Annotated in this window: 35 protein-coding genes and 1 pseudogene (1 of these 36 cut by a window edge); 6 read left to right on the top strand and 30 right to left on the bottom strand. The window is 73.6% G+C overall.

What is annotated here, in order from left to right:
* The 18 genes and pseudogenes from ABGB17_RS26245 to mraZ form a co-directional block, all read right to left on the bottom strand.
* A pseudogene (locus tag ABGB17_RS26245) lies at positions 1–733 on the bottom strand (hypothetical protein); the annotation flags it as partial.
* Between the two features lie 45 nt (positions 734–778).
* Positions 779–1,651 (bottom strand): DivIVA domain-containing protein, encoded by an 873-nt coding sequence (locus ABGB17_RS26240; protein ID WP_347634095.1) that lies wholly within the window; start codon positions 1,649–1,651, stop codon positions 779–781.
* A 49-nt stretch (positions 1,652–1,700) separates the two neighbouring features.
* Positions 1,701–1,988 carry a YggT family protein gene (locus tag ABGB17_RS26235; protein WP_347634106.1) on the bottom strand — a complete coding sequence of 96 codons (288 nt, stop codon included), beginning with the start codon at positions 1,986–1,988 and terminating at the stop codon, positions 1,701–1,703.
* Positions 1,989–2,070: 82 nt separating this feature from the next.
* On the bottom strand, positions 2,071–2,577 hold the full coding sequence (locus ABGB17_RS26230) for a cell division protein SepF (RefSeq protein WP_347634093.1): 507 nt from the start codon (positions 2,575–2,577) through the stop codon (positions 2,071–2,073).
* 106 nt (positions 2,578–2,683) lie between these two features.
* Positions 2,684–3,385 carry a YggS family pyridoxal phosphate-dependent enzyme gene (locus tag ABGB17_RS26225; RefSeq protein ID WP_347634091.1) on the bottom strand — a complete coding sequence of 234 codons (702 nt, stop codon included), beginning with the start codon at positions 3,383–3,385 and terminating at the stop codon, positions 2,684–2,686.
* Positions 3,386–3,717: 332 nt separating this feature from the next.
* On the bottom strand, positions 3,718–5,160 hold the full coding sequence (ftsZ, locus tag ABGB17_RS26220) for a cell division protein FtsZ (RefSeq protein ID WP_347634089.1): 1,443 nt from the start codon (positions 5,158–5,160) through the stop codon (positions 3,718–3,720).
* Between the two features lie 250 nt (positions 5,161–5,410).
* Positions 5,411–6,079: an FtsQ-type POTRA domain-containing protein gene (locus tag ABGB17_RS26215; protein ID WP_347634087.1), complete on the bottom strand. Its 669-nt coding sequence runs from the start codon at positions 6,077–6,079 to the stop codon at positions 5,411–5,413.
* Complete coding sequence (gene murC / locus ABGB17_RS26210; protein WP_347634085.1) at positions 6,076–7,485, bottom strand: UDP-N-acetylmuramate--L-alanine ligase; 1,410 nt, start codon at positions 7,483–7,485, stop codon at positions 6,076–6,078. The genes ABGB17_RS26215 and murC overlap by 4 nt, the downstream gene beginning before the upstream one ends.
* Positions 7,482–8,570, bottom strand: a complete 1,089-nt coding sequence (gene murG / locus ABGB17_RS26205; RefSeq protein WP_347634083.1) for an undecaprenyldiphospho-muramoylpentapeptide beta-N-acetylglucosaminyltransferase — start codon at positions 8,568–8,570, stop codon at positions 7,482–7,484. The genes murC and murG overlap by 4 nt, the downstream gene beginning before the upstream one ends.
* The gene (ftsW, locus tag ABGB17_RS26200; RefSeq protein WP_347634081.1) at positions 8,567–9,931 is read right to left on the bottom strand and encodes a putative lipid II flippase FtsW; all 1,365 of its coding nucleotides are present in this window, start codon (positions 9,929–9,931) and stop codon (positions 8,567–8,569) included. Before ftsW ends, murG begins: the two co-directional genes overlap by 4 nt.
* On the bottom strand, positions 9,928–11,517 hold the full coding sequence (gene murD, locus ABGB17_RS26195; protein ID WP_347634079.1) for a UDP-N-acetylmuramoyl-L-alanine--D-glutamate ligase: 1,590 nt from the start codon (positions 11,515–11,517) through the stop codon (positions 9,928–9,930). Before murD ends, ftsW begins: the two co-directional genes overlap by 4 nt.
* Before the next feature lie 68 nt (positions 11,518–11,585).
* Complete coding sequence (mraY, locus tag ABGB17_RS26190) at positions 11,586–12,644, bottom strand: phospho-N-acetylmuramoyl-pentapeptide-transferase (RefSeq protein WP_347634077.1); 1,059 nt, start codon at positions 12,642–12,644, stop codon at positions 11,586–11,588.
* A complete protein-coding gene (murF, locus tag ABGB17_RS26185) occupies positions 12,641–14,017 on the bottom strand; it encodes a UDP-N-acetylmuramoyl-tripeptide--D-alanyl-D-alanine ligase (protein ID WP_347634075.1) in 1,377 nt (458 codons plus the stop codon). The genes mraY and murF overlap by 4 nt, the downstream gene beginning before the upstream one ends.
* Positions 14,018–14,119: 102 nt before the next feature.
* Complete coding sequence (locus ABGB17_RS26180; protein WP_347634104.1) at positions 14,120–15,592, bottom strand: UDP-N-acetylmuramoyl-L-alanyl-D-glutamate--2,6-diaminopimelate ligase; 1,473 nt, start codon at positions 15,590–15,592, stop codon at positions 14,120–14,122.
* A 79-nt stretch (positions 15,593–15,671) separates the two neighbouring features.
* A complete protein-coding gene (locus ABGB17_RS26175; RefSeq protein WP_347634073.1) occupies positions 15,672–17,354 on the bottom strand; it encodes a penicillin-binding protein 2 in 1,683 nt (560 codons plus the stop codon).
* 1,136 nt (positions 17,355–18,490) lie between these two features.
* Positions 18,491–19,549: a hypothetical protein gene (locus tag ABGB17_RS26170; RefSeq protein ID WP_347634071.1), complete on the bottom strand. Its 1,059-nt coding sequence runs from the start codon at positions 19,547–19,549 to the stop codon at positions 18,491–18,493.
* Positions 19,546–20,517, bottom strand: a complete 972-nt coding sequence (gene rsmH / locus ABGB17_RS26165; protein ID WP_347634069.1) for a 16S rRNA (cytosine(1402)-N(4))-methyltransferase RsmH — start codon at positions 20,515–20,517, stop codon at positions 19,546–19,548. Before rsmH ends, ABGB17_RS26170 begins: the two co-directional genes overlap by 4 nt.
* Before the next feature lie 293 nt (positions 20,518–20,810).
* Positions 20,811–21,242, bottom strand: coding sequence for a division/cell wall cluster transcriptional repressor MraZ (gene mraZ / locus ABGB17_RS26160; protein WP_347634067.1), 432 nt, complete (start codon positions 21,240–21,242; stop codon positions 20,811–20,813).
* Between the two features lie 525 nt (positions 21,243–21,767).
* On the opposite strand from mraZ, the gene ABGB17_RS26155 reads away from it, so the two are divergent.
* The 3 genes from ABGB17_RS26155 to ABGB17_RS26145 are packed head-to-tail and all read left to right on the top strand — an operon-like array spanning position 21,768 to position 26,610.
* The gene (locus tag ABGB17_RS26155; RefSeq protein ID WP_347634065.1) at positions 21,768–22,766 is read left to right on the top strand and encodes a MoxR family ATPase; all 999 of its coding nucleotides are present in this window, start codon (positions 21,768–21,770) and stop codon (positions 22,764–22,766) included.
* Positions 22,763–24,055: a DUF58 domain-containing protein gene (locus tag ABGB17_RS26150; protein WP_347634063.1), complete on the top strand. Its 1,293-nt coding sequence runs from the start codon at positions 22,763–22,765 to the stop codon at positions 24,053–24,055. Before ABGB17_RS26155 ends, ABGB17_RS26150 begins: the two co-directional genes overlap by 4 nt.
* Entirely contained in the window at positions 24,052–26,610 is a 2,559-nt protein-coding gene (locus ABGB17_RS26145) for a DUF3488 and transglutaminase-like domain-containing protein (protein WP_347634061.1), read from the top strand. The genes ABGB17_RS26150 and ABGB17_RS26145 overlap by 4 nt, the downstream gene beginning before the upstream one ends.
* Positions 26,611–26,857: 247 nt before the next feature.
* Here the strand turns inward: ABGB17_RS26145 and ABGB17_RS26140 are convergent, their stop codons facing one another.
* The 7 genes from ABGB17_RS26140 to ABGB17_RS26110 all read right to left on the bottom strand — a co-directional run bounded on the left by ABGB17_RS26140 (position 26,858) and on the right by ABGB17_RS26110 (position 33,303).
* Positions 26,858–27,256: a DUF3040 domain-containing protein gene (locus tag ABGB17_RS26140; protein ID WP_347634059.1), complete on the bottom strand. Its 399-nt coding sequence runs from the start codon at positions 27,254–27,256 to the stop codon at positions 26,858–26,860.
* A gap of 147 nt (positions 27,257–27,403) precedes the next feature.
* Entirely contained in the window at positions 27,404–28,633 is a 1,230-nt protein-coding gene (gene dinB, locus ABGB17_RS26135) for a DNA polymerase IV (protein ID WP_347634102.1), read from the bottom strand.
* A gap of 87 nt (positions 28,634–28,720) precedes the next feature.
* Entirely contained in the window at positions 28,721–29,476 is a 756-nt protein-coding gene (locus ABGB17_RS26130) for a methyltransferase domain-containing protein (RefSeq protein WP_347634057.1), read from the bottom strand.
* A gap of 85 nt (positions 29,477–29,561) precedes the next feature.
* Positions 29,562–29,972, bottom strand: coding sequence for a transcription antitermination factor NusB (nusB, locus tag ABGB17_RS26125; protein WP_347634056.1), 411 nt, complete (start codon positions 29,970–29,972; stop codon positions 29,562–29,564).
* A 1-nt stretch (position 29,973) separates the two neighbouring features.
* The gene (gene efp / locus ABGB17_RS26120; RefSeq protein ID WP_347634054.1) at positions 29,974–30,534 is read right to left on the bottom strand and encodes an elongation factor P; all 561 of its coding nucleotides are present in this window, start codon (positions 30,532–30,534) and stop codon (positions 29,974–29,976) included.
* A gap of 46 nt (positions 30,535–30,580) precedes the next feature.
* A complete protein-coding gene (locus ABGB17_RS26115) occupies positions 30,581–31,630 on the bottom strand; it encodes a Xaa-Pro peptidase family protein (RefSeq protein WP_347634052.1) in 1,050 nt (349 codons plus the stop codon).
* Positions 31,631–31,677: 47 nt separating this feature from the next.
* Positions 31,678–33,303, bottom strand: a complete 1,626-nt coding sequence (locus ABGB17_RS26110; protein WP_347634050.1) for an MDR family MFS transporter — start codon at positions 33,301–33,303, stop codon at positions 31,678–31,680.
* Between the two features lie 106 nt (positions 33,304–33,409).
* Between ABGB17_RS26110 and ABGB17_RS26105 the strand changes: the two genes are divergently transcribed.
* Complete coding sequence (locus tag ABGB17_RS26105) at positions 33,410–34,066, top strand: TetR family transcriptional regulator (RefSeq protein ID WP_347634048.1); 657 nt, start codon at positions 33,410–33,412, stop codon at positions 34,064–34,066.
* Here the strand turns inward: ABGB17_RS26105 and ABGB17_RS26100 are convergent.
* From ABGB17_RS26100 to ABGB17_RS26080, 5 genes are all read right to left on the bottom strand, one after another.
* Complete coding sequence (locus ABGB17_RS26100; protein ID WP_347634046.1) at positions 34,047–35,087, bottom strand: LLM class F420-dependent oxidoreductase; 1,041 nt, start codon at positions 35,085–35,087, stop codon at positions 34,047–34,049. The genes ABGB17_RS26105 and ABGB17_RS26100 overlap by 20 nt on opposite strands.
* An 829-nt stretch (positions 35,088–35,916) precedes the next feature.
* Positions 35,917–36,504 (bottom strand): nucleotidyltransferase family protein, encoded by a 588-nt coding sequence (locus ABGB17_RS26095; protein ID WP_347634100.1) that lies wholly within the window; start codon positions 36,502–36,504, stop codon positions 35,917–35,919.
* 367 nt (positions 36,505–36,871) lie between these two features.
* Entirely contained in the window at positions 36,872–37,990 is a 1,119-nt protein-coding gene (locus ABGB17_RS26090; protein WP_347634044.1) for an XdhC/CoxI family protein, read from the bottom strand.
* Positions 37,983–39,173: a VWA domain-containing protein gene (locus tag ABGB17_RS26085; protein ID WP_347634043.1), complete on the bottom strand. Its 1,191-nt coding sequence runs from the start codon at positions 39,171–39,173 to the stop codon at positions 37,983–37,985. The genes ABGB17_RS26090 and ABGB17_RS26085 overlap by 8 nt, the downstream gene beginning before the upstream one ends.
* Complete coding sequence (locus ABGB17_RS26080; RefSeq protein ID WP_347634041.1) at positions 39,166–40,056, bottom strand: MoxR family ATPase; 891 nt, start codon at positions 40,054–40,056, stop codon at positions 39,166–39,168. Before ABGB17_RS26080 ends, ABGB17_RS26085 begins: the two co-directional genes overlap by 8 nt.
* 613 nt (positions 40,057–40,669) lie before the next feature.
* Between ABGB17_RS26080 and ABGB17_RS26075 the strand changes: the two genes are divergently transcribed.
* Together ABGB17_RS26075 and ABGB17_RS26070 are read left to right on the top strand one after the other, a co-directional pair.
* Positions 40,670–40,888: a hypothetical protein gene (locus tag ABGB17_RS26075; RefSeq protein WP_347634039.1), complete on the top strand. Its 219-nt coding sequence runs from the start codon at positions 40,670–40,672 to the stop codon at positions 40,886–40,888.
* A gap of 311 nt (positions 40,889–41,199) precedes the next feature.
* Positions 41,200–41,316, top strand: partial view of a hypothetical protein gene (locus ABGB17_RS26070; RefSeq protein WP_347634037.1) — the 5' portion only. Its footprint extends 60 nt past the window's final position; only the first 117 of its 177 coding nucleotides appear in the window; the start codon lies at positions 41,200–41,202; its stop codon lies off the right edge, out of view.

Below are 41,316 nucleotides of genomic sequence, written 5' to 3'. Positions count from 1 at the left end.
GGGGGGTGGGGGGGCCGGGGGGGAACGCCGGGGCGAGCGGGCGGGGGGACGGCTCGGCGCGGGTGGCGGGGTCGTGCGAGGGGCGGGCCGGCTGCTCGGGGGTGAGGCGGGCGGCGGAGCCGGAGAGAGGGGGGCGGGCCGCGGGGTCGGCCGCGGTCGTCGTGGGGAGGCAGGTGGTGCAGGCCGAGAAGCCTTCCTCGCGTGCCTCCTCGTAGGTGAGCTCCTCGTGCTCACGCCCGGCGAGCTGGCGGCACCCGGGCAGGTGGAAACGCCTGCGGCCGGGGATGACCAGCACGATGGTGTCCGGGGACGGCCGGGCTCCGGCGGGCGGACGTGGCCCGCCGGGCGCGGTGAACGCCCGACTCGGGCCCTGCGCGGCCGTGGGGCGCGCCGTGGCGGGGTGGGCCGCCGCGGGCGGGTGCACGGGCCGGGTCAGGGTGGGGGATGCACCGCGAGCGGGAGCGGCCGCGGCGGCCATGGCGCCGGGCCTGGCCATCGCGCCACCGCCGACGCCGGCACCGACCGGAGGCATCGGCGGCGGCACCATGGCCGCCTTCGTGCCGCCGGAGGGGAACAGCTGGTGGCGTCGCAGCAGCGCCCCGATCATCAGGAAGACCGCGGACAGCACGCTGACCACGATCGACCACATGACCAGGACCGCTGTTCCGGTCACCACGCCCGCGACCAGGAGGCCGAAGGCGAGGACGACCAGAATGGCGCTGAGGTAGATCACGGAAAACTCCCAGTCACGGGTTGGCGGAAACCCTTGACCTTTACCTTAACGCCGGTCGTTGTGCGGCCCGTCGACACCCTGGAACGCACCGGAGTGCGGCGCGGGCTCGGGAGCGCCGAACGGGTTGTTCTGCCCGCCCGGGATCTGCTGCGGGCCACCGGGGGCGCCGGCGTGGGACATGGCGGGTGCGCCGCCCATCTGGCCGCCGACCACGGGGAACCCGCCGCTGCCCTCGGCCGCGACGTTCAGCTCGGCGAGCTGGTTCTCCAGGTACAGCTTCAGCCTGCTGCGGTACTCACGCTCGAAGCTGCGCAGCTCGTCGACCTTGCGCTCCAGCTCGTCACGGGTCTGCACGAGGGAGCCCATCGCCTGGCGGTGCCGCTCCTGGGCGTCGCGCTCCAGCGTCTCGGCGCGGCCGCGCGCGTCGCCGATGATCTGCTCGGCCTGGCGGCGGGCCTTGCCGAGGATCTCGTCGGCCTCGCGGCGGGCCCGGGTGACCGTCTCGTCGGCCTCGCGGCGCGCGTCGGCGATGGCCTGGTCGGCGGTCTGCTGGGCGAGCGCGAGCACACGGGCGGCGGTGTCCATGTTGTCCTCGGCGGGAGGCATCCCCATCCCGACCGGCACCGGCTCGGGCCTGATCGGCTCCTGCGGCTTCATGGGCTCCGGCTGCGGCATCATCATCTCGGGCTTGGGCTCGGCGACCGGCGCGGGTGCCATCGCCATGCCCATGCCACCGGGAACCTTGCCGCGCAGGCACTCCGTCAGCTTGGCACGCAGCTCCTCGTTCTCCTGGATGAGGCGGTCGAGCTCGGCCTCCACCTCGTCGAGGAAGGCGTCGACCTCTTCCTCGTCGTACCCCGGCCGCAGCCGGGTGGTACTGAATTGCTTGTTCCGCACATCAGCGGGCGTCAGCGGCATTTCGGTCTCCTTGGCGCGCTCGGAGTCTGTCCGGAGGACGGTACCCGATCTAACGAAGCGCGGACACAATGTTGATCATGACCAAGACCACAATGAACAGCACTGTGAAGCTTAGGTCAAAGGCCACCGTACCCAACCGGAGGGGCGGAATGAAACGGCGGAGGAACTTGAGAGGTGGATCGGTCGCCGTGTACGTGGCCTCCGCGAGCACCAGGACAGCCCCGGTGGGGCGCCAGGAGCGCGCGAACGCCTGCACCGTCTCAAAGATCATTCTGCCGATCAGCAGCACGAGGTAGATCGCCAGGAACCCGACGAGGATGTCACTAATGATCCCCACGGTCGCGCCCCGCCTCCCCACCGACGTACCTGCCTCGGTCCGGACGGGCCAGGTGTGGCCGTTCACTGTTCATGATGGAACTCTAGCTCTGGTTGAAGAACCCGCGTTCCGCGATTCGGGCCTTGTCCTCGGCGGTCACCTCGACATTGGCTGGGGACAACAGGAACACCTTGTTGGTAACACGTTCAATGCTGCCATGTAGGCCAAAGACCAGACCTGCCGCGAAATCAACCAGCCGCTTCGCGTCGCTGTCGACCATCTCTGTCAGATTCATGATGACAGGAGTGCCTTCGCGGAAGTGCTCCCCGATCGTCCGAGCCTCGTTGTACGTACGCGGGTGAAGCGTCGTGATCCTCGCCAGATCCGTCGTACGGCGCTCGACGACGGCCGCCCCTGACCGGGGGGCGGGCACCGGGCTCTCGACCTCCTCCGGGCCGTCCTGCGGCGCGCCGGGGCCGCGCTCGTCGCGGCGGCGGTCGGAGTAGTCGTCGGGGTAATCCTCGTCGTCGGCGTAGCCGACGTAGTCCGGGTAGCGGTCGTCCTCCACGAGACCGAGGTAGACCGCCATCTTGCGCATCGCGCCGGCCATCGCTCCGTCGTCCTCCTGCTCATGGTCGCCGCACCCAAGGCAACCTAAGGCACCGCTGTCGACCTCTGCTCGGATACATGGACATCAAGGTCCACTCGGGGGGACATTACCTGACGAAGGGCGTCCGGCGGCCGAGCAACGCCGTACCGACGCGCACATGTGTCGCGCCGTGTGCCACCGCTTCCGCCAGATCCCCGCTCATTCCCGCTGAAATCATCACCGCCCCGGGGTGCGCCCCGCGCAGGGCCTCCGCCACCTCGCGCAGCCGGGCGAAGGCCGGGGCGGGGTCGGCGCCGAGGGGTGCCACCGCCATGACGCCGCCGAGCTCAAGGCCCTCCTCCCCCGCGACGGCGTCCGCCAGCGCGGGCACGGCCTCCGGCGTCACGCCGCCGCGGCCGGGGTCGTCGTCCAGGGCCACCTGGACCAGGCACGTGACCCGCCGCCCGGCCGCGACGGCCGCCCGGCCGAGCGCGGCGGCGAGCCTCGGGCGGTCCACCGAGTGGATCACGTCGGCGTAGGACACCACCGAGCGGACCTTGTTGGTCTGGAGCTGCCCGATGAAGTGCCACCGCACCGGCAGGTCCGCGCACTCCCCCGCCTTGGCCGCGGCCTCCTGGTCGCGGTTCTCCCCGATGTCGCGCACCCCGAGCCCGCTGAGAAGACGCACGTCGGAGGCCGGGTACGTCTTGCTCACCGCGATCAGCGTCACCTCGTCACGCGCCCGCCCGGCGGCGGCGCACGCCTCGGCGATCCGCCGCTCCACCCGTGCCAGGCCCGCCGCGATCTCCTCGCGTCGCCCGGTGCTCACATTGGTCACGTGGGGCCCGCCCACTTCGTGATGTCGAGAACGCCCATAGCGGGCCCCAGCGTAACGGGACGCCCACGCGCCCTCCCGCCACGGGGTCACCCGCCGCGCCGGACTGGCCCGGCCCTCGGGGCGGCCGCGCATGAGCACCCGGCCCGGAGCGGCCCGTCACGCACAGGCGGGCACGGCCAGGGAACAGTCCGTCACACACAAGCGGCACGACACGGGAACATTCCGTCACGCACCAGCAGGCACGGCACGGGAACGGTCCGTCATGCAGAAGAGGAGCCCCCTGTGCCGGGGACTCCTCCATGGGTCGGCTCAGGAAGCCGGGGTCACTTCAGGAAGTCGGGGACGTCCAGTTCCTCTTCCTGATCTTCGAACACCACCTGGCGGCGCCGGTTGGGGTCGGTGACGCGGGAGTTGATGGGCGTGGGCGGCTCGGGGGTGGGCCGCGGGATGGTCAGCGGCGCCTGGTCGTCGTCGGTGTCGCGGGCCGCGGGGGCCTCGCGCACCGGGGCCGGGTCGGCGGCGGGCGCCGGGGCGGGCTGGGCCGGCGGCGCGGGCGTGGCGGACTGCTGGGCCGGGGCCGCCGACGGGAACGGGCGGACGGGGGCCGGGCGGGGAGGCTCGGCGCGCGGCGGCTCCGGCCGGGTCTCCGTGCGCGCGGGCTCGGGCCGCGGGGCGGCGAACGAGGACGGGCGGGGCTGCGGCGCCGCGGGCGCGGACGGCGCCGTGCCGCCCGGGGCCGTGCCGCCGGACCCCGCCGGGGAGGACGGGCGGGCGGCGGGCTGCGGCCGGGACAGCGGCTGCGGCGCCGACGGCTCGGCGGCGGGCTCGTCGAAGCCCGCGGCGATCACGGTGACGCGCACCTCGTCGCCGAGGGCGTCGTCGATGACCGTGCCGAAGATGATGTTGGCGTCGGAGGCGGCGGCGTTGGACACCAGCTGCGCCGCCTCGTTGATCTCGAACAGGCCGAGGTCGGAGCCGCCGGCGATGGACAGCAGCACGCCGTGCGCGCCGTCGATGCTGGCCTCGAGCAGCGGGCTGGACACCGCCATCTCGGCGGCGGCGACCGACCGGTCGTCCCCGCGGGCGTGCCCGATGCCCATCAGCGCCGACCCGGCGCCGGACATGACGGACTTCACGTCGGCGAAGTCCAGGTTGATCAGGCCGGGCGTGGTGATGAGGTCGGTGATGCCCTGCACACCGGACAGCAGCACCTGGTCGGCCGCCTTGAACGCGTCGAGCACGCTCACCTGGCGGTCGGAGATGGACAGCAGCCGGTCGTTCGGGATGACGATCAGGGTGTCGACCTCGTCGCGCAGCGTCTCGATGCCGGCCTCGGCCTGCATGGCCCGGCGCCGCCCCTCGAAGCTGAACGGCCGGGTCACCACACCTATGGTCAGCGCGCCGAGCGAACGCGCGATGTTGGCGACGACGGGCGCGCCGCCCGTGCCGGTGCCGCCGCCCTCGCCCGCGGTCACGAACACCATGTCGGCGCCCTTGATGACCTCTTCGATCTCCTCGCGGTGGTCCTCGGCGGCCTTGCGGCCGACCTCAGGGTTGGCCCCCGCCCCGAGGCCCCGGGTGAGCTCGCGACCCACGTCCAGTTTGACGTCGGCGTCACTCATCAGCAGCGCCTGGGCGTCGGTGTTGATGGCGATGAACTCGACGCCCTTGAGTCCCTCCTCGATCATCCGGTTCACGGCGTTCACTCCGCCGCCGCCGATGCCGACGACCTTGATGACCGCGAGGTAGTTCTGCGGTGCTGCCACGACGAGGGGCCTTTCCGCTCGTTTACTTGCATTACGTGAAGCCCGAAAGACGCCGGGCCTTATTGTTTAACTCTCACCCTCAAGTTGAGATTTAGAGTTATGTCAACCTGAGGAATGATACGGACAGTAGGGTTGCCCCTCCCCCAGGGTCAACTCACCGCGCCGCAAGCACGTCCGGCGTGTCCCTTTCGCTCCTGAGTGGCCAGGTGATCCGGTGAGCAGGCGGCCCCGCGCGGGGTGGCGGGACACGTCACTTCACCGTCACGACGTCCGGTGTGCTCACGTCATAGGCGTCACCGGGGCGTTGCAGCAGCGCGAGCGCGACACGCGCCTTGTCACGGGTGCGCCCGGCGTCGCCCCACATGATCGTACGGCCGTCGGCCAGCCGGAGGGAAACATCACGCCCCGTCGTGGCGCGCACTTCCTGCACGCGGCGCGACAGCTCCCAGGGCAGGCCGCGCACCACGGCCAGCGCCGCCATGGTGGCGGGGTCGTCGGCGCCGAACCTGCCGACCCGCAGCACGGGCAGCCCCACAGGGGTGGCCTCCCTGGTCTCGATCACCACCGCGTGGCGGTCCACCACGGCCGCCCCGCCGGGCACCGGCACCGCGGCCAGCGGCTCCCGCTCGTCGACCTTGATGCGCAACGTGCTCGGCCAGACCCGCTCGACGGCCGCCGCCTCCACCTGGCGCAGCGCCGCGACGCGCTGCCGCACCCCCTCGACGTCCACGGCCGCGAGCGGCTGGCGGGGCGGCACCGCCGCGGCCTGACGCACCGCCTCGGCGGACAGGTTGTGGTTGCCGGACACCGCGACCTGGCGCACGCCGAGCACCGGCGAGAAGAACACGAGCCACGCCGCGGCCGCCACCACCGCGCAGAACAGCAGGACGGCCAGGCCGGTGCGCCAGGGGGTGCTCACCGCGCGGCGAGCTCGGCGATGATGTGCGGGCCGAGCTCGGTCACGTCGCCCGCGCCCATGGTGAGCACCACGTCGCCCGGCCGGGCCCGCGCCGCCACCAGGGCGGGCACCGCGGTGCGGTCGGGCACGTAGACCACCTGGTCGGACGGCAGCCGCACCTTGCCCGCCACCAGCGCGCCCGAGACCCCCGGCTCGGGGTCCTCGCGGGCACCGTAGACGTCCAGCACGATGGCCTCGTCGGCGAGCCCGAGCGCGGCGCCGAAATCGTCGGCGAAGAACCGCGTGCGGGAGTACAGGTGGGGCTGGAAGACCGCGATGACCCGCCCCGCGGGCCCGGAGAACGTGGCCACGACGTCGCGCGCGGCCCGCAGGTCGGCGGCGAGCTCGGTGGGGTGGTGGGCGTAGCTGTCGAACACCGCCACCCCCGCGGCCTCGCCCTTGGACTCGAACCGCCGCTTGGCGCCGGTGAACTCCGCGAGCCCGTCGCGGAACTCGTCGAACGGCACCCCGAGCTCGATGGCCACCGCGAGCGCGGCCGTGGCGTTCAGCGCGTTGTGCCGCCCCGGCACGGCCAGGCGGACGTCCCCGTGGCCCTCGACGGTGAACTTCACCCCGAACCCGTCGGGCGCGATGCCGGTGACCCGCAGGTCGGCCCCCTCGGCCCGGCCGTAGGTGCGCACCCGCAGGCCGCGGGCCCGGGCGAGCGCGACCAGCGCCATCGCGCCGGGGTCGTCGGCGCACACCACCAGCACCGACGTGATCCGCTCCACGAACCGGGCGAAGCTGTCGTGCACGGCCTGGGGGTCGCCGTAGTTGTCCAGATGGTCGGCCTCGACGTTGGTCACCACCGCGATGCGCGGCGCCAGCATGAGGAACGACCCGTCGCTCTCGTCGGCCTCCGCCACGAACACCTCACCCGCGCCCTCGTCGGCGCCGAGGCCCGTGGTGACGAGCTGGCCGCCCACGCAGTACGACGGGTCGCGCCCGCACTTCTGCAGGGCCACGGTGAGCATCGAGGTGGTGGTGGTCTTGCCGTGCGTGCCCGCCACCGCGATGCCGGTGCGGCCCACCATCAGCGCGGCCAGCGCCGCCGCGCGCGGGATGACCCGCAGCCCCTGGCGCAGCGCCTCGCCGAGCTCGGGGTTGGAGTCGCGGATGGCGGTGGACACCACGACGGTGTCGACGTTCTTGATGTGGGAGGCCGCGTGGCCGACGTACACGGTGGCGCCGAGCTCGCGCAGCTCGGTGACCATGTGGGACGATCGGGCGTCGCTGCCGGACACCGCCACCCCGCGCTTGACCAGGATGCGGGCGATGCCCGACATGCCCGCACCGCCGATGCCGATGAAGTGCACCCGCCCGAGATCACGGGCCGCCACCGGCGCCACCAGTTTCACCAAGCTCATCGGCGGCCTCCGGCGACGACGCCCATGACCTCGTGGGCCAGCACCGTGTCGGCGTCCTTGCGGCCGATGCGCGACGCGGCCTCGGACATCGCGACGACCCGCTCGGGGTCGCGCAGCACCGGCAGCACCGAGCGCATGATCCACTCGGGCGTGAGGTCGGCGTTGTCCACCATCATGCCTCCCCCGGCCTGCACGATCGGCGCGGCGTTCAGCCGCTGCTCGCCGTTGCCGTGCGGCAACGGGACGTACGCCGCGGGCAGCCCGACGGCGGTCAGCTCGGCGCAGGTCATGGCGCCGCTGCGGCACAACACGAAGTCGGCCGCGGCGTACGCCAGGTCCATGCGGTCGACGTAGGGCAGCACGACGTACTGCGGGTCGCCCGGCGGCGGCTCCACCTCGATGGCGTTCTTCGGGCCGATCACGTGGATCACCTGCACGCCGGCCTGGCGCAGTGCGGGGGCGGCGGCCAGGGCGGCCTCGTTGATGGTCCTGGCGCCCTGCGAGCCGCCGAAGACGAGCAGCGTGGGCCGGTCGTTCTCCAGCCCGAAGTAGGACCTGGCCTTGTCGCCGGTGGACAGCCGGTCCAGGGCGACGATCTCCTGGCGCAGCGGGATGCCGACGTACTTCGCGCGCGGCAGAGGAGTCTCGGGGTGGCCGGTGTACACGTGGTCGGTGAGCCGGGCCCCGAGACGGTTGGCGAGGCCGGGACGGGGGTTGGCCTCGTGCACCACGATCGGCACACCGCGCCGCCGGGCGGCGAGGTAGCCGGGCGTGGCGACGTAGCCGCCGAACCCGACCAGGACGTCCGCCTGGACGCGGTCCATGACGCCGGCCGCCGCGTTGATCGCCCCGGCCAGCCGGCCGGGGACGGTGAGCAACTGCGGCGTGATCGCTCTCGGCAGGGGGACCGCCGGGACGAGCGCCAGTTCGTACCCCCGCGCGGGCACCAGCCTCGTCTCCAGCCCGCGCTCGGTGCCGAGGCAGGTGATCCCGATGCCCGGGTCCATCCTGCGCAGCGCGTCCGCGAGCGCCAGAGCGGGTTCGATATGGCCGGCCGTACCGCCGCCTGCGAGGACCACCCTCATGTCGGTCCTTTCACTCCACGTGCCTCGTTGTCGGGCCGGAGCCGCGGACGGCGGAAGCCCCCCGCCGGGCGACCCAGGCCAAGCCAGCTTAGAGCCCGCGCCGCGGGCCCGGGTCCCCGAGCGGCGAGCGCCTCCGCCGCGCCGGGCTCACGCTTGGCGAACGACAACAACATGCCGAGCGCCGCCAGCGTGGGCAACAGCGCCGAACCACCGTACGACACCAGCGGCAGCGGGATGCCGGTGATGGGCAACGCGCCGATGACCGCGCCGATGTTCACGATGGCCTGCCCGCAGATCCACGCCACGGCGGCCGAGGAGGTGAGCCGCACGAACGGGTCCTTCACCCGGGTGGCGACCCGCAGGCCCGCGTACCCGAGCAGCCCGAACAGCGCCACGACGAGCAGGGTGCCCATCAGGCCGAGCTCCTCGCCGATGATGGAGAAGATGAAGTCGCTCTCGGCGTGCGGCACCCAGCTCCACTTCTGCCGGCTGCTGCCGAGCCCGAGCCCGAACCACCCGCCCGAGCCCATCGCGATCTGCCCCTGCGCGGCCTGGTAGCCCGACCCCTGCGCGTTGCCCCACACGTCGAGCCAGCCCTGGATGCGGGCCGACCGGTACCCCTCCACGCTGATCATGATGACGGTGGCGAGGGACGCCACGGCGAGGATGCCGCCGAACAGCCGCAGCGGCGCGCCGACCACCCACAGCAAGGCCAGGAAGATCAGCATGAGCACGAGCGTGGTACCCAGGTCGCTGCCCAGCATGACCAGCACGGCCAGCAACGCCGTGCCCGGCATCAGGGGGATGAGAAGCTGCCGCCACTCGATGCGCCCGCCCTTGGCCCGGCGGGACAGCAGGTCGGCCCCCCAGATCACCAGCCCGAGCTTGGCGGGCTCGGACGGCTGGATCGTGAGCCCGCCGATGTAGATCCACCGCTGCGCGCCGAGCTCGGTCTCCCCGATGAAGATCACCAGAATGAGCCCGAGGATGGCGAGCACCATCAGCGGGTACCCGGCGAACCTGAAGAACCGCTGCGGCAGCCGCGAACACACCCACATGACGGGCAACCCGATCGCCACCGAGAACGACTGCTTGATGAACCAGGAGAACGGGCTACCGGTCTTCTGCAACGCCTCGATGCTCGACGCCGACAACACCATCATGAGGCCGAGCGCGAGCAGCAGCCCGCTGCACGCCAGGATCAGGTAGTACGAGGTGAGCGGCCGGTTCAGCAGCTCACCGAGCCCCGCGAGCCGTTCCCTGCGCCAGCGGGAGTCCCCGCCGCCGTCCACCGGGCCGCCAGGGGACGCCTCACCCCCCGGGCCCGCCGTCCTGGCGCCGCCCACCGTGCCCGAGGTCATCGCGGTCCGGCCAGGCGGGCCACGGCGGCGGCGAAGGCGTCGCCGCGGGCGCCGTAGTCGGCGAACATGTCCATGGAGGCGCCCGCCGGGGCGAGCAGCACGGTGTCCCCCGGTGAGGCGAGTTTCGCGGCCTCGGCGACGACGCGGTCCATGACCCCAGTGTCTTGCTCCGGCACCTCCACCACCGGAACATTCGCCGCGTGTCGCGCCAGAGCCTGGCGGATTCGCTCCCGGTCGGTCCCGATGAGCACGGCCCCGCGCAGCCGCCCGGCCGCGTGGCGCACCAGATCGTCCACCTCGGCCCCCTTGAGCAGCCCCCCGGCCACCCACACGACCGAGGTGTAGGACGCCAGCGAGGCGGCCGCCGCATGCGGGTTGGTCGCCTTGGAGTCGTCCACGTAGTCGACCTCCCCGACCCGCGCGACCAGCGCGATGCGATGAGGGTCGGGCACGTACTCCAGCAGCCCCCGCCGCACCGCCTCCGCCGGCACGCCGTACGCCCGGGCCAGCGCCGCCGCCGCCAAGGCGTTCGCCACGTTGTGCGGCGCGAACGGCCGCACGTCCGCCAGCGTCCCCAGCTCCTCGGCCCGCGTCACCGGGTCGTCGGTGAACGCCCGGTCCACCAGCAGATCCTCCACCACCCCGAGCATCCCCGGCCCGGGCACCCCGAGCGTGAACCCCACCACCCGCACACCCTCACCCGGCAGAGCCCCTCCGGCAGGCGTCGCCGCCTCGGCGGAGGCGGCGCCGGGTGGGGCGGGTGGCGCCGGGCGGGCCGCGGTAGCGGGCCCGACGGCGGCAGCGGGCGGTACGTGGGGGATCATCAGGTACGGAGCGGCCAGGCGGGAGGAGCGGTCGTCGTCGGCGTTGTACACGATCACGTCGGCATGTTCGAAGACGCGGCCCTTGGCGCGGGCGTACTCCTCCATGGAGCCGTGCCAGTCCAGGTGGTCGTCGGCGACGTTGAGGACGGCGGCGGCGCGCGGGGCCAGGGTGGACGACCAGTGGAGCTGGAAGCTGGACAGCTCCACGGCGAGCACGTCGTGCCGCTCCTCGACGGCCTCGACGACGGGGGTGCCGACGTTGCCGACGGCCACGGCGTCGCACCCGGCCGCGGTGAGCATGGCGGTGAGCATGCGCACCGCCGTGGTCTTGCCGTTGGTGCCGGTCAGCGCGAGCCACGGCGCGGCCCCGGGCGGCCTGCGGCGCCAGGCCAGCTCGACCTCGCCGATCACCTCGATGCCCTTGCCCGCCGCCTCGGCGAGCAGCGGGCTGTCCGGCCGCCACCCGGGCGAGGTGACCACCAGCCCGGTCCCCGGCGGCAATCCGCCGCCGAACCGCACCTCCACCCCGGCGGCCTCCAGATCGGCCGCGGCGGCCCGCTGCCGCGGCCCGTCCCCGGTCTCCACCACCGCGACCCGGTACCCGTCCCGCAGCAGCGCCCGCGCCGCGGCCGCCCCGGACACCCCGAGCCCCGCCACGCAGACCGTCCCCGCCCGCGCCGCGGCCTCCGCCGTGGTGACCGGCGCGACGGCCGCGCCCCCGTCCGGGACCGCGGTGCCATGGCCCCCGCCCGCGGGAGCCATGGCCCCGGCCGTCCTCGGGAGCGGACCGCCGTCGGCCCCTCCCCCGGGGGCCGTGGGGTCGTGGTGTGTCACGTCTTCGGCATCCATTCCACGTAGAACAGGCCCAGCCCGCCGGCGGCGCACAGGGCGGCGATCAGCCAGAAGCGGACCACGATGGTGGTCTCGGCCCAGCCGGCCAGTTCGAAGTGGTGCTGGAGGGGGGCCATGCGGAACACACGTCTGCCGGTCATCTTGAAGAAGCCGACCTGGATGATGACGGACGCGGTGATGACGACGCACAGGCCGGCCAGGATGAACAGCAGGAACTGGGTGCGGGTGGTGATCGCGAGGCCGGCGAGGACGCCGCCCAGGGCCAGGGAGCCGGTGTCGCCCATGAAGATCTTGGCGGGGGGTGCGTTCCACCACAGGAAGCCGAACAACGCCCCGAGGACGGCGGCGGCGACGACCGCCAGGTCCAGGGGGTCGCGTACCCAGTAGCAGTTGGGGCCGAGCTGGTTCAGGCAACTGTTGCGGAGCTGCCAGTTGCCGATGAGGACGTACGCGGCGAGGACCACACCGGTGGCGCCGCTGGCGAGGCCGTCGAGGCCGTCGGTGAGGTTCACCGCGTTGGAGAAGCCCACGATCATGATGAGCACCCAGATCGTGAAGATCACGATGCCGACCGAGGGGCCGAAGTCGCGCAGGAACGACAGCCGGGTCTCGGCGGGGGTGATGGAGTAGGAGTTCGGGAACCGCACCACCAGCACGGCGAACACCGCGCCCACGACGAGCTGCCCGAGGGCTTTGGCGCCGCTGCGCAGGCCGAGGCTGCGCTGCTTGTAGATCTTGATGAAGTCGTCGAGGAAGCCGACGGTGGCGAGCCCGGTCATCAGGAACAGCACCAGCACCGCCGAGGCGGTGGGCGGTGTCCAGGTGGCGAGGTGGGAGCAGGTGAACCCGATGAGCGCCGCGATGACGAGCACCGTGCCGCCCATGGTGGGCGTGCCGCGCTTCTCGTGGTGCCCCGAGGGGCCCTCCTCGCGGATGTTCTGGCCGTACCCGCGGCGGCTGAACAGGCGGATCGCCAGCGGGGTGCCGAGCATGGAGAGCACGAACGCCACGGCGGCGGCGACGAGGATGTCCCTCATCGGGCGTCACCACCGAGCAGGGCCCCGGCGACCCGTTCGAGGCCGGCGGCGCGCGGCCCCTTCACCAGCACGACGTCCCCGGGGCGCAGCACCCCGGCGAGCTCGGCGGCGGCGGTCTCGGCGTCCGGCACGTGCCGCAGGCCCCGCTGGTCCTTGGCGCCGGTCAGCACCGGGTCCGCGTCCTCGCCGACCACCCACAGCCCGGCGAGGCCGGACGAGGCGGCCAGCCGCCCCACGCCCTCGTTCAGCGTGTCGCTCTCGTCGCCGAGCTCGCGCAGCGCGGCGACAACCGCGAACGTGCGGCGTCCGCCCGCCAGGGCGCCGAGGGCGGCGAACGCGGCCCGCATGGAGTCGGGGTTGGCGTTGTAGGCGTCGTTCACCACGGTGACGCCGTCCGCCCGGTCGGTGACCTCCATGCGCCAGCGGCTGCGTGGCTCGGCCCGCGACAGCTCGGCGGCGAGGGCCGCCACCGGGATGCCGAGCTCGTAGGCCGCCGCCGCGGCGGCGAGGGCGTTGTCCACGGCGTGCGCGCCGTGCAGCCGCAAGCTGACCGGCGCCCGCCCCGAGGGCGTGACGAGGGTGAAGGACGCCCGCCCGCGCTCGTCAAGCCGCTCGTCCACGGCCCGCACGTGGGCGTCGTGGCCGCGGCCGAACCACCGCACCGCGGCGTCGGTGCGGTCCGCCATCTCGCGGACGTAGGGGTCGTCGGCGTTGAGCACGGCCGTGCCGTCCGCGGGCAGGGCCTCGACCAGCTCGCCCTTGGCCTTGGCGATGCGGTCGCGCCCGCCGAACACCCCGAGGTGGGCGGTGCCGACGTTGAGCACCACGCCGATCTTGGGCGGGGCGACGCGCGCCAGGTGGGCGATGTGGCCCTCCGAGCGGGCGCTGAGCTCCAGCACCAGGAAGCGGGTGTCCTCCCCGGCGCGCAGCACGGTGAGGGGGTGGCCGATCTCGTTGTTGTACGAGCCGACCGGGGCGACGGTCGGGCCGGCCAGCGCGGTGAGCCCCGCCAGGAGGTCCTTGGTGGTGGTCTTGCCGGCCGACCCGGTGACCCCGATGACGGTGGTGCGCGGCAGTTCGCCGAGTACGGCGGTGGCCAGGTCGCCGAGGGCGGCCACGGCGTCGCCCACGATGACGGCCGGCGCGTCCACCGGGCGGGTGGCGAGCACGGCGACCGCGCCGTCCTCGCAGGCCTTCGCGGCGAAGTCGTGGCCGTCGGCGCGGGCGCCCCGGATGGCGACGAACAGCGACCCGGGCTCGGCGGCCCGCGAGTCGATCAGCACGGGCCCGCGGACCACGGCGCCGGGATCAGCCATGCCCGTCAGGGCACCCGAGGTGATCTCGGCGATCCTTGCCAGCGGCAACGGGATCATTCGTCTATCCCTACTCTCCATACAAGCCGTTCGTGGGTGTGCGCGCGGACCGCCGGCCCCCCTGGCCCGGGCACGCGCCCCAGCCTGGCACAACGGGACGGGTCAGGTGTGCCCACGTCTGCCGATCGCCTCGGCGACCACGCGCCGGTCGTCGAACGGCAGCACTTCGCCGCCGACGTACTGGCCCTGCTCGTGCCCCTTGCCCGCGACCACGACGACGTCGCCGGGGCGGGCCCGCGCGATGGCCAGGTCGATGGCGGCGGCGCGGTCCGGCTCCATGATCACATGGGCCCGGTCGCCCTCGGGCACCCGCAGCACGCCGTCCATCATGGCGCGCAGGATCTGCAGCGGGTCCTCCGAGCGGGGATTGTCGCTGGTCAGCACGACGACGTCGGCCAGGCGGGCCGCGGCCTCACCCATCAGGGGGCGCTTGCCGCGGTCGCGGTCGCCGCCGCATCCGACCACGATGGTGAGGGAACCCTGGGTGACGCCGCGCAGCGCGCGCAGCACCGACTCCACGGCACCCGGTTTGTGGGAGTAGTCGACGATCGCCTGGTACCCCTGGCCGCCGGGCACGCGCTCCATGCGGCCGGGCACGCCGGTGACGGTGCCCATGGCGTGCACCGCGGTCTGCAGGGACAGCCCGGCCTCGACCAGGGTCACGATCGCGCCGAGGGTGTTGGCGACGTTGAACCGGCCGGGCAGCGCCACCGCGACGTCGGCCTCCACGCCGCCCGGGCCGATCACCCGGAAGGTGCTGCCGTCGGCGCCGGCACGCACGTCCTCGGCGTGCCAGTCGGCCTCGTGGGCGCCTTCGGCGGAGAACGTGGTGACCGGGACCTTGGCGATGCCGGTCAGCTCGCGGCCGTGCGGGTCGTCAAGGTTGACCACGCCCATGCGGGCGAGCTCGGGGGTGAACAGCCGCGCCTTGGTGCGGAAGTAGTCGTCGAGGTCGCGGTGGAAGTCCAGGTGGTCCTGGGACAGGTTGGTGAACATCGCGACGTCGTAGAACACGCCGTCCACCCGGCCGAGGGCCAGGGCGTGGCTGGAGACCTCCATGGCGGCCGCGGTGACGCCCTGCTCGCGCATGAACGCCAGCAGCGCCTGCAGGTCGGTGGCCTCCGGGGTGGTCAGGGCGGGCGGGTAGCCGAGGTCGCCCACGCGGATCTCCACGCCGCCGATCAGGCCGGGGCGGTGGCCCGCGGCGCGCAGCCCCGCCTCCAGCAGATAGGTGGTGGTGGTCTTGCCGCTGGTGCCGGTGACGCCGAGCAGCAGCAGGCCCTCGGCGGGCCTGCCGTACACCCAGGAGGCGACCCGGCCGAGCATGGCGCGCGGGTCGGGCACCACCAGCACGGGCACGCCGGTGGCGGACGCCGCCGCCCGGCCCGCCTCGTCGGTCAGGATCGCGGCGGCGCCGGCCGAGACGGCCTGCGCGGCGAACGACGCGCCGTGGACGGTGCTGCCGGGCACGGCGACGTACAGGTCGCCGCGGCAGACGCGGCGGGAGTCGATGGTGACCCCGGTGACCACTCCGAGCGGGGTGCCGCCCTTGGGCGCGCCGAGCAGGGCCGCCAGGCCGGAGAGCGGGCGGACGGGACTGCTCGCGGGACGCGGAGACGACTCGTGACGCACGGCGAGAGCGTACCCTCCCCCGTCACCGATCGGTGCCCATGCGCACCGACGGGGCCGTGGTGCCGGTGGGCGGGATCTTCCGGGTCTTCAGCGCGAACGTCATGACCTCCTTGAACACCGGGGCGGCGATCTCCCCGCCGAAGTGGCCGTTCTCCGGCGCCTGGAGGACGGCCAGGGCCACCAGGCGGGGCGCGTCGGCGGGGGTGAAGCCCACGAACGTCGCGGTGTACCCGCAGTACCCCCGGCAGCTCTCGTCGTAGCGCTGGGCGGTGCCGGTCTTGCCGGCCACCCGGTAGCCGTCGATCGCGGCGAGCGAGCCTGTGCCCTCCTCGGCGGCGACGGCCGCCTCCAGCATCGTCGCGATGTCCTTGGCGGTGCGGGTGCTGATCACCCGGGTCTGCTTGGGCGCGGGGGCCGGGACGAACTCGCCGTCCTCGCCGGTGGTGCCCGCCACGACGCGCGGGGGCACGCGCACCCCGCCGTTGGCGATGGTCTGGTAGACGCCGGCCATCTGCAGGGCCGTCACCGAGACGCCCTGGCCGAAGGCGATGGTGCAGCGCTGGCTGCCCGACCAGGTCTCGCGCTTCGGCAGCAGCCCGGCCTCCTCGCCGTACGCGCCCGAGCCGGTCCTGGCGCCGAAGCCGAACGACCGGAGCATCGTGTAGAGGCTCTGGTCGGTGACCCGCTCGGCGGCCATGATCGTGCCGACGTTGCTGGACTCGGCGATGATGCCGGTGAACGTCAGGCGCTCGGGGGGGTGGGGGTGGGCGTCGCCGAGAAGGCGGTCGGCGCACTGGTACTTGTCGCGCACCTCGAACACCGTCTCCGGGCGCACCACCCCGGCCTGCAGCGCGGCGGCGGCCGTGATGACCTTGCCGGTGCTGCCGGGCTCGAACACCTCCGAGACGGCGCGGTTGGCCCAGCCGGCGGGCGGGAGCGAACGCCAGGCGCGCAGGTCCACCTCGGGGGCGTTGGCCATGGCGAGCACCTGGCCGGTGCGCACGTCCATCACGATCACGCTGCCGCTGCGGGCGCCGGTCGCCCGCACCTGCCGGGCGATGGCCTGCTGGGCGGCCCACTGGATGTCGCGGTCGATGGTCAGGCGCACGCCCTTGCCCGCGACGGGCTCCTGGCGGGTGCTGCGGGTCATGGGGATGCGCTGGCCGGTGCCGCCGATCTCGATGGTCTGGCGGCCGTCCTTGCCGGCGAGAGAGGCGTCGTAGGTGTGCTCGACGCCGGTCAGGCCGCCGCCGTCGTCGCCCACGAAGCCGATGAGGCCGCCGGCGAGGTCGCCGCCGGGGTAGAGGCGCTGGAAGTGCGGCGCGGAGGCCACACCGTCGATGTCCAGGTCCATGACGCGGCTCGCGATGCCGAGCGGGACGTCGCGGGCGAGAAGGGTGTAGCGGGTGCCCGTCTTGGCGAGCTTGTCCGCGATGCCCTCCTTGGGGACGCCGAGCACGCCGGCGATCCTGCCGGCCACCTCGTCGCGCTTGTCCGGCGGGATCTTGGCCGGGTCCGCGGAGATCTGGCGGGCCTCCACGGTGACCGCCATCTCGTGCCCGTTCACGTCGGTGATCGGGCCCCGGCGCGCCGGGAGCTTCTCCTCGCGCACCCGCAGCGACGCCGCCTTGGCCGCGAACACCTTGGAGTCCAGCCCCTGGAGCTGCACCAGCCGCCCCGCGAACAGCGAGAGCACGACGGCCATCCCCGCGAGCCCGATGTTGATCCGCCGCGCCGGATTCCCCAGCCGCAACGGCACCGAAGGCCGCGGCGGCCGAGGCGGCCTCCGCGGCGGCCCACCCCGGGGCGGCCCGTCCCCGTACCGCGCCCCGTCCGGGTACCGCCGCCCGTTCCCCTGCCCGTCCCTGTCAGGATGCCGGCGACCGTTCCCCTGCCCGTCCCCGTACCGCGCCCCGTCGGGATGCCGGCGACCGTTCCCCTGTCCGTCCCGGGGCACACGCCGCGGCTCCGGGCCGCCCCGCGCGCCCCGGACGGCGGATCCGTCTCCTCTGGCGCGCCCGTCCCCTGGGCCACGACGCGGCGGGACACCGTCCGCCCCGCCCCCGTCCGCCCCGGGAGCACGACGCGGTACGCCGTTCGCCCCATCACCGGCCGCCCCGGGAGCACGACGGGGTACGCCGTTCGCCCCGTCACCGGCCGCCCCGGAGCCACGGCGAGGCGCGCCCTCCGCCCCCTTGGGGCCAGGGGCGCGGCGCGGCGCGGGATCGGGCTCGTCCGGCCCCATGGAGGAAGGGGCGCGGCGCGGTGACGGCGGCACGCCGCCACCCGCGCCCGCCGGACCGGGGTCCCGGCGCGACGGGGAAGCCCCGTCCGCGCCGTTCCCTGACCCGCCGGACCGGGGACGCCGAAGACCGCCCTGGTCGCCGTGACCACCGGCCCCACCGTCAGCACCACCGGAACCACCCCGGCCACCGCCGGAGCCACCGGAACCACCCCGGCCACCGCCAGAGGCACCGGAACCACCCCGGCCACCGCCGGAGGCACCGGAACCATTCCGGCCACCGCCGGAGCCACCATGACCGTCCAGGCCGCCGTCAGCACGCCTGGAACCGCCCCGGCCACCGCCGGAACCGCCGGAACCGCCGGAACCGTCACGGCCGTCCGGGCCGCCACCAGGGCCACGACCGCCATGATCGCCCCGGCCGCCGGCAGAGCCACCGCGGCCGCCCATGCCACCAGAGCCACCGCGGCCGCCCATGCCACCGGAACCGCCGCGGCCGCCGCCAGAGCCCGCAGGACCGCCACGGCCGCCTGGGCCGCCGGGACCAGGGGTGCCCGGGCCGCCGCGTCCGCCGCGGGGCGGGCGGGCGCCGCCTTCTCTCACCTGGGCGCGCCCTCCGTCGCCTCACCCTCGGGCGGGGTGCCGAGCGGGGTCTGGTCCAGGCCGGCGGGGCGGCCGGAGCCGCCCTCCAGGTCGAGGAACTCGGGGGCGCTCGGGTCGGGCTTGAAGGTCGGGTTGGCCGCGCGGTCGCCGAGCACGCCGGGCTGCGACTTCAGCAGCAGGTCCTTCTTGCGGTCCTGCGCCTGGTCGTACAGCGCCTTGTTGCGCGCCCGCAGGTCGTACATCAGGAACGAGTCGCGGGCCAGCACCGTGTTGAGCAGCAGCAGGGTCACGAGGCCGCCGCCGAGCAACCCGAGCACGAGCAGCACGAACGGCGTGCGCGGCGCGCCACGCCGCCGCCCACCGGTCCGCCCGGCCCCGGGCGCGCGGGACGGCGCCTTGTCGCCCGTCTCACGCCGCGGGGGACGCGTCCCCTCCCGGCGCGGCCCGCGCACCGGCCCCGGCGCCACCCGCAGGTTCCGCACGGCACGCCCGTCGTCCTCGCCCGGCTCGGCGAGAAGGTCGAACGGCACGGCACGGCCGTCCTCCCGCACGCCGCCGTCCCGCCGCAGAGCACGCCCGGCCTGCGGCGGGACCCGCCCGCCGTCCCGGCCCAAGGCCCGCTCGCCGGACGTCGCGGTACGCCCGTCCCGGCTCCCCGCACGCCCTGCGGACGCCCCGGCGCGGCCCTCCAGGCCCGCCGCCCGCTCAGCGGACGTCGCGGTACGGCCGTCACGGCCCGCCGTACGCCCGGCCGAAGCCCCGGCGCGGCCCTCCACACCCGCCGCCCGCTCAGCGGACGTCGCGGTACGGCCGTCCCGGCCCGCCGCGCGACCGGCGGACGCCGCGGTACGGCCGTCCCGGACCGCGGTCCGCTCGCCGGGGGTCCCGGTGCGGTCGTCGCGGTCCTGGGCCGGCTCCGCCGGGGTGCCTGGGCGGCCGTCCCGGTCCAGTGGGCGGCTGCCCCCCGGCCGTGGGCGCGGGGTGCGGCGGAGGGGGCGGTAAGGGGCGGTGGTCGTGCCGCCGATGGTGTCCCTGGTGTCGTCGTCGATGCTCATTCCGGCTCCCGGATTCTCTCCGCCGCCCGCAGCCTGGCCGAGGCGGCGCGCGGGTTGCGTGCCAGTTCCTCGTCGTCGGGGAGCTCGGCTCCCCTTGTGACCAGGCGGAATCTCGGCTGGTGGGACGGCAGCGGGACAGGCAGCCCGGGAGGGCCGGTGTCCCTGGTTCTCGCGGTGAGGACTCGCTTGGCGAGGCGGTCCTCCAGTGAGTGGTAGGCGAGCACGACCACGCGCCCCCCGACCACGAGTGCGTCGAGGGCCGCGGGCAGCGCCCGCTCGAAGGCGGTCAGCTCCCCGTTCACCTCGATGCGTAATGCCTGGAACGTTCTCTTCGCGGGGTTCCCGCCGGTGCGGCGGGTGGCCGCGGGGATCGCCGCGCGGACGATCTCGGCGAGGCGCTTGGTGGACGTGACACGGTCCGCCTCGCGCTCGCGCACGATGAGCCGCGCGACGCGGGCCGCGAACCGCTCCTCGCCGTAGTCGCGGAGGATCCTGGTCAACTCCCCCTCGGAGTAGGTGTTGACCACGATGTCGGCCGTGAGCTCCTGGCCGGGGTCCATCCGCATGTCGAGCGGCGCGTCGTAGGAGTAGGCGAACCCGCGCTCGGCCTCGTCGAGCTGGGGTGAGGACACCCCGAGGTCGAACAGCACGCCGTGCACCCGCTCCCGGCCGGCCTCGGCCAGCACCGCGGGCAGCTCGTCGGAGACCGCCTTCACGAGGGTGGTGCGCCCGGCGTACGGGGCGAGGCGCGCCGCGGAGCGCTCGATCGCGACCGGGTCGCGGTCGATGCCGATGAGGTGGAGCTCCGGATGGGCCGCGAGCAGCGCCTCGGCGTGCCCGCCGAGGCCGAGGTTGGCGTCCACGAGCACGGGAGCGGGGACGGCGAGCGCGGGGGCGAACAGCTCCAGGACACGCCGGAGCATCACCGGGACGTGTCCGCCCGGCTCGGCATGATTATTGACATGCATGGTCGTACCCCCTTTTCGCCGCCTTAGGAAGTGTCCTCTACGCCCCGGGACACTCCTCGCTCGCGGATGCGCGGCTTGCACACGCCGACACGCCGGTGGGCCCTTGCCCCACCCCGGTGGACGTCTCGCCCGGCCAGGTCCCCATCCGCGTCCCCTCTGCGACACCGCGCCACCTGACACCGGGGAAGGTGCATCAGCTGGCCGCGGCGCGGCGGAGCCGGGACGTGCCCGGCACCGCGGGAGCGGGTGGAGACCTCGCCGAACGACGTCTGGACCGACGAGTCGACCACTTGTCATAGGACCCCTGGCAGCACCTCCTCCGACAGATCGGAGAAGGCCTGCTCCTGGTCGGCCAGGTAGGTGTCCCAGGCCGAGGCGTCCCAGATCTCCAGCCGCGTGTTGGCGCCGATGACGACGCAGTCGCGGCGGAGGCCCGCGTATTCACGCAGGCCCTGGGGAATGGTGATGCGTCCCTGTTTGTCGGGGGTCTCGTCAGAGGCGCTGGCGAACAGGACGCGGCTGTAATCACGGACCGCCTTGGCGGTCACGGGCGCCGTGCGCAGCGCCTCGGTGATGCGCTGGAACTCCTCAACGGGAAACACGTAGAGGCAGCGCTCCTGGCCCTTGGTGATCACAAGACCCTCCGCCAGCTCCTCACGGTACTTCGCCGGCAGGAACAGTCGTCCTTTCTCGTCCAGCCGCGGTTGATGGGTACCGAGGAACACCGGCCCCACCTCCCGTGCCGCATGGAACGGCTGACGCTGTCACCTCAGCCCCTCCACTGCGCACCACCATACTCCACTTCTCCCCACCGTCAACTGATTCATTCGGTGTTCGCGTTCGGTTTCTCGCGCGTTTTCCCAGTTCAAGGGGGGTGGAGCAAAGTGGAGCGCGTGGGGGGCGGCACGGCCGCACCGGCGTGTCGCGGGGCTTTTCCCGACCCGGGACACGCGACAGGGGATACGGAATGCGGCCATTGGGGCCCGGTGGATCTCCCCGGTGGGGGAAAGTGGAGCGGGCGGACCGTGAGCGGAGCCCGCCCCGCGGCGCTAATGTCACGGGATTCGGACACCGGTGGGACAAGACCGCGATCAGCCAGAAGAACACTGAGGGCTGTTCATCCGCAATGTCATGGAAAGTCGCCGCGGAACCCACCGCACCGTAGTGTCGGTAGACACAATGGAGAAGGAATCACAAAACCCCCCGCATAAGGATCCTCGCGGAGGGTTGCCACACCTCATGGAGGCCAAGTGGGAATCACCCACGATGTCGGACAGGACGTGGAGGGTCTGGTCGCCACGGCGCATCGGATCCGTGAGGCGATCGAATCGGTGATCGAGGGCAAGAGGGACGTGATCCGGCTCACGCTCACCGTCCTGCTGGCGGAGGGCCATCTCCTCATCGAGGACGTCCCGGGTGTCGGCAAGACCATGCTGGCCAAGGCCCTCGCGCGCTCCATCGACTGCCCGGTGCGGCGTGTCCAGTTCACCCCCGACCTGCTTCCCAGCGACATCACCGGCGTCAGCGCCTTCAACCAGCAGTCCCGCGAGTTCGAGTTCAAGCCCGGCCCGGTGTTCGCCAACATCGTGGTCGGCGACGAGATCAACCGCGCGTCCCCCAAGACGCAGTCCGCCCTCCTGGAGTGCATGGAGGAGCATCAGGTCACCGTCGACGGCACGACCTACCTCCTCGAGACGCCGTTCATGGTCATCGCGACGCAGAACCCCATCGAGATGGAGGGCACCTATCCCCTCCCCGAGGCGCAGCGCGACCGTTTCACCGCCCGTATCGCGATGGGCTACCCCGAGCCGGCCGCCGAGCTGCAGATGATCGACATCCACGGCGCCTCCTCACCGCTGGACAAGCTGGAGGCGGTCGCCACCACCGCCGAGGTGCGGGCGCTGATCGAGGCGGTGCGCGCCGTGTACGTCGCGCAGCCGATCAAGCGGTACGCCATCGACCTGGTGGACGCCACCCGTAAGTCCCCCGACCTGCGGCTCGGCGCCTCGCCGCGGGCCACGCTCCACCTGATCCGCGCCGCTCGCGCCCACGCCGCGCTGGCCGGCCGCGACTACGTCATCCCGGACGACCTGCAGGAGCTCTGCGTGCCCGTCCTGGCGCACCGGCTGCTGCCGAGCCTGGAGGCGCAGGGACAGCGCCGCCGTCCCGAGCACGTGGTCGCCGACCTGCTGCGGCGCGTGCCGGTGCCCGAGACCCGCGAGAAGGGGGACGGAGCGGGTCGGCGGTGATCTCCGGTCTACGGGCGCTCACCTCGCGTGGGCGCTCCTTCCTCGCCTCCGGTGTGGCCGCCCTGCTGTGCGCGTTCGTGCTCGGCGAGCACGACCTGCTGCGCATCGCCGTGCTCGTCATCACGCTGCCGCTGCTCGCCGCGCTGGTGGTGGCCCGCACCCGTTACCGTCTGAGCTGCGCGCGGCGGCTCGACCCCGTGCGGGTCGAGGTGGGCAGCGACAGCACGGTCACCCTGCGGCTGGAGAACGTCACCCGGCTGCCGACCGGGCTGCTGCTCATCGAGGACACCGTGCCGTACGCCGTCGGCGCCCGGCCGAGGTTCGTGCTCGACCGGGTGGAGCCGCGCGGCATCCGGGAGATCGACTACAAGGTGCGCTCGGACCTGCGCGGCCGGTTCCCCATCGGCCCGCTGTCGGTGCGCATCGCCGACCCGTTCGGCCTGGTGGAGCTGACCCGGGCGTTCACCGCCACCGACACGCTGATGGTGATCCCCGAGGTGGTGCGCCTGCCGCCGGTGCGGCTGTCGGGCGAGTGGACCGGCGGCGGCGACAGCCGCACCGCCACCGCCGCCGCCGCGGGCGAGGACGACATCGGGCCGCGGGAGTACCGCCAGGGCGACGACCTGCGCCGGGTGCACTGGCGCTCCACCGCCCGGTACGGCGAGCTGATGGTGCGCCGCGAGGAGCAGCAGTGGCAGAGCCGCGGCGCGCTGCTGCTCGACACCCGCAGGCACGCCCACCGCGGCGAGGGCCCGCGCTCGTCGTTCGAGGTCGCGGTGTCCGCGGCGGCCTCCATCGGCGCGCACCTCGCGCGCGACGGCCTCGGCCTGCGGCTGGTCACCGACCAGGGCCGGCTCACCGACGCCGCCGCGGGGCACTCCCTGGTGGACGCGCTCGCCGTGGTGCGGCACAGCACGGCGCGGTCGCTGGAGTCCGGCGTCACGGCGCTGCGGCAGGGGGGCGGGGACGGCCTGATCGTGGCCGTGCTCGGCGACCTCGACGCCGAGGAGGCCCGCGCGCTCGCCCGGCTGCGGCACGGCGGGGTCACCGGGGTCGCGGTCATGCTGGAGGTCGCCACCTGGCAGACCGTGCCGTCCCACCACGCGGCGGCGGACGCCGCGGCCGAGGGGGCGCGGGCCGTGCTGGCCGACGCCGGCTGGCGGATCGTCCGGCTGCCCGCGGGCCGGTCGCTGGCGGCCGTCTGGCAGGAGGCGGGCGGTCAGAGCGGCCGGTACGCCGGGGCGCAGGAGACCGTGGAGGAAACGATCACGGCAGGAGACGCCGCATGAGACTCCCGATCGCGGCGGGCCTGGCCACGGCCGCCGTGTCGCTCACCCTTTATCCCCTCTTCCAGGACGGCCGGTGGTTCTGGACCGGGCTCGGCGCGATCATGCTGATCACCGCGGTGTCCGTCGCCACCACCCTGCGCCCGGTGCCCCGGTGGCTCGGCCCGCCCGCCGAGCTGGCCGTGCTGCTGGTGTTCCTGACGGCGGTGTTCGCCCCCGAGGAGGCCTGGTGGGGGTTCGTCCCCACCACCGACGCGCTCGGGGCGCTCGCCGCCCAGCTCGCCGAGGGCTTCGACGAGATCCAGAAGTACGCCGCCCCGGTGCCCGGCAAGCCCGGCATCACGCTGCTCACCGCGGGCGGCATCGGGCTGATCGCCGTACTCACCGACCTGCTGGCCGTGCGGCTGGGGCGGGCCGCGCTCGCCGGGCTGCCGCTGCTGGCGCTGTTCACCGTGCCCGCCGCGGTGATGCCCGACCCCGTCGGGTGGCCGGCGTTCATCATCGCGGCGCTCGGGTACGTCGGGCTGCTCGCCGCCGACGGCCGGGAGCGGCTCGGCCGGTGGGGGCGCGCGGTGCTCATGCGCCGCTCCCGCGTCACCGGGGCACGGGTGCAGACCGCCGAGACGGCACCCCTGTCCCCCTCGGGCAAGCGCATCGGGGTGGCGGCCATCGCGCTCGCCATCGCGCTGCCCGCGCTGCTGCCCACGCTGAGCCCCAACCCGCTGTTCGGGTTCGGGGTGGGGTCGGGCGGCGAGCCGGGGAACACGATCACCATCCCGAACCCGATCGCCGGTCTGCGCGGCCAGCTCACCCAGCCGGCCAACGCCACCGTGCTGAGCTACACCAACACCGACGACGAGCCGCGCTACCTGCGGATGTACTCGCTGGACACCTTCGACGGCTCGCAGTGGACGATGTCGCAGCCGCGCGGCCGCCCCGAGGACCGGGTGGCGGACAACCCGCTGCCGCCGGCGCCCGGGTTGTCGCTCACCGCGCCGCTGAAGAAGGTCACCACCGACGTGACGGTCAGCGCCGGGGTGGAGGGCATGAGCTTCCTGCCGCTGCCGTACCCCGCGAGCGCGGTGCGGATCGAGGGCGACTGGCGAGCCGACCAGAGCACGCTCATGGTGTTCTCCACGCAGGACACCGCGGGCGGCACGCGCTACCAGGTGGACGGCTGGGAGCCGCAGCCGACGGCCGAGACGCTGGCGGCGGCGCAGCCGCTGTCCCCCGACCGGACCGACGACCGGTACCTGGCGCTGCCGCCGAACCTGTCCCCGGAGATCCGGGGCACGGCGTCGGATCTCGTGCGCGACGCCCGGACGCCGTACGAGGGTGCGGTGAAGATCCAGGAGTGGTTCACCTCCACCGGCGACTTCACCTACAGCCTCCAGACGCAGGGCAACGGCAGCGAGGCGCTGCTCGACTTCCTGCGCAACCGGACGGGCTACTGCGAGCAGTTCGCGGCGGCCATGGCGGTGATGGCGCGGGCCGTCGGCATCCCGGCCCGGGTCGGCATCGGGTACACCGGCGGCACCAAGATCAACGGGGTGTGGCAGGTCCGCACGCACGACCTGCACGCCTGGCCCGAGCTGTACTTCGAGGGCGCCGGCTGGCTGCGTTTCGAGCCCACTCCCTCGGGCGGGCTCGGGCAGGCCACGGCCAGCGTGCCCGATTACTCGCGCCCGCCGTCCGAGACCGGCCCCGACGGCGGCGCCGCCGCCGAGCCGAGCGCCGCGCCCAGCGAGAACAGCGCCACCGACTCGCCCCTCGGCCCCCGGCGCGATCCCCGCGACCCGGACCCGGGCCTCGGCACCGACCCGCTGGACCTCGACGAGGGCACGCCCCTGGCCGCGAAGATCGGCCTGGCCGTGGGGGCCCTGGTGCTCCTGGCACTCGTCCCCGCCGCCCTGCGCCTGGTCTCCGGCCACCGCAGGCGCCGGACCTGGGCCCGGGTGGGCGCCGTCCCCGCGGCGTCCGGCCCGGGCCCGGACCGCGCGGGTGCCGTCCCGGGCGCTGTTCCGAGTGCCGTCCCGAGCGCCGTCCCCGGTGCCGTTCCGGGCGCGTCCGGCGCGGAGCCGGGCTCGCGGGCCGGGGCGGCCGGGCGTGATCGTCTGCGGCGCGCGGTGTACGCGTCATGGCGGGAGCTGACCGACACGCTGGTCGACCTCGGCATCGGCTACTCGCTGAGCGAGACCCCACGCGCGCTGGCCCGCCGCGTGGCGGAGCACTACTCCCTCGACCCGGGCGCCGCGGCGGCCGTCACCCGCATCGCCTCGGCCGAGGAACGCCTGCGCTACGCCCGCACCCCCGGCGAGATCGCCTCGCTGGCGGCCGACCTGAAGACGGTGCGACGTGCCCTGCGCGCCACCGTCCCGAGGGCACGCCGCATCCGCGCCACCCTGCTGCCCACCTCGACCCTCCTGCGCCTGCGCGGCGCCGGGGAGACCGTGCTCGACGCCTTCGACAACCTGGAGACCCTCCGCCTGTGGCCGCGCAGGCGCCCGTCCGCCACCCCGGCGGACGACCGCGACCTGACCCTCACCGGCTCCCGCTGACCGCACGGACAACGGCTCACGGCCCCCGCTCCGGGGTCCGTGAGCCGTTTTCTGTCAGAACCCGCGCGCCGGCCGGGTGAAACGTTCGCCGGTGGACCTCGCCGGAGGCCCGGGCGGGCGGTGCGGGGTCAGGGCATCGGGCGATGCGGGTCAGGGCATGGCGGGGCCGCGGTGGGGCGCCAGGGCCGGAAGAGGAAAGCACGGCGGCCCAGCCGGGGGGCCGGCTGAGCCGCTTCGGGCTTTCAGGTCAGCGCTCTTCGCCGCGGCGGCGCCAGCGCTCCTCCATGCGCTCCATGAAGCTGGGGCGGGACGAACGGCGGCGTTCGGGCTGGGGGGCCTGGGCGCCGGGCCGGGCGGCGGTGTCACCCCCGAAGCCGTTCATCCTCTTCCAGCTTGACAGGCCCCACAGGCACGCGGCGAGCATGACCACGAAGCCGCCCACACCGAGTGGGATGATCGGTGCAACCACGCCCACCATCAGCAGCACCACACCGAGCACGAAGCCGATGGAGGCCTTCACCAGGCGGCGCTTGTAATGGTTGCGTGGATCACTGATCCGAACGGTATTGGCCCACTTCGGGTCCTCGGCGTAGAGGGCCTGCTCGATCTGTTCGAGCAAGCGCTGCTCGTGCTCAGAGAGCGGCACGGCGCCTCCCAAGGACAGCCCCTCGTCGGGGAAAACGGCAGCGGACACCCGAGGGTGCCCGGACCTCGCGGTCGGTTATCCCCAGAATACGAGGCTGTAGACGCAGGCGAAAGAAAACGTCCAACGTAGACCAAACCGGAGGTGACGTCATAGATCCATTCCATCGAACGGCGGACGAACCAGAGAGGCCGGGCGGACGGCCTCGGGACCGAACCTCCGCGTGGCCCGGTCCATGGCCATTTCGGCCTCCCGCCAGCCTGTTTCCCGTTCTCCGAGCCCGAGCTGACGGGTCGCGGTGCCCGCGGGACGGAGGTTTTCGACCCTCACGCCGACCAGCCGGAGCCGTACACGTTCGAGCCCGGCGGCCGCGTACAGATCGCAACTAGTGGCATATATCTCTTTCGCCACATCTGTGGCTTCACGCAGAGTACGCGAACGGGTGATCGTGGTGAAGTCCGCGCGCCGCAGTTTCACACTCACCGTCCGCCCCACGTGACCGCCGCGCCGCAGCCGCTCGGCGACCCGCTCCGACAACCGCAGCAGCTCCCGGCGGATCGCCGCCGGGTCGTCCACATCGTAGGCGAAGGTCTCCTCGGCCCCGATGCTCTTGTCCGGGACGTGGGAGCTGACCCTGCGCTCGTCCCGCCCCCAGGCGAGGGCCGCCAGGTGGCCGCCCGCCGCCCCGAACTCGCGCTGCAGGGTGGCCGGGGGCACGTGCGCCAGATCACCGACCGTGCGGATGCCGAGCCGCCGCAGGGCCTGCTCCGTACGCTCCCCTACGCCCCACAGAGCCGCGACGGGCAAAGGATGAAGGAACTCCACCACCCCGGCGGCCGGGACCACCAGAAGGCCGTCAGGCTTGCAGTGCCGGGAGGCGAGCTTCGCCACGAACTTGCTGTCGGCCACCCCCACCGAGCACGTGATGCCGTGCCGCTCGGCGACCTGGGCGCGGATCATGGCCCCGATCCGCGCGGGCGGCCCGAGGCGCCGCAGCGCGCCGCTCACGTCCAGGAAGGCCTCGTCGGAGGCGATCGGCTCCACCTCGGGGGTGATCGCGTAGAAGATCTCCATCACACCCTTGGAGACCTCGGAGTACTTGCCGTGGCTCGGCGGGATGATCACGGCCTGCGGGCACAGGCGGCGGGCCCGGGTCATGGGCATCGCCGAGTGCACCCCGAAGGCCCTGGCCTCGTAGGTGGCGCTGAGCACCACCCCGCGGGCGCCGGCCGCCCCGATGATCACCGGCCGCCCCTTCAGCTCGGGACGCTCCAGCAGCTCGACGCTCGCGTAGAAGGCGTCCATGTCCACATGGAGGATCGTGCACCCGGTGTCGTCCCCCGTCCCCGGGCGGACGGGCTCGCCACCACCCCCGAGCATCTGCTTGCGCGACACCCTCCGATCCTAACCCGAACATCCGTTCTACCGGCAGACCGCCCGGCGCGAGCCCCGGGGGAACACCCGGGGTCAGCGGTGGGCGAGGAGGTGGAGCTGGGTGGCGATGTCCCGCAGGACCGGGTGGTCGGCGGCGGCCTGTTCGAGGGCGATCAGGGCACGGGCGGCGCCGGGCTCGCCGTCGAGCAGGCGGCCGGGCACCAGGTCGGCGAAGATGCGCACGCCCCTGAGCTCGCGCGGGGTGAAGCCGGCCTGCCGCAGCAGCGCGGCCAGGGCCTCGCCGCCGAACCGCCGGGGCGTCGGGTCCTGCTCCCCCCACCGGCCCGAGGGGTCGGCGAGGGCCTGGCGGGCCTCGTCGAAATGGCCGGTGAGCGACCGGTGGATGGCGGTGGCCACCGGGTTGGCGGCCAGCACGCTGATCAGGCCGCCCGGCATGAGCACACCCGCCACGGCGGCCAGCGCGCTCGCGGGGTCCTCGACGTACTCCAGCACGCTGTGGCACAGCACGACGTCGGCGCTCGAGGGCTCCAGCAGGTCGCGCAGGTCCGCGGCGTCGCCCTGGATGCCCTTGACCGCCACCCCCGCCTCGGCGGCCCTGCGCTCCAGGGCGGCCAGGGAGTCGGGGCTCGGGTCGACCACGGTCACCGCGTGGCCGAGCTCGGCCAGCGGCACGGCGAACCCGCCGGTGCCGCCGCCGGCGTCGACGATGCCGAGGCGGTCGCGCCCGGTGGCCGCCGCGCGTTCGGCGAGCGCCTCGCGCAGCGCCTCCCAGACCACGGCGGTGCGCACGGCCGGGGATGTGGCCTGGCGGGTGGCCTCGGTGCCCACGTTCAGCTCGCCTCCTCGCAGCGTTTCGTCGGGCCCAGCCTACGCGGTGCCGCCGGCCCCCCGCCGATCAGGCGGGGGGCGGCGGTCAGAGCGCCAGGGAGGGCTTCAGTTGCTTGAAACGGGCGAGGAGGCCGTTGACGAACTGGGGGGACTCGTCGGTGGACAACTCCGACGCCAGGTGCACCCACTCGCTGATCACCACGGCCTCGGGGACGTGCTCGGCCCACAGCAGCTCGTAGGTGCCGGCCCGCAGCAGGTTGCGGTCCACGGCCGGCATGCGGTCGAGCGTCCAGCCCTCGGAGTAGGTGGAGATCAGCTCGTCGATGCGGGCCCGGTGGCGGTGCACCCCCTCGACGAGCGTCGAGGTGTACTCGTTGACGGGCGGCTCGGCGCGCTCGACGCGCTCGGCGAGGACGCTCGTGGCCGGCTGGTCGCGCAGCTCGGCCTCGAAGAGGATGTCCAGAGCGCGCCTTCGTGCCTTCCCGCGAGCCGACACCTCAGGCCCGGCCGAGGTACTCGCCGGTGCGGGTGTCGACCTTGACCCTCTCGCCGGTGGTGATGAACAGCGGCACCTTGATCTCGGCGCCGGTCTCCAGGGTGGCGGGCTTGGTGCCTCCGGTGGAGCGGTCGCCCTGCAGGCCCGGCTCGGTGTTGGAGATGGTCAGCTCGACCGCGGCGGGCAGCTCGACGTACAGGACGTTGCCCTCGTTGACCGCGACGGTGGCGAGGGTGTTCTCCAGCAGGTAGTTGGCCGCGTCACCGACGGTCGCCCGCGGGACGTTCAGCATGTCGTAGGTCTCGGTGTCCATGAACACGAACTCGTCGCCGTCGAGGTAGGAGAACTGCATCTCCCGCCGGTCGACGTTGGCCACCTCGACCTTGACACCCGCGTTGAAGGTCTTGTCCACGACCTTGCCCGACAGCACGTTCTTGAGCTTGGTGCGGACGAAGGCGCCGCCCTTGCCGGGCTTGACGTGCTGGAAATCCACCACGCTCCACAGCTCGCCACCTTCGAGCTTGAGCACAAGGCCCGTCTTGAGGTCGTTGGTCGTCGCCACTCGTTCACTCCTGCGTCGTCATGTCGCGCTCGGCCGCCGTCCTGCGCTACAGGACCAGCAGCTCTTTGGTCGTGCGGGTGAGGAGCTCCGGGCCGCCGGTACGCGTCACGAGAGTGTCCTCGATGCGGACGCCACCTCTGCCTGGCAGATACACCCCTGGCTCCACGGTGATCGGAACCCGATCCTCAAGTCTACCGGCACCGGACGGACGCATGAACGGATCCTCGTGGATCTCCAGGCCCACCCCGTGGCCGAGCCCGTGCTCGAAATGCCCGCCGTGACCGGCGGACGCGATGACGTCGCGCGCCGCCGCGTCCACGTCCGCGAGCGCCGCCCCGGGTACCGCCGCCTCCAGCCCGGCCCGCTGCGCGGCGCCGACCAGCTCGTACAGCTCACGCTGCCAGTCCGCGACCGGGCCGAGGGCCACGGTGCGGGTCATGTCGGCGTGGTAGCCGTCGTGCAGCGCCCCGAAGTCCATGGTGATCAGGTCGCCGCGCTCGACGGGACGGTCGCCGGGCGAGTGGTGGGGCACCGAGCCGTTGGGGCCCGAGGCGACGATGGAGTCGAAGGCGGGCTTGTCGGCGCCGAGCTCCAGCATGCGGATCTCCAGGGCCCGCGCGATCTGCCGCTCGGTCATGCCGGGGGCGATGGTCTCGACGACGCCGGCGAAGGCGCGGTCGGTGAGGTCGCACGCGGTGCGCAGCGCCTCGATCTCCTCCTCGTCCTTGACCACCCGCACCGCCTCCACCAGCCGGCCGGCCAGGACGACGTGCCCGCCGAGGTCGCGGTAGGCGGCCACGGACATGTCGTGCGCCTCCACGCCGGGCCGCTCCGCCCGCGGCACCAGCGCCGCCGCCACGTCGCGGCGCTCCACGAGCTCGACGTCGGGGCAGACCCGCCGGGCCGTCTCGACGTAGCGGGAGTCGGTGGCGAGCACCGCCGAGCCGTCCTCGCGGACCAGCAGCGCGGCGTTGGAGCTGGACAGGCCGGTCAGGTAGCGGACGTTCACGCCCCGGGTGACGAGGAGCGCGTCGACGTCGTACTCGCCGAGCAGCGCCCCGAGGCGGGCGCGACGGGATCGGTGGGTGGCGGTCATGGCCCGACTGTACGGCGCCACCGGGTCCGGCGGCGCGCCAGGGGGCGTCAGGCGGCGTCGTCGGGGGGCGGCGGCGGCTGGGCCGCGCTGCGCAGGGGGAGCTCGCGCAGGAACAGGACGGCGAGGAACCCGAGGATCGCGATGGGGACGCAGGCCAGGAAGACCGTCTGCATCGCCTGGGTGAACGACTCGACGACGATCTCGTGCAGCGCCGGCGGCAACCGGTGGATGGCCTCGGGGGTGCCGAGGCCGATGTCCCGCACCACCGCGCCGGAGGTCTGGGTGACGGTCAGCAGGCGGGTCATCTCGTCGTGCACCTCGTTGGTGAGGATCGCGCCGAGCGCCGCGACGCCGACGGCGCCGCCGAGGCTGCGGAAGAACGCGATGCCCGAGGTCGTGACGGCCATGTCGCGCCGCTGGGCGGCGTTCTGGGCGGCGAGGATGAGCATCTGCATGCTCATGCCGAGGCCCACGCCGAGCACGGCGATGTCCACGCCGATCACCACGTGGCTGGAGTCGCTCCGCAGCAGGGACATCAGGCCCATGCCCGCGACGATCAGCACGAGCCCGGTCAGCGGGAACGCCTTCCACCGGCCGGTGCGGGTGACGATCCTGCCGGAGATGACGGCGGACACGAGCAGGCTGATGACCAGCGGGAGGGTCATCAGGCCCGACACCGTCGGGGTCATGCCCTTGACGATCTGCAGGTACTGCGGCAGGTAGATCATCACGCCGAACATCGCGACGCCCACCAGCAGGGACGCGCTGCCCGCCAGCACGAAGGTGCGGTCGCGGAACAGGCGGGGCGGCAGGATGGGGTCGCGTGCGCGGCGCTCCGCGATGATCGAGAAGCCGAACAGCAGGACGGCGAGGCTGCCGAGGCCGTACGCCCACGCCGAGTCCCAGGGGAACTCGCTGCCGCCGAAGGACAGCACCAGCATCAGCGCCGAGGCGCCGCCGGTCAGGGTGAAGGCACCCCACCAGTCGAGCCGGGCACCCTTGGGCTCGCGGTCGGTGCGCAGCACCCACTGCACGACGACCATCGCGATGAGGGTCAGGGGCACGCCGATGAAGAAGCACCAGCGCCAGCCGAGCCACGGCGCGTCGACGATGGCGCCGCCGATCAGCGGGCCGGAGACGGTGGAGAAGCCGAACACGGCGCCGATGTAGCCGGAGTAGCGTCCCCGCTCCCGGGGGGCGACCACGTCGCCGAGGATGATCTGGGTGAGCGCGGCCATGCCGCCCGTGCCGAGGCCCTGCACCGCGCGGGCGAAGATGAGCACCCCCATGCTGGTCGCCAGACCGGCCAAGAGGGACGAGGCGACGAACAGGGCGAGCGCGAGCTGGAACATGCGTTTGCGGCCGAACAAGTCGGACATCTTCCCCCAAAGAGGGGTGGAAGCCGTCATGGTCAGCAACGTGGCCCCGGCGACCCACGACAACTGTTCCTGCGCCCCCAGCTCACCCACGATGGTGGGGAGCGCCACCCCTATGACCGATGTGGAGATCATGGAGGTGAGCATGGCTATCAGCAGGCCGGAGAGGATCTGCAGGATCTCGCGGTGCGAATAGGCCGGCGGCGCCTCTTGGTCACCGTGGCCACCGGCGTCACTATGGTCACCAGGGTTGTCGGGCTCGTCGTGTGGTTCCTGCCGGGTTTCTCCCCGCACCACCACTGCGCGCCCCCCACCTTTTAAGGCACCTTTACCGGCATTTTTAGTAGACGGCCGTTTACCTGTCAAACATCTAAAGTGCCTATAGAACCGGAAGGAGCATCGGGTGCCGGGCGCCACGCCGCAGACACGGGATCGCGAGGCCACAAGCCGCCGTATCCTCCACGCCGCCAGTTGCCTGTTCGCCGAGCACGGGTACGACCAGGTCACCGTCCGCATGATCGCCTCGGCCGCCGAGGCGAACGTCGCCCTCATCAACCGCTATTTCGGGTCCAAGGCCAGACTGTTCGCCGAAGTGCTGGTCGGCGCCTCCCCCCTGGAGTCGGTCATCGAGGGCGACCTGGAGGGCCTGCCCCGGCGGCTCGCCGCCCACATGGCGAGCCGCCTCACCGCCGACGCCCGCGACGACCCCCTGGTCCGCGTCGTGGACCGCGCCGGGACCAGCCCGCAGATCCGGGCCGTGCTGAACGAACGCGTGCAGTCGGCCCTCACCGCGCCGCTCAGCGAGATGTTGCCCGGCCCCATGGCCAGGGAACGCGCGACGCTCGCCACGTCGATCATCCTCGGCGGCGGCTCCCTGCGCCGCGTGCTCGGGCCGGAGTCGCTGCGCGACACCGACCCGGCTTTCCTGGAGTGCCGCCTCACGGCCATCTTCACCGCGTGCCTGGCCCCCTGGCCCCACCCCCTCCCGGAGGTCCCGGACGTCCCGGGCCCGGCGGGAGGCGCGGGGGGCACGCGGCGGCTCAGGCGGCGAGTTCCTTGATCCGTTCGATGAGGCGGACGCGGGAGGCGTGGTCGGGGGCGATCGGGGCGACGTTCAGCGTGGTGACGCCGGAGTCCTTCAGGACGGCCAGGCGGTCGCGCACGAAACCCTCCGAGCCGACCAGGGACGTCTTCTCCAGCAGGTCCCGCGGGATGAGCGCGGCGGCCTCGTCCTTGCGGCCCTCCAGGTAGAGGTTCTGCACGCACTCGGCGGCCTTCTCGTAGCCGTACCGGCGGGCCAGGTCGTTGTAGAAGTTCCTGCCCTTGGCGCCCATGCCGCCGATGTACAGCGCCGCCATCGGGCGGCCCGCCTCCAGGATCGCCTCGACGTCGTCGCCGATGGCCAGAGGCGCCTGCGCGATGACGTCCAGCTCGCCGAGCGCCGCGTCACGGCGGCCCCGGCCCGCGGCCAGCGACGCCCCCCAGACGTCGGCCGCCTTCTCGGGCAGATAGAAGATCGGCTCCCAGCCCTGCGCCAGCTCGGCCGCGAGCTCCACGTTCTTCGGCCCGATCGCCGCCACGACGATCGGGATGTCCGCCCGCACCGGGTGGTTGATCAGCTTCAGCGGCTTGCCCAGCCCCGTGCCCTGCTCCGCCGGCAACGGCAACGTGTAGTGCCTGCCCTCGTACGTGAGCCGCTCGCGGCGCCACACCTTGCGGCAGATCTCGATGACCTCACGGGTACGGCCGAGCGGCGCGGTGTACGGCACACCGTGGAACCCCTCGATCACCTGCGGCCCCGACGCCCCGAGCCCGAGCACGAAGCGCCCGTCGGAGACGTAGTCAAGCCCCGCGGCCGTCATGGCCAGCAGCGCCGGGGTACGCGAGTAGATCGGCAGGATGCCGGACGCGATCTGGAGCCGCTCCGTGCGCGCCGCGATGTACCCCATCTGGCTGACGGCGTCGAAACTGTACGCCTCCGCGACGAAGACGATGTCGAGCCCGGCCTTCTCGTAGTCGGCCAGCTCGGCCACGGTCTCCTTGAACCCTCCCGCGTAGTTGAGAGCCATGCCGATACGCATCCCACGTCCTTCCGTCCAAGCCCGACCGAATTATGTTACGGTCGCCAAAGGCTACCCACCCCTCCCCCCACGGTCGAGCCGGAAAGGCGCCGCACACCCGCGCGACACTAGCGAGATACCCCCACCCACCCCCCGGCAGCCTGGTTCCCCCGCCCCAAGCGCCCCTTTCACACGCCGGCGCGGCGGAACACGGTACGACCAACACGACGACTCCACGGCCGCACGTCCCGAAGGGGGCAGCGGTGGTACGACGATCACGATGATTTCGCGGCCGCGGGTCCCGGAGGGACGGCGGTGGTCCGGCAATCACGATGACTCCACGACCGCACGCCCCGAAGAGACAGCGGTGGCACGGCGAACACGACAACTCCACGGCCGCCGGTCACATCCCGGAGGGACAGCCGTGGTACGGCGAACACGGTGATTCCGCGGCCGCGGGTCCCGGAGGGACGGCGGTGGCACGGCAATCACGATGACTCCACGGCCGCACGTCCCGAAGACAGCGGTGGCACGGCGAACACGATGACTCCACGGCCGCACGTCCCGAAGACAGCGGTGGCACGGCGAACACGATGACTCCACGACCGTGCGTCCCGAAGACAGCGGTGGCACGGCGAACACGATGACTCCACGACCGTGCGTCCCGAAGGGACAGCGGTAGCGGGCACGGCGAACACGATGACTCCACGACCGTGCGTCCCGGAGGGACGGCGGCAGCGGGCACGGCGGGGGGGAATGAAGAAAGGAACGGGCGGGCACCGGCCGGGGCGGACGCACGGTGGTTCGCGGGGGACGGGGTTCCGGTGCCGCTGTGGCGGGCGGTGCCGCTCTAGCGGGGGGGCGGGGGGACGGAGGGGGCGATGCGGGCCAGGTCGTCCGGGGTGTCGATGTCGGCGGGGTCGCCCACGTCGTCGCAGGGCACCTCGGCGGCCAGGCCGGGGTGGGAGCGCAGGAAGGCGCGGGCGCCGACGTCGCCGACGGCCAGTGTGGAGGCCTCGGCGAAGTGCTCTCTCGCCAGCAGCACGGGGTTGCGGGGCGCGCCGCCGTAGGTCGCCACGGCGGCGGTCGCGCCGTCGCGCCAGGCGGCCACCAGGCGCCGCACCGCCCCGGGGCCGATCAGGGGCTGGTCGGCCAGGGCGATCACCACGGCCGCGGCGGACGGAGGCAGCGCGGCCAGCCCGGCGCGCAGCGACGAGCCCATGCCGGTCTCCCAGTCCGGGTTGCGCACCACGATCGCACTGTGCACCGGCACACCGGCCGCGCCGAGCACCACCACCACGGGCTCGCAGCCACCGTCCCGCAGCAGGCGCACCCCCCGGTCGGCCAGCCGCTCCCCCGCCAGTTCCACGGCCGCCTTCGGCGCGCCGAACCGCGTGCCCGCGCCGGCCGCGAGCAACAGGCCTGCGCACCCCGGCACCCCGGCCCCCGTGCTCAGCACGGCACCCCCGGCCCCCGTGCTCGGCACGGCACCCCCGGCCCCCGTGCTCGGCACGGCACCCCCGGCCCCCGTGCTCGGCACGGCACCCCCGGCCCCCGTGCTCGGCACGGCACCCCCGGCCCCCGTGCTCGGCACGGCACCCCCGGTCCCCGTGCTCGGCACGGCACCCCCGGTCCCCGTGCTCGGCACGGCACCCCCGGTCCTCGTGCTCGGCACGGCACCCCGGGGCCCCCTGCTCGGCACGGCATCCCCTGTCCCCCCGCTCGGCACGCCACCCCCGGGTCCTTCGCTCATCGCGGCGCCCCCGGCCCCTCGCCGTCGCGGCACACCGGCCGTGCTCCTCGGCTCACCGCTTCTCCTCGGCCGGGTGGTCGGAGGCGTGGATGCGGCCCGAGGTGTCGGTGAGGGCGAGACCGGTTCCGCCCCAGCGCAGGCGGATGAGTTCGGCGGCGATGGACACCGCCGTCTCCTCGGGGGTGCGGGCGCCGAGGTCGAGACCGATCGGGGAGCGCAGCCGGGACAGTTCGTGCTCGGTCAGGCCGGCCTCGCGCAGCCGGGCCATGCGGTCGTCGTGGGTGCGGCGCGAGCCCATGGCGCCGACGTAGCCGGCCCGGGTGCGCAGCGCGACCTCCAGCAGCGGGACGTCGAACTTCGGGTCGTGGGTGAGCACGCAGATGACGGTGCGCTCGTCGACGTGCGCCGTGGACAGGTAGTCGTGCGGCCACTTGACGATCACCTCGTCGGCCTCGGGGAACCGTTTGGCCGTGGCGAACACCGGCCGGGCGTCGCACACCACCACGTGGTACCCGAGGAACTTGCCGATGCGCGCCACCGCCGCGGCGAAGTCGATCGCGCCGAACACCAGCATGCGCGGCGGCGGGGCGAACGAGTGCACGAACACCGGCAGGTCGTCCAGCCGCCGCTCCCCCTCGGGCCCGTAGCGGCGCACCCCGGTCAGTCCCTGGGCGAGCATGCCGCGCGCGTCGTCGTCCACGGCGTCGTCCAGCCTCGGCACGCCGAGCGACCCGGACGACTCCCCCTCCCACACGACGCGGCGGGCACCGGGCCGGCCGGGCGCGGACATGACCGTGGCCACGGCGACAGGCTCCCGGTCGCGCACCGACGCGGCGATGCGGCCGAGCTCGGGGAACGTCTCCCTGGACACCGGCTCCACCAGCACGTCGATGATGCCGCCGCAGGTCAGCCCGACCGAGAACGCGTCGTCGTCGCTCACGCCGTAGCGCTGGAGCACAGGGCGGCCGTGCTCGGTCACCTCCCTGGCCAGCTCGAACACCGCGCCCTCGACGCAGCCGCCCGAGACGCTGCCCACGACGTCGTCGCCGAGCACCGCCATGGCGGCGCCGGGTGGCCGCGGCGCGCTGCGGAACGTGTTGACCACGGTCGCGAGGCCGAACGTCTCGCCCGCCTCCCACCACCGCATGATCTGCGACAGGACATCACGCATGGGACAGCCTTTCCGCGAGCTCCTGGAACGCCGCGAGGCTGTGCCCCGCCACGAACGCGTCGACGTACGGAAGGGCCGCCCGCATGCCGCCGGTCAGCGGCAGGTAACCCTCGCGGCCCTTGTGGGGGTTGACCCACACCACGCGGCGGGCCAGCCGGGACAGCCGGGCCATCTGGGCCCCGAGCAGGGCGGGGTCGCCGCGCTCCCACCCGTCGGAGGCGATGACGACCACCGCGCCGCGGGCCGCCGAACCGCCGTCCATGAACTCCTTGAGCTCCTCGCCGAGGCGGGTGCCGCCGCTCCAGTCGGGGATGGCCCGCGACACCTCGCGCATCGCGGTGCCCGGGTCGCGGTGCCGCAGCTCGGCGGTGACGCGGGTGAGACGGGTGCCGACGCTGTAGACCTCGGTGGCGCGCGGCTCGGAGCGGACCAGGGCGTGCGCGAACCGCAGCAGCGTGTCGGCGTACGGCGCCATGGACCCGCTGACGTCGGCGAGCAGCACGACGCGGCGGGGCCGGGTGCGGTGCACCCTGCGGCGCAGGCGGGCGGGCTCGCCGCCGCGGCGCAGGGCCTCCTTGACGGTGCGGCCGACGTCGAGGCGCCCCCGGTGGGCGGGGGTGAAACGGCGGGAGCGGCGGCGTTCCCTGGGGACGCGCAGCAGGGCCATGAGGCGGTGGATCTCGGCGAGCTCCGCGGCGGTCAGCCGGGAGACGTCCCGGGTGCGCAGCACCTCGGCGCGGCTGGCGGTGGCGGGCACCGCGTGGCCGTCGGCCCCCTCGCCGCCGTCCTGGCCGCCGGGCGCGACGGTGTGGCGGACGATCGTGACGGGCGGCGCGCCCCGGGACGGCCGGGCGCGCTCCCCGCCGAAGTAGGCGGTGAAGCACCGGTCGTACCGGGGGATGTCGTCCGGCCCGGCGCACAGGGTGAGGCGCCCGGCCCAGTAGACCTGCTCGCGGTCAGCGGCGTCCAGGTGGCGCAGCGCCCGCAGCAGTCCCTGGGTGCGCTGGTGGTCGGCGCCCACCCCGGCGGCCCGCAGCGTGCGCGCGAACCCCGTCATGGTGGCGGCCAGCGCCCGCCCATCCGGGCCGGCGGCGCCGTTCCCGCCCGGACCCGCCGCGGCGCCGTTCCCGCCGCGACCCGCCGCGGGGCCGGGGGGCCGTGCCGGGAGGCCCGGGTCAGGCACGGTTCAGCACCCCGTCGCGCAGGACGGTCTGCTGGTCCTCGCGGTACTTGAGCACCGCGCCGAGGGTGGTGGCGGCGAGGTCCGGGTCCAGGTCGCGGGCGCCGAGGGTCAGCAGCGCCTCGGCCCAGTCGAGGGTCTCGGCGACGCCCGGCGGCTTCACGAGCCCCGCGCCGCGCAGCCGCTGGGCCGCGCCGGCGACCTGGCCGACCAGGGTCTCGGAGCAGCCGGGCAGGCGGCGCAGCAGGATGGCCACCTCGCGGTCGAACGTGGGGTGCTCCAGCCAGTGGTACAGGCAGCGCCGCTTGAGTGCGTCGTGCACGTCGCGGGTGCGGTTGGAGGTGACGACCACCACCGGCGGCTCCGGGGCGCTGATCGTGCCGAGCTCGGGGATGGAGATGGTGAAGTCGGACAGCACTTCGAGCAGGAACGCCTCGAACTCGTCGTCCGCCCGGTCGATCTCGTCCACCAGCAGCACGCTCGGCTGCGTCTCCAGGGCCCGCAGCAGCGGCCGGGCGATCAGGAACCGCCGGTCGTACAGCTCCCCCTCCAGCCGGGCCGCGTCCGTGGCCCCCGTGGCCTCCGCGGCCTTCAGATGGAGGAGCTGGCGCGCGAAGTCCCAGTCGTAGAGCGCCTGTGCGGCGTCCAGCCCCTCGTAACACTGGAGCCGGATGAGCGGCGCCCCGAGGACGGCGGCCAGGGTCTTGGCCAGCTCGGTCTTCCCGACCCCCGCCTCACCCTCCAGGAACAGCGGCCGCCCCATGCGCAACGCGAGGAAACACGCCGTGGCCAGCCCGTCGTCGGCCAGGTAGGCCCGCTCGCCGAGAAGCCCGGCGAGCTCGGCCGGCGTTCGGATGTCGGACGACCGGATTGTCCTGTGCGGCACCCCCTCAGATTACGTCCCCTGCCCCCTCACCCGTTCCCTCGATTGGCCGCACCCGGACGCGTTCCCCTTCATCCATGAGGCGGGGTTACGCGAATGCACCCTTGAATACTGGCCTGACCTCAGGTAAGTGCGAGTTTGACAGAAATCGCGCACGGCGAAGGGAAGTGAGAATGGCCACCCACACGGCGAGGGGGACACGAACGGGCGGGCAAGGGCGGGGAGGAAGCCCAGTGGGTTCACCCCGCCACGGAGGAAGCCCAGTGGGCCGACCCCACCACGAGAACACCCCAGAAGGCGAACCTCGCCCCGGAGGCAGCCCGGTGGGCGAACCCCGTCCCGGAGGCAGCCCGGTGGGCGAGCTGCGCCACGAGAGGGACCCGGACGGAGGGAGCCCGGTGGGCGACCTTCGTCACGAAAGGGACCCAGGCGGAGAAAGCCCGGTGGACGACCTTCGTCACGAGGGGAACTCGGGCGGAGGAAGCCCGGTAGGCGAACCCCGTCATGGAGGTAGCCCGGTGGGGGGACCGGGGCCGCGCGGGGACGCGGCGGGACCGAACCGATCCGGGGGCCTGCCTTGCGGCCCCTGCCCGTGACCGGCCCCAGCCTCGCCCAGGTGAAAGAACTGCACGGCAGACGCTGGGAGATCATGGACTTCTACGGCGGCTGGATCGCCTACCGCCGCCAGCCCTGGTCCCCCACCGCCGCCCGCTTCGGCGTCTCCAACGTGCTGGGCGCCGACGACCTGGAAGACCTCGCCCGGCAACTGGACGAACAAAACCAGGCCGAATCCCGCCGCAAAAGCCGCTACCCACCCCCTGCCAACCTCTCCTGACCCACCCCCTGTACGGCGGCGCCGCCTCCCCGCACCCGGCGCCCCGCCGTACCTGGACCATCTCCCCGCCGTACGGCGGCGCCGACCTCACCGCATCAGGTGACCCGCCGTACCGGCGCCGGAGCCATAGGCACGCACGATGGGAGCGGACCATCCCGCGCCGACCCCGGCGGCACTTCCCCGTACGGCAACGCCACCCTCACCGCACCCGGCACCCCGCCGTACCAGGACCATCCCCCGCCGTACAGCGGCGCCGACATCACCGCGCCAGATGACCTGCCCTGCCGACGCCGGAGCCATAGGCACGCACGATGAGGAGCGGACCATCCCGCGCCGACCCCGGCGGCACTTCCCCGTACGGCAGCACCACCCTCACCGCACCCGGCACCCCGCCGTACCTGGACCATCCCCCGCCATACGACGGCGCC

This window comes from Sphaerisporangium sp. B11E5 (genome assembly GCF_039871875.1).
Lineage (GTDB): Bacteria > Actinomycetota > Actinomycetes > Streptosporangiales > Streptosporangiaceae > Sphaerisporangium.
This window is presented reverse-complemented; position numbering and strand designations above follow the sequence as displayed.

Coding starts and splice junctions, on each gene's coding strand:
- ABGB17_RS26240 (WP_347634095.1), bottom strand. CDS start 1,651: ATGCCGCTGACGCCCGCTGATGTGCGGAACAAGCAATTCAGTACCACC.
- ABGB17_RS26230 (WP_347634093.1), bottom strand. CDS start 2,577: ATGGCCGGCGCGATGCGCAAGATGGCGGTCTACCTCGGTCTCGTGGAG.
- murC (WP_347634085.1), bottom strand. CDS start 7,485: ATGAGCTTGGTGAAACTGGTGGCGCCGGTGGCGGCCCGTGATCTCGGG.
- murG (WP_347634083.1), bottom strand. CDS start 8,570: ATGAGGGTGGTCCTCGCAGGCGGCGGTACGGCCGGCCATATCGAACCC.
- ftsW (WP_347634081.1), bottom strand. CDS start 9,931: ATGACCTCGGGCACGGTGGGCGGCGCCAGGACGGCGGGCCCGGGGGGT.
- murD (WP_347634079.1), bottom strand. CDS start 11,517: ATGGCTCCCGCGGGCGGGGGCCATGGCACCGCGGTCCCGGACGGGGGC.
- mraY (WP_347634077.1), bottom strand. CDS start 12,644: ATGAGGGACATCCTCGTCGCCGCCGCCGTGGCGTTCGTGCTCTCCATG.
- murF (WP_347634075.1), bottom strand. CDS start 14,017: ATGATCCCGTTGCCGCTGGCAAGGATCGCCGAGATCACCTCGGGTGCC.
- ABGB17_RS26175 (WP_347634073.1), bottom strand. CDS start 17,354: ATGGCCGTCGTGCTCTCGCTGTTCGCGGGGCGGCTGGTGCAGCTCCAG.
- ABGB17_RS26170 (WP_347634071.1), bottom strand. CDS start 19,549: ATGAGCATCGACGACGACACCAGGGACACCATCGGCGGCACGACCACC.
- rsmH (WP_347634069.1), bottom strand. CDS start 20,517: ATGCATGTCAATAATCATGCCGAGCCGGGCGGACACGTCCCGGTGATG.
- ABGB17_RS26145 (WP_347634061.1), top strand. CDS start 24,052: ATGAGACTCCCGATCGCGGCGGGCCTGGCCACGGCCGCCGTGTCGCTC.
- dinB (WP_347634102.1), bottom strand. CDS start 28,633: ATGCTCGGGGGTGGTGGCGAGCCCGTCCGCCCGGGGACGGGGGACGAC.
- ABGB17_RS26115 (WP_347634052.1), bottom strand. CDS start 31,630: ATGACCGCCACCCACCGATCCCGTCGCGCCCGCCTCGGGGCGCTGCTC.
- ABGB17_RS26100 (WP_347634046.1), bottom strand. CDS start 35,087: ATGCGTATCGGCATGGCTCTCAACTACGCGGGAGGGTTCAAGGAGACC.
- ABGB17_RS26090 (WP_347634044.1), bottom strand. CDS start 37,990: ATGCGTGATGTCCTGTCGCAGATCATGCGGTGGTGGGAGGCGGGCGAG.